This is a genomic window from Saccharopolyspora antibiotica (assembly GCF_047200635.1).
Classification (GTDB): domain Bacteria; phylum Actinomycetota; class Actinomycetes; order Mycobacteriales; family Pseudonocardiaceae; genus Saccharopolyspora_C.
Genome location: NZ_JBJZOI010000001.1, coordinates 1 through 56,752 on the forward strand (window position 1 = coordinate 1; position 56,752 = coordinate 56,752).

Here is a 56,752-nt window from a genome sequence, read left to right on the forward strand (position 1 = left end):
TGAACAGGTCGGGTGCCGACATGGGAATTGCCTCCTGGTGATCGATGTGGGCTGCCCGGGTGTCCGGGCGGTCCTTCGAGGTTCGGGGTGCCCGCGGGGCGGGCGGTCCGAGGCCGCTCAAGCGGTCCTGCGGTAGAACGGCAGCTCGACGACGCTCACGTCGATCGATCTGCCGCGGATGTCGACCTGCAGCGCGGTCCCGGTCGCGCTGTGCGACCGGTCCACGTAGGCCATCGCGATCGGGTGCCCCAGCGTCGGCGATGGGGCACCGCTGGTCACCTCGCCGACCTCGGCGCCGTCGGCGTCGAGGACCCGGTAGCCGTGCCGGGGCGCTCGGCGCGCGTCGGTGCGCAGGCCGACGAGGGTGCGTTCGGTGGGCGCCTCGGCGGTGCGGGCCAGCGCGGCCCTGCCGACGAAGTCGCCCGGCTTGTCCAGCTTCACCACCCGGCCCAGGTTGGCGTGGTACGGGGTGACCGCGGCGGACAACTCGTTGCCGTACAGCGGCATCCCCGCCTCCAGTCGCAGCGTGTCCCGGCAGGACAGGCCGGCGGGCAGCAGCCCGTGCGGGGCGCCGGACTCGGACAGCGCGCGCCACACCGCGGGCGCGTCGCCGGGGGAGGTGAACAGCTCGAAGCCGTCCTCGCCGGTGTAGCCGGTGCGCGCCAGCAGCACGTCGACGTCGGCGACCCGGCTGGGGTAGCCCGCGTAGTACTTGACCTCGGACAGGTCGGTGCTGGTCAGCGGCGCCAGGATCTCGACGGCCTTCGGTCCCTGCACGGCGATGAGCGCGTAGCGGTCGGAGACGTCCTCGTGCGCGGCGTCGAACCGGCTGACGCGCTCGGCGAGTTCGGCGGAGACCACGTCCGCGTTGGCCGCGTTGGCCACCACGAGGTACTCCTGCTCGCCGAGCCGGTAGACGATGAGGTCGTCGAGCACGCCGCCCTCGGCGTTGCAGAGCATGGTGTAGCGGGCACGACCCACCGTGATCGCCGAGGCGTTCGCGACGAGCGCGTGGTCCAGGGCGGCGGCGGCCTGCGGCCCGCTGATCCGGATCTCGCCCATGTGCGAGAGGTCGAAGAGACCCGCTGCGGTGCGCACCGCCTGGTGCTCGGCGGTGTCCCCGGAGTAGCGGACCGGCATCCGCCAGCCGGCGAACTCGGTGAAGTGCGCGCCGAGCGACTCGTGGACCTCGGCGAGGGGGGTCTGTCGCGGGGAGGCTGGCGACGTCATGGGTGCGGAACTCCTCTGGGTGAGCACCGATCACGTCGAGGGACCGGCTGCGACCACTTCCAGCGGAAACCATATCCGGGGTCCCTCGGCGGCGACGGGCGCGGGCGTGCGCTGGCCGGTCTCCCCGGAGTCATTGGCCTGAGAGTTTCACCGCGCGCGAGGGCGGCTTGCACCGTGGGCGAGGGACCGCGATCCCTGCTTTTCTCCGTGATCGCCTGCTGCCGTGCGGTGCGGGGCCTGAGAGTTTGATGGGGAGGATTGCTCCTTCGGCGCTGCACCCAGGAATCACATCCTGCACGGACCAGGGGCTCCTGGCGGGGCGCAGACTCTCCCGCACGACGTCGTCGGCGTGGATGTTCGGTTGTGCCTGGGAACGCTACGGAGGCCGCGCGGCGCAGTCAACAGAACGTGAGAGTGATCCCGTCACCGAGGGTGAGCGGTCCCGGGGGGTGCGGCGAGCGCGTCGAACTGCGCGCGCAGCCCGTCGACCAGGGCCCCCAGCGCGAGCTCGAAGCTGGCCTCGTCGATCTCGGCGGCGTGCTCGCTGAGCAGGTGCGCGTCGCGCAGGTGCGGGAAGCGCTCGTCGTACACCTCGGCGTCGTCGACGAAGCCCCCGGCGAAGGACCCCATCGCGGCGCCGACGACGAGGTACTTGGCCGACGCCCCGATCATGGTGGCGTATCGCGGCGGCCAGCCCGCGCCGGTGAGTCCGCCGTGCACGGCGTCGGCGCGGCGCAGCGAGGTCTCGCGCCGGGCGGGACCGGAGGCCATGAACGGCACCAGGTGCGGATGCGCGGCGAGCGCGGCTCGGTACGAGCGCGCCCAGCGGATCAGCCCGGTTTGCCAGTCGACGGTGAAACCACTGGTGTCCACGGTGTCCATCACGTCCTCGGCGAGGTCGTGCAGGAGGGCTTCCTTGGTGGCGACGTGGTTGTAGAGGGAGGCCGCGCGCACGCCGAGGGCTTCGGCGAGCCTGCGCATCGACAGCGCCTCCAGGCCGTGCTCGTCGATGATCCGCAGCGCGCCGCTCCGGATGCGCTCGGGGCTGAGCTGGGGGCTCCTCGGTCTGCCCACTGCCGCCCTCCCGCTCGTCCTCCGGTGCCGCGTACTCCGCGCCCGGAATGCTCCGATCAGTGTCCTTCGCGTTGCTCTTGCCGCGCAGCTCGGGGTGGCCCTACAGTCCAAAACTAACGGCGTTAGCAAATCGGGTCGGCTCGGGATCGCTGACGAGGTGCCCCGCGGAGAGGTGGACGATGGTCAACGACGACGAGTTCCCGGTCCAGCCGCGCACCGCGCTGTCGCTGGCCTCCGTGCTCGCCGAGCCCGCGCGGCTGCGGCCCGGGGCGACGGCGGTCGTCGAGGGGGAGCAGCAGGTCACCTACGGCGAGCTGTGGCGGCAGGTCCGCGCGCACGCGGCGGCCCTGCGGGCTCGCGGGATCGGGCCCGGCGACCGGGTCGCCGTCGTGGCCCCCAACGTCGTCGACTTCGTCCGCGCCTACTACGGCGTGCTCGCCGCGGGCGGTGTCGTGGTCCCGGTGCCGCTGCTGCTGGTTCCCGACGAGGCGGCGTACCTGCTGCGCGACTCCGGGGCGAAGCTGGTCGTCGGGCACACCGGCCAGCTCGGCCTGGCGGCTGAGTCCGCGCGCCGAGCCGGGATCCCGCTGGTCGCGGTGGGCCCGCCCGCCGACGGCCCGGAACGCCCCCCGTCGCTGACCGGGGAGGCGGCCGCCGCGGACCCGGTGCCGACCTTCGCCACCAGGGCTCCCGACGACCCGGCGGTCATCTTCTACACCAGCGGCACCACCGGGCGCCCCAAGGGCGCGGTGCTCACCCACCTGAACCTGGTCCTCAACGCCACGGTGAACGCCTTCGACGCGAACGACACCCGCCGCGAGGACCGGGTCCTGGGCTGCCTGCCGCTGTTCCACGTGTTCGGGCAGACCGTGTCGCTCAACACCACCTTCCGCGCGGGCGCCACGCTGGTGCTGCAACCCCGGTTCGACCCGGCCGAGGCGCTGCGGCTCATCCGGGACCAGCGGATCACCCAGCTCAACGGGGTGCCCACCATGTACATCCGGATGTTGGAGGCCGCGGGCGACGAGGAGCTGCCGAGCCTGCGCCTGTGCATCTCCGGCGGGGCGGCGCTGCCCGTGGCGGTGCTGGAGCGCTTCCAGCGCCGGTTCGGCGCCCCCATCCACGAGGGCTACGGCCTCTCGGAGACCTCGCCGACGGCCACCGTGAACCAGCCGGCCTTCGGGTTGCGCGCCGGGACCGTCGGGCACCCGCTGTGGGGCATCGACGTGGAGATCGCCGAGCCCTCGGTGGAGGACCGCGTCGAGCTGCTGCCCCCGGGCGAGGTCGGTGAGGTGGTGGTCCGCGGCCACAACGTCTTCGCCGGGTACCTCGACGACCCGGCGGCGACCGCGGCCGCCGTGGTGGACGGGTGGTTCCGCACCGGGGACCTGGGCGTCAAGGACGACGACGGATTCCTCTCCATCGTGGACCGCAAGAAGGACCTGATCATCCGCAACGGCTACAACATCTACCCGCGCGAGGTGGAGGAGCTGCTGATCCGTCACCCCGCGGTCGCCCAGTGCGCCGTCATCGGCGTGCCGGACGCCGAGCGCGGCGAGGAGGTCTGCGCCGTCGTGGTCCCCGCGCCCGGCGAGGACCCGGACGAGTCGCTGGCCGCGGCGATCACCGCGTGGGCCGCCGAGCAGACCGCGCACCACAAGTACCCGCGCCGCGTCGTGTTCCTCGACGAACTGCCGCTGGGCCCCAGCCACAAGGTGCTCAAGCGGGAGCTGCGCGACCGCGTCGCCGGCGGCGCCTGAGCGCCGTCCCCGCACGCCGGAAATCCCGACTTCGCCGAAAGGAACGCCACCGATGGTCGACTTCTCCCTGTCCGAGACCGAACGCGACATCCGGGACTGGGTGCGCACGTTCGTGCAGCGGGAGCTGGTGCCGCTGGAGCCGGAGGTGCTGCGCCGCGAGCGCAACCACGAGCGCGGTCTCACCCGCGAGGAGCTCGCGGACCTGCGGCAGAAGGCCCGCGATGCCGGGTTCTGGGGCGTGCAGACCCCGGAGGAGTACGGCGGCATGGACCTCTCGGCGGTGCTCACCGCTCTGATCGAGATCGAACTGGGCCGCACCTTCGTGCCGTTCAGCTTCGGCGGGTACGCGGACAACATCCTCTACCGCGCCAACGAGGAGCAGCGGCAGCGCTACCTGCTGCCGACCATCGAGGGCGAGCGCAAGTCCTGCTTCGCCATCACCGAGCCCGGGGCGGGATCGGACGCGAAGAACCTGCGCACCACGGCCCGCAAGGAGGGCTCGGAGTGGGTGATCGACGGGGAGAAGACGTTCATCACCGGCGGCATCGACGCCGACTTCACCATGGTCTTCGCCGTCACCGACAGGGACAAGGGCGCCAACGGCGGCGTCACCTGCTTCCTCGCCGACCGGGAGGCGGGCTGGAAGTCGGAGCCGATCGAGATCATGGGTGAGTGGGACCGCCAGCCCGCCGCGCTCGTGTTCGACGGGGTTCGGGTGCCGGAGGCCAACGTGCTCGGCGAGGTGGGGGGCGGCTTCGAGCTGGCGATGCAGTGGATCGGCCGCGGCCGCTACCTGCTGCCCGCCCGCGCCCTCGGCGGTTGCGAGCGCATGATGGAGATGTCCATGGAGTACGCCCGCAACCGGCGGACCTTCGGGGCGCCCATCGCCGAGCGCCAGGCGATCCAGTGGATGATCGCGGACTCGGCGGTGGAGATCGAGGCCTTGCGCTGGCTGGTGCTGCAGGCGGCGTGGCAGGCCGACCAGGGGGTCGATTCGCGGCACGCCCAGTCCATCGCCAAGCTCTACGGCGGGACCCGGGCGAACGAGATCGTGGACCGGATGCTGCAGATCCACGGCGGCATGGGGTACACCCGCGAGCTGCCCATCGAGCGCTGGTACCGGGACATCCGGTTGCTGCGCATCTTCGAGGGCACCGACGAGATCCAGCGCCGCACCATCGCGCGCAACCTGCTCAAGGGGCACGCCTCGGTGAGCGGTGTGCTGGGCTGATCGGTCCCCGCCCCTCGAAGCGGTGTCCGATTCGCCGGTAGCCTGGGGGAGCGTGATCCACCCGCCCCTTTGGGAGTTGCCATGTCGTTGTTCAAGAAGGTGACCGACTTCGCCAAGAGCCCGCAGGGGAAGAAGGCGATCGACCAGGCCAAGCGCTACGCCAGCGACCCCAAGAACAAGGCGAAGATCGAGCAGGTGAAGAACCGCTTCATGGGCGGTGGCAAGGGCAGCGGCCACTGACCGCCCCCGCCCCGACGGCCCCCGGCTTAGCCGGGGGCCGTCGTCGTGCGGCGACCCCGGTGCGTGCTCCCCGGCGCGCCCGGCGGGGGACGTGCTCCGCCGGACCGGGCGGGCTCCGCCCGGCGCGGTGGGCGTCGCCCGGTCCGGTGGGCGTCGCCGAGCGCCGTGGAGACCACCGGACGTCGTGGCGCGACCGGCCTGCCACCCGGGGGTGATCCCGTGATCGGCGGGCTGTGCGGCCGGGTGATCGGCAGTAGGGTTCCCGAAGGGGGTTCGCTGAGCGCAGGGGCGGTGCGATGGGCCGGGCTTACGTCGTGGGCACGTTCGACACGAAGGCCGCCGAGCTGCGGTACGTCGCGGCGCTGGTGGCCGAGGCGGGGGTGGAGGTCACCACCGTCGACGTGAGCACCTCCGGCGCCGAACCCACCGACGATCCGGACGTGACCGCCGCCGAGGTCGCCGCTGCGCACCCGAGGGGCGCGAGCGCGGTGTTCACCGGTGAGCGAGGCTCGGCGGTGCGCGCGATGGCGCTGGCCTTCGAGCGGTGGCTGGGCGCGCGCGTCGACGTCGGCGGGGTGCTGGGGCTCGGCGGGTCCGGGGGCACGGCGCTGATCGCTCCCGCCCTGCGGGCGCTGCCGGTGGGACTGCCGAAGCTGGTGGTCTCGACCGTGGCCTCGGGGGACGTCTCGGGTTACGTGGACGCCTCGGACATCGCGATGTTCCCCGCGGTGACCGACCTGGCCGGCCTGAACCGGATCTCCCGGCAGGTGCTGGGCAACGCCGCGCACGCGCTGGCCGGAGCGGTGCGCAGCGCGGTGCCCGCCGCGCCGGAGCGGCCCGCCGTGGCGCTGACCATGTTCGGCGTGACCACGCCCTGCGTCACCGAGACCGCGCGGCGGCTCGCCGCCGAGCACGACCCGCTGGTCTTCCACGCGACCGGAACCGGCGGCCGCGCGATGGAGAAGCTGGTGGCGGACGGCCTGGTGGGCGCGGTCCTGGACATCACCACCACCGAGGTGTGCGACCTGATCGCCGGGGGAGTGATGAGCGCGGGACCGGAGCGGCTCGACGCGATCGCCCGCGCGGGGGTGCCCTACGTCGGCTCCTGCGGCGCCCTCGACATGGTCAACTTCGGCCCGCCGGACTCGGTGCCGGAGCGCTACCGGGGCAGGCTGTTCCACGAGCACAACCCGCAGGTCACGCTCATGCGCACCACTCCGGAGGAGAACCGCGAGATCGGCCGCTTCCTCGCCGCGAAGCTCAACGCCTGCACCGGGCCGGTGCGCTTCCTGCTGCCCGAGGGCGGGGTGTCGTCGCTGGACCTGCCGGGACGGCCGTTCCACGACCCGGACGCCGACGCGGCCCTGTTCGAGGTGCTGGAGGCGGAGGTGCGGCAGACCGACCTGCGCCGTCTGGTGCGGGTTCCGCAGGACATCAACGACGACGGTTTCGTCGACGCGCTGCTGGGCGCGTTCGACGAGATCGGCGCCGGACGGGGAGGACGCGGATGACGCGGTTCGAGCGCGCGGACCTGGTGCGCAGGTTCCGGGACATGGCCGACCGGGGCGAGCCGATCATCGGCGGCGGAGCCGGGACCGGGTTGTCGGCCAAGTGCGAGGAGGCCGGCGGGATCGACCTGATCGTGCTCTACAACTCGGGCCGCTACCGGATGGCCGGGCGCGGCTCCCTGGCCGGGCTGCTGGCCTACGGCAACGCCAACGAGATCGTGCTGGAGATGGCGAGCGAGGTGCTGCCGGTGGTGCACCGGACCCCCGTGCTGGCGGGGGTGAACGGCACCGACCCGTTCCTGCACACCGGCCCGTTCCTGGCGCGGCTGCGGGAGCTCGGCTTCTCCGGGATCCAGAACTTCCCCACCGTGGGCCTCATCGACGGCACCTTCCGGGCCAACCTGGAGGAGACCGGGATGAGCTACCGGCTGGAGGTGGACCTGGTGGCCGCCGCGCGTGAGGCGGACCTGTTCACCACCCCGTACGTGTTCTCCGCCGCCGATGCCCGGGCGATGACCGAGGCCGGGGCCGACGTGGTGGTCTGCCACCTCGGGCTCACCACCGGCGGTTCCATCGGGGCGGAGACGGCGAAGGACCTGGACGCCTGCGTCGCGCTGGTGGACGAGTGGTCGGCCGCGGCCGCCGAAGTTCGCGAGGACGTGCTGGTCCTGTGCCACGGTGGTCCGGTCGCGACGCCGCAGGACGCCGCCCACGTGCTGTCCCGGGCCGAGCGCTGCCACGGCTTCTACGGGGCCAGCAGCATGGAACGCCTCCCCGTGGAGCAGGCGTTGACCGAGCGGACGAGGGAGTTCAAGCACCTCCGGATCTGATGAAGGGGAGAACGTGATGGCGCGGTCCTACGCGAGTGCGGTGGTGCCGGCGACCGCCGACGAGGTCTGGGCGCTGGTGCGCGACTTCGGCGGTCTGCCGGGGTGGCACCCGGCGATCAGCAGCGGCGAGCTGGAGGCCGGGGCGTCCGCGGCCGAGGTCGGCGCGGTGCGGCGGCTGGTGCTCGGCGACGGTGGCCAGGTGCGGGAGCGGCTGGTGGCGCTGGACGACGCTGCCCGCAGCTGCACCTACGACATCACCGAGGGTCCGTTCCCGGTGCGTTCCTACCGCAGCACGATTCGCGTCCTGCCGATCACGGCGACCGGAGCGGCCTTCGTGGAGTGGAGCGCCGACTACGGCGCTGACGCCGCCGACGAGGCGCGGCTGGACCAGATCTTCGGCGGCGCCGTGTTCGGCACCGGTCTGGCGGCGCTGGCCGAGCGCTTCGCGGGCTGACCCCTCCGGGCGGCTGGTGGACCCCCCGGACGTGTTCGGCGCAAGACACCATTCGGCGGGACCGGTGTGGGTTAGGCGACAGCCGTACGCGGCGGCCCGTTAGAGTTCAGCCGTGCCCAGCAGCGAGACTTCCCCTGAACGAGCGACCCAAAACGAGTCGCCAGAAACTCTGCGTAGCAGCGGCGCGGCGGGTGGTGTGGTCGTCACCGGTGGGTCCGGTTTCGTCGGCCGCTCCGTCGTCCGGGCGCTGACCGGACGCGGCACGCCGGTCACGATCGTCGATCTGCAGGAGCCGCCGGAGTCGCTGCGCGGCGAGCTCGTCCGCTACGTCCCCGGTGACCTCCTCGACCCGGCGGTCCGCGAGGCCGCGGTCGCCGAGGGGACCGAGGCGATCGTGCACCTGGCCGCGATCACCTCGGTGCTGCGCTCGGTCGACCGGCCCGCCGAGACCTACCGCACCAACGTCGAGGTCACCCAGGAGCTGCTGGAGCTCGCGCGGCTGCGCGGCGTCGGCCGGTTCGTGCTCGCGTCCACCAACGCGGTCGTCGGCGACATCGGCCGCGGCACCATCACCGAGGACCTGCCGCTGCGCCCGCTCACCCCGTACGGCTCGACGAAGGCCGCCTGCGAGATGCTGCTGTCCGGCTGCGCCGGCTCCTACGGGATCGCGACCGCCGCGCTGCGGTTCACCAACATCTACGGTCCCGGGATGGGGCACAAGGACAGCTTCATCCCGCGCCTGATGCGCGCGGCGCTGGCCGGCGAGGGCGTCGAGGTCTACGGAGACGGCGCGCAGAGCCGGGACTTCGTGCACGTCGAGGACGTGGTGCAGGGCATCCTCGCGGCCTGCGACAAGGAGTGGACCGGGACCGCGATCATCGGGTCCGGGCGTTCCCTGTCCGTGCTCCAGCTCATCGAAGCCGTCCGCGCCGCGACCGGCGCGCCGCTGCCGGTCACCCACGTGCCCGCCAAGAACGGCGAGATGCCCGCGGTGATCGTCGACGTGTCGAAGGCGGGCCGCGAGCTCGGCTACACCCCGGCGGTGGAGCTCACCGAGGGCTTGCGAACCGTGTGGGAGGACTTCCGCGCGGCCTCCACCGGGACGCCGTGACCGCCGCGCCGGCGCGGCGACTCCGCGCGCACTGGCTGCTCGCGCTGCTGCTGCTCGGCGGCGCCGTGCTGCGCGTGCTCGCGCAGCTGGCCTACCGCCCGGCGCTGCTCTACATCGACTCGTTCCGCTACCTCGACGACCTCGGGGTGTTCTTCCCGGGCGGCATCAACCCCATCGGCTACGAGGTGCTGCTGCTGGGGCCGCTGCTGCTGGTGGGGAACCTGGCGCTGGTCGTCGCCGTGCAGCACCTGCTCGGGCTCGCGCTGGGCGTGGCGATCTACGCGCTGCTGCTGCGCTTCGGCGCGCGGCGGTGGATCGCGGCGCTGGCGGCGGCACCGGTGCTGCTGGACGCCTACCAGGTGCAGATCGAGCACAACATCATGTCCGACCTGCTGTTCCAGGTCCTGCTGCTGGCGTCGATCGCCGTGCTGACCTGGCGCGGCGCCCCCGGCCCGCGCACGGCGGCGATCGCCGGGCTGCTGCTGGCGGCCTCGGTCCTGGTCCGACTGGTGGGCCTGACGCTGGTGGTTCCGGCGGTGGTGTTCGTGCTGCTGGCGACGGGGCTGCGTCCGCGCGAGGGCTGGCGGCCCCGGTTGCGCGCCGCCGGAGCCCTCGCCGGGGCGTTCGCCGGGGTGCTGCTGTGCTACGCGACGTACCACCTGATCTGGACCGGGACCCCGGCGCTCGGCGGCTCCACCGGCAGCGTCGTCTACGGGCGCACCGCCGCCGTCGCGCGCTGCGACGAGCTCGGGCTCACCGCCGAGGAGGCCGTGGTGTGCCCGCGCGAACCGGTGGCGGTCCGCGCGGAGCGCGGCATCGACTTCTACATCCACTTCTGGCACGTCCCGGTCAACACCGACCGGCTGCCGGAGGGCTTCGACCTGAACGCGGCGCAGAGCGGCGTGGCCCGCAAGGTCCTGCTGCACCAGCCCTTCGACGTCCTCGGCGGTTTCCTGAACGACTTCCTCAAGGGTTTCGCGCCCACCCGGACCCAGTCGCCCGGCGACGTGCCGCTGGCCCGCTGGCAGTTCACCACCGACTACCCGATGTACGCGGATCCCTGGTACGTCGCCGAGTGGGCCGAGCTGCACGGGGACGGCACCGTGCACGCCGATCCCCGGCTCGGTGGTCTGCTGCGGGACTACCAGCTCGGCGGCGGCTACACGCCGGGCCTCGCGCTCGGCGGCTGCCTGCTGGTGTCCGCCGCCGCGGTGCTGGGCGCCGGCCGGGCTCGCCGCAGCGGGCTGCGCGCGGTGGTGCTGCTGCCCGCCGGGCTGGCCACGACGGTGCTGGCCACCGCCGCGGCGATGGAGTTCTCCTGGCGCTACCAGCTGCCGGGCCTCGTGCTGCTCCCGCTGGCGGCCGGACTGGCGATCACGGCGATCACCGGGCCGCGTCGGCCCCGCTCATCCGAATCCATCACGTGAAGGAGCTCACCATGTCCACGACCTTCCCGGACGAGGTCGACCGGGCCGCCCTCGACGGCTACGCGGAGCGCTACGGCGACCGCCGGTTAGCCCCGGTGGTCGTGCTCATCGCGGCCTACGACGAGCAGGACGCGCTGGGGGCGGTGCTCGACGGCATTCCCGCCAGCAGCTGCGGACTGGACGTGGACGTGCTCGTCGTCGTCGACGGCGCCACCGACGACACCGCGGAGGTCGCGCTGCGCCACGGCGCGCAGACCTGCGTGGCGCCGGTGAACCGGGGCCAGGGCGCCGCGCTGCGCCTCGGCTACCGGCTCGCGGCCGAGCGCGGCGCGCAGTACCTGGTCACCACCGACGCCGACGGCCAGTACGACATCGACGAGCTGCCGAGGCTGCTGCGGCCGTTGCTCGACGACGAGGCCGACTTCGTCACGGGCTCGCGCACCCTCGGCAGCTCCGAGAGCACCGATCTGGTGCGCCGGGCGGGCACCCACGTGTTCGCCTGGATCGTCACGGCCCTGACCCGGCAGAAGATCACCGACACCTCGTTCGGCTTCCGCGGCATGAAGATCGAGGTGCCGAACTCGGTGCGGCTGGAGCAGCAGCAGTACCAGTCGTCGGAACTGCTGGTCGGGGTGCTCGCCCGCGGCTACCGGGTGCTCGAACGGCCGATGACGATGCTGGCCCGCGCCGCCGGGGAGAGCAAGAAGGGCCACAACGTCCTCTACGGCTACCGCTACGCGAAGGTCGTGCTGGGCACCTGGCTGCGCGAGCGGCGCGGCGCCCCGCGGCCGCGAGTCCGTCCGGACGCGGAGCGGGTCAGCGAGCCCGCGGCGGTCGCTCCCGAGCGGTGAAGACGAACCGGTCGATGATCAGGAACTTCACCACGAACATCACCAGGTAGGTGGCCAGGAAGGCGCCCCACACGATCGCCACCTGCGGGAGGCGGTCGTGCGGGAAGGCGTCCAGCGCGAGGCGTTCCGCGCCGCTGGTGGCCAGTGCCGCCAGCAGCGCGGTGCCCACCGACAGCGCGGCGTAGCGCAGGATCTCCCCGCGCAGCGCCTCGCGCCCCCCGCCGCCCCAGGTCCGGCGGTTCAGCAGGAAGTTCGGCACCGCCCCGGCCAGCCACGCCAGCACCGTGGAGACCACCGGCAGCGCTCCCAGCGAGTAGGAGCCGACGAACACGAGCTGGCTGATGCCGGTCGCGACCACCGAGGCGGCGGCGAACCGGCTGATCAGCCGCCAGTAGTGCCCGCGGGTCCGCGGTGGGGGAGCGGTCTCGGTCGCCTGCTGCACTCTCGGTCCTCTCCTCGGCACCCGGGGGCGGGCGCGTCCGCACGATACCGGGGCCTCCGCCGGGGCCGTGCCGCTCCGGGAAGCGTGCCGCTCCTCTCGGGAAGCACCCGAGTTCGGCTCTTCGTTCCCGAGCCGAAGGATGAGACCATTCCGGTGTTGCCGGGGGTGCGCCGGGACATCGGGTTGTCGGCCGCACCGCGCTCCGGCAGCGCGTTTCCCATCGTGCCGATCGACCCCGGAGCACTCGGGTGCCCCGGGGAACGCCACCGCGCCGTCGACCGGCGGCCGAGGTGGTGCAACGAAGTAGAGGAGAACAAGGCGTGCGAATCCTCGTCCTCGGGGGCGACGGCTACCTCGGCTGGCCCACCGCTCTGCACCTGTCCGACCACGGCCACGAAGTGGCGGTGGCCGACAACTTCGCCCGGCGCGGCTACGACCACGAGATGGGTGTGCGGAGCCTGGTGCCGATCGAGCCGATGCAGACCCGCGTCGAGGCGTGGCGCGAGGTCTCGGGCAAGAGCATCAAGTCCTACTACGGCGACCTGGTCGACGCGGACTTCACCTACGAGATGGTGCGGGACTTCCGCCCGGACACCATCGTCCACTTCGCCGAGCAGCGCGCGGCGCCGTACTCGATGATCGACCGCAAGCACGCCGTCTACACCCAGCAGAACAACGTCGTCGGCAATCTCAACGTGCTGTTCGCGATCCAGGAGATCGACCCCGCGATCCACCTGGTGAAGCTGGGCACGATGGGCGAGTACGGCACGCCGAACATCGACATCGAGGAAGGCTGGCTGGAGGTCACGCACAAGGGGCGGACCGACCGGATGCTCTTCCCGAAGAAGCCGGGCTCGTTCTACCACCTGAGCAAGGTGCACGACAGCCACAACATCGAGTTCGCCTGTCGCATCTGGGGCCTGCGCGCCACCGACCTCAACCAGGGCGTCGTGTACGGCCAGGAGACGCCGCAGACCGCGCGGGATCCGCGGCTGGCGACCCGCTTCGACTACGACGCGATCTTCGGCACGGTGCTGAACCGCTTCGTCATCCAGGCCGTGCTCGGCCACCCGCTGACCGTGTACGGCAGCGGTGGCCAGACCCGCGGGCTCATCGACATCAGGGACACCGTGGAGTGCATCCGGCTGGCCGCGGAGAACCCGGCCGAGGTGGGCGAGTTCCGGGTGTTCAACCAGATCACCGAGAGCTTCTCCGTCGAGGAGATCGCCAAGGTCGTGGCGAACTGCTTCGACGGTTCGGTCGAGGTCGAGTACCTGGACAACCCGCGCGTGGAGCAGGCCGAGCACCACTACAACGTCGTGCACACCGGTCTGGTCGAGCTGGGTCTGGAGCCGCACCTGCTGTCGAACACGCTCATCGATTCGCTCTTCGGCGTCGCCCAGGCGCACGTGGACCGGGTCGACCTGGGCGCGATGCGCCCGACGGTGCGGTGGCGCGCCGCCTCCAGCCCGATGCGCGCGGAGGGCTGAGCGGAGCGGTTCGGCGTCGGTGGCGGGTGCGCGGCGCCCGCCACCGACCACCGTCCAGTTCGATGTCGTGCTGTTCCCGAACTGTGCGCTTCGAGGCCTGGAATATTCCATGATTCACGTGCACACTGAAGCCACGCGTCGCTGGATCCCGCGTGTCAGGTGCGATCGCCTCGCGCGAGGAACCGGTGGCGGTTTCGCCCGAACTCCGGGTGTGAAACGAGCGGTCAGTCGGTGGCCGCAGGTACGGGGAGCGGCGTCCCGGGCGCGGGAATGAAGTGCGTACTCGCACCCGGGGCGCCTACCGCGTGTCGGGGGGCTTCCACACGGCCTACCGAACAGTAGCCCTTTCGTATGATTCGCGCGATACGGCACGTGGGTAAACCTCCACGCTCCGTGCGCCACCGGTAGCCGAGCGACCTCTGGTCGAGGACCCCGCGCGGGCCCCGGCTCAGCCGACCGGCTCGCCCACCTCCTCCGGCAGCTCCTCGCGGCGGTCGCGGACGATCTGCCGCACGGTGAACGCCAGCGCCGCGACCCAGCCCACCGCGATGACCGCGTAGATCAGCGCGGGCGCGGGCAGTTCGAACGCCTTGGTCAGGGTGCGGGCGTTGGTCAGCACGATGAGCCCGCCCGCGCCGACGCCGATCAGCCGCATCGGCACGATCCGCACCAGGTACGCCGCCAGCGGCGCGGCGATGACGCCGCCCAGCAGCAGCGCGGCCACCGTGGTCCAGGACAGCGGCTCGTCGGCCAGCGAGACGACGAATCCGAGGCTGGCCGCCACGGCGATGAGGAACTCGCTGGTGTCCACCGAGCCGACGACCTTGCGCGGCTCGACCCTGCCGGTGCTCAGCAGCGTCGGCGTGGCCACCGGCCCCCAGCCGCCGCCCCCGGTCGCGTCGACGAACCCCGCGACCAGGCCCAGCGGGGCGAGCAGCTTCGAGCTCACGCCGGTCAGCTGCCTGCGGCGCAGCGGGCGCAGCGCGAAGCGCAGCAGCACGTACAGGCCCAGCACCAGCAGGATGGTGGACATCCAGGGCTCGGCCGCCTCGGTGGAGAGGTTGCTCAGCGCGGTGGCGCCGAGGAACGCGCCCGCGGCACCGGGCACGCCCAGCACGAGCACCACGCGCCAGTCGACGTTGCCGAACTTCCAGTGCGAGACGCCGGAGGCCATCGAGGTGCCGATCTCGGCCAGGTGCACCGAGGCGGAGGCCACCGCAGGGGTGAGGCCCGCGGTGAGCAGGATCGTCGTCGATGTCACCCCGTAGGCCATGCCCAGTGAGCCGTCGACGAGCTGGGCGAGGAAACCGCCGAGCGCGAAGATCAGGAAGGTGTGCACGATCTCTCCGTGGGGGTCGTGGGAACCCCGGTCGTGCGCGTGCGCTCCGGGGCGTGTCGGGAGGTGCGTCCGGGCGCGTTCCGATGGCGCGGGAGCGCGGTGCTCCCGGCGGGGCCGCGGAGGCCCGGGGCGATCGGATCAGCGCCCGGGACGACATCCGGCGGAGCTGACGCGGAGCAGGTCCACGTGCAGGCGCTGCACGAGCAGGCCCCACTGGTCACCGCGAGTCATGCGGGTCAGTGAAGCAGACCGGCCCCGCGAGCGGCACGCACTTCTCACGTGGCGGGAGCTCGACGCGGGGCGGTCGCGCGCGAGCGGCTCCCGCCTCGCGTCCCGGTGACCGGGGGGTGCGGCGAGGGTGTGGGCAAGGCCACTTTCGGGCCGGAGTCGCCTTGGTCGCCGACCCACCCCGGCGGCCGGCCGCGCTGATCGATCGTCCGGGGCGATCGCGGCCCCGTCCGCGCGCGAGACGGGCGGCTGCCGTGACCGCCTCGTCGCGCTCCGCGACCGCCGACCGCGTGCCCAGCGGCGATGGCCCGGCGGGAGCCGTGATCGCCGCGGGTGATCGATCTTCGCTCCGCGTGACCGGGTCCCAGGGCAGGGCGCGACGGAAGATCACGAGTGTTATCGAATGGTCATCTTATTTTGTCACTTGGAGTGCGGATGGCGCGTCCGTAAGTGAGCCTTTGTTCCTGCTAGAGGGTGAGGGCTTGATGCTCCCGATGACTCACGGCTACCTTTTCGGCCAGAAACATCACGGTTCGATCACGAACAGGACTCGCCCCCGAAGGGTCCACCCGCATCCCCCGGCGGGACCGGTCGAGCCTCCCCCGAAGACGGAAAGGCGAACATGGCGAAGCATCGCGTGGAGCGCGGCCGAACCCCGAAGGCCGCTCTCCGGGATTCCCTGGCGAACACCTTCCGCCCCCGCTCCGACAGCCAGAAGCCCCGGGTCGCCACCCGGAACAAGATCGCCGCGGCCGTGGTCGCGGCGGGAGCCTTCGCCGCGGTCGGTCAGCCGCTGGCGGCGAACGCGGACAAGAACACCGAGGTCCAGGCCGTCCAGCCGGTCACCGACCAGCACGCCGCCGCCCAGCAGCAGTTCGCGGCCGCCGCGCACGGCATCCCCGAGACCCGCGCCTCGGTGCGGCTTCTCGACGCGCATCCGGCGCAGGCCCCGCAGCAGGAAGCCGCGAAGGTCGCCAAGGCGCGGGAGGTCAAGGCCGCCGCTGACCGGAAGGCCGCCGACGAGGCCGCCGCCAAGCAGACGGCCGCCAAGCAGGCCGAGGCCAAGCGGGCCGAGCTCGCGAAGGAGGCCGAGGTTCCGGCCGGGAAGACCATCACGGCCCAGCCCGCGAAGGCGAGCAGCGGCTACGTCAAGCCCGCCGAGGGCACCTTCACCTCCGGGTTCGGTGCCCGGTGGGGCTCCACCCACAAGGGCATCGACATCGCCAACAGCATCGGCACCCCGATCGTCAGCGTCGCGAAGGGCGAGGTCATCAACGCCGGCCCCGCCAGCGGCTTCGGCCAGTGGGTCCGGGTGCAGCACGACGACGGCACGATCACCGTGTACGGCCACGTCAACACCATCGACGTGAGCGTCGGCCAGCAGGTCGACGCCGGTGAGAAGATCGCGACCATCGGCAACAAGGGCCAGTCGACCGGTCCGCACCTGCACTTCGAGGTCATCCAGAGCGGCAGCAAGATCAACCCGCTGCCCTGGTTGCAGGAGCGCGGCATCTCGGTCAAGTGATGCTCCGGCGGCCCCGGCGCGGGCCGCCGCCCGAAGCGGGCGCCCGAGGTGCGGCTCACCCCCGACCGCGCCTCGGGTGGCCCCTCCACTCCGGTGGGAGCAGCGGACCCCCGTCGATCCGCCGCGGACCAGTCAGTCCGCGGTGGACTCGGCGGGGGTTTCGGCTTGTTCCATGCGCTCCCGCAGCCAGCTCAGAGTGCGGGCCAGCAGCCGGGAGACGTGCATCTGCGAGATGCCGATCTGCTCGGCGATCTGGGTCTGGGTCATCGACCGGAAGAACCGCATCACCAGGATCCGCCGCTCGCGCTCGTCGAGCTCGGCCAGCAGCGGCCTGATCGTCTCCCGGTTCTCGACCTCGGCGAGTTCGGCGTCGTCGGAACCGATGGCAGCGCCGAGCGGGATCTCGTCGGTGGCGGTGAGCAGTTCGTCCAGCGAGGCGCTGCGGTAGGCGTTGCCCGCCTCCAGCCCGCGGAAGACGTCGTCCCGGCTGATGTCGAGGTGCTCGGCGAGCTCGCTGGGCGTCGGCGCGCGCCCGAGCTCCTGGGAGAGCCGCGCGATGGCGGAGGACACCGACAGGTGCAGCTCCTGGAGCCGGCGCGGCATCCGCACCGCCCACCCGGTGTCCCGGAAGTGCCTGCGCACCTCGCCCATGATCGTGGGCACGGCGTAGGACAGGAAGTCGACCCCGCGTCCGGGATCGAAGCGGTCCACGGCGTTGATCAGCCCGAGGGTCGCGACCTGGGTGAGATCCTCCTGGGCCTCCCCGCGATGGCTGAACCGGCGTGCGATGTGCTCGGCGACCGGCAGGTGCGCGGTCACCAGGCGGTCCCGCAGCTCCGCATGACGGGGATCGTGTTCGTCCACACCCGCGAGTTCGGCGAACAGGGGCGCCAGTTCGTCGTAGCGTTGATGTCGCGAGTGCGCAGGGTGATCAGAATCCGCCTGCTTCACTCGTGTGTCCGTCCCTTGGTCAAGTCGATGCGGACAACATGACCACCGTCCGTGTCCGCGTCTGGTTCCACCGAGGTTGACACAGCATCGACCAGCGCGCTGAGCACGCGCCAGCTGAACGTGTCCTGACGGGGCTCCCTGGGGCGGTCGCTCACCACCGAGGCGGCGACCCGCAGGCTGCGGTCGTCGCCCTGGAACCGGCAGGTGAGCGTCTGGCCGACCGTGGCGAGCCGGATCAGCGAGGAGCAGGCCTCGTCCACCGCGAGTCGCAGGTCGGCGATCGTGTCCACGTCGAAGTCGGCCCGCATCGCCAGGTCCGCGGTCACCGCCCGCAGCACTGAGAGCTGGGAAGCCTCCGCGGCCACCCTGACCTCCACCTCGGAGGTCGGCGGCGCCGCGTCCGGATGGATCTGGGCCGCGTGCGCGGCCTGCTCACTGCCTGCGGACTGGGGTACTGACACTGGGGCACCTCGCTCTGCGCTGGGGGGTTCTGCGCTGGGGGACCTGCTTCCACCGGAGCCCGGGACTCGCTGCCGGACCCCGGATCGCGCACCGGGCTCTGACCGCATCACGCGCCACCTCGATCAGGTCCTGGACCGGTCCCGGAACCGCCTGCCTGCGCGGCTGCCGGGGTCGGTCCACCGGCTGTCTCCACGAGTTCCACTACTCGCAGTCACCTATTACCCGACGCGGGGGCCTGGCAAACGGGTGTTCCAGGCCGGTCCCCCGATGATCCAGGTCCGAGGACCTAGATCGCGCTCGACCAGTAGCTCCAGAACGCCTGCAGCACCAGCACCACGATCACCAGGTACCACAGGACCAGCACCAGGCTGTGGAACTTCGCGAGCGCCGCCCCCGCGGCGGCGCCGCCGCCGAGGTGGCCGGAGCGCAGCACGTGCAGGGTCGTGTACCAGAAGATCGGGATGGTGACCGCCCAGACGACCATGCAGTACGGGCACAGCGCACCGATCTCGTACAGGCTCTGCGCGATCAGCCAGTGCACGAACACGACGCCGAGCGCGCTGCCCAGCTGGAGACCGAGCCAGAACCAGCGCGGGGCGGCGAAGCCACCGGTCAGGGCGGCTCCGGCGGCCATCAGCGCGGCGAACGCGGCGATCCCGAGCAGCGGGTTGGGGAAGCCGAACAGCGAGGCCTGCGGGCTGTCCATCACCGAGCCGCAGGAGACGATCGGGTTCAGGCTGCAGGACGGGACGTAGTCCGGGTTCCCCAGCTTGAGGATCTTCTCGACGGTGAGCGCGAACGCCGAGACGAGCCCGACCGCGCCGCCGAGCACGTACAGCCAGCCGAGTCCGCGAGCCGCGCCGACCGCGCTCGCGGGGGCCGCCGCGGCCGTGGCGCCCGGGGTCTGCCGCGTGGCGGTCACCGCGCGAGCTCCTGGTTCAGCCGGTCCCGCAGCTGCGCGGCGACGTCGCCGTAGGTCTTGGCGTCCTTGCCCGGCTCCCACTTGTGCCCGTTGATGAAGAAGGTGGGCGTGCCCTCGACCCCGGCGGCCTCGGCGTCGGCCTTGTCCTTCTCGATCCGCTGGGCGACCACCGGAGAGTCCAGGTCGGCGCGGAACTTGTTCACGTCCAGCCCGATCTGCTGCGCGTACTGGGTGAACAGGGTGTTCGCGCGCTGCTGGTCGTCGCTGACGTTCTGCCCGTCGGCGCTCACGGCCCAGGCGCGGTAGTCGTCGTAGAGGGCGTGGTACATCTCCTTGTACTTGCCCTGCTGGCCCGCGGCCTCGGCGGCCTTCGCGGCGGGCTCGGCCAGCGGATGCGCGCCGGTGATCGGGAAGTTCCGGTTCACGAAGGTGATCCGGCCGGCGAACTCCTGCTCGATGTTCTTGGTGACGCCGGTGTAGTAGCTCCAGCAGGACGGGCACTGGAAGTCGAGGAACTCCGCGACGGTCACCTTCCCGTCCGGGGCCTCCAGCAACGCGTTGCTGTCCGGGTGCGCGACGACGGCGCTGAGGTCGGCACCGGGCGCGGGGGCGGGGGCGCCGTTCCCGGCCTGGTCGTTCTGCCCGCCTCGGCCGGCGGTGAACAGCAGCACCCCGCCGATGATCACGATCGCGGCCACGACCACCACGATGCTCAAGATCATGTTGGTGGAGGGGCCGCTCTTCTTCAGCAGCGGGTTGGTCGTCTTCGGCATCGCTCAGTGCACCTTCAACGTCGGCTTCGGCGGGCGTCGGCCCGCGCCTGCGGCGGATCGACGCCAGTTTCCCGCACCAACACGAAAGTGTGAGAGAGCGGGTGGTCAGGACGGGTGTCCTGCCCACTACGGGTATACCGCATCCGTGGGTGGGGATGATCTGATCGATCTGGTGGACCCGGAGCTGAGGCCGCGGCTGCGGAGCTGGTCGGGGGACTGGCTCGCACCGCAGTTGGCGACCCGCGCGGACGCCCGGTTCTCCGATCCGGACTGGTTGTTCGAGCGCAAGCTCGACGGGGTCCGGGTGGTGGCCGGGCGGGACGGAGGGGACCCCGTCCTGTGGTCCCGGAACCACAACCGGGTGGACGCCTCCTACCCGGAGATCGTCGAGGCGCTGGCCGGGGCCCCGGAGCGGTTCGTGATCGACGGCGAGGTGGTGGCCTTCGACGGCGACCGCACGAGCTTCCCGCTGCTGCAGCGCCGGATGCACCTGAGCGACCCGAGGGCCGCCCGGCGCAGCGGGGTCGCGGTGCACTACGTCGTGTTCGACCTGCTCGCCCTCGGCGGGGTGGACCTCGCGCGGCTGCCGCTGCGGGTCCGCAAGCGGCTGCTGGCGGAGTGCTTCGACTTCACCGGTCCGCTGCGGTTCAGCGAGCACCGGCGCGGCGACGGCGAGGACTTCTACCGGCAGGCGTGCGCGCGCGGGTGGGAGGGCCTGATCGCCAAGCGCGCGGACCGCCCGCACCGCGGTGGCCGCTCCCGCGACTGGCTGAAGTTCCCGTGCCTGTCGGGCCAGGAGTTCGTCGTCGGCGGCCGCACCGCGCCGAAGGGCTCCCGCACGGGCTTCGGCGCGTTGCTGGTCGGCTACTTCGAGGGGGACGCGCTGCGCTTCGCGGGAAAGGTGGGCACCGGCTACGACGAGGCGGCGCTGCGCGAGCTGAGCACCCGCCTGGACGGCCTCGCCAGGCGCGACTCACCGTTCGCCGACCGCATCCCCGAGCGCGAGGTGCGCTGGGCGGACCCGGAGCTCGTCGTGCAGGTCGCCTTCACCGAGTGGACCCCGGAGGGCCGGCTGCGGCACCCGAGGTTCCTGGGCGTGCGCGACGACAAGACCGCGGCGGAGGTGGTGCGGGAGCGGTGAGGGTCGCGCGCTCTCGCGGCGGGGCACCCGGCCCGGCGCGGATCAGCGCAGCACGCCGACCGCGGCGCTGGTGGGGCGCGCCGCTGGGGCGTGCGGTTGGGCCCATGCGGCCAGCACGACGGTCACCAGGACCATCATCACCGTTCCGACAACCGACACGACAGTGCGGCTGCTGATCTGCATGGTTCGCGCCCCGCTCTTCTGGAGAAGTGGATCTGCTGCTGGAGGGGTGGCGGCGATCCCGGTGCCGGATTCCGCGCTCCTCCGCCCCGGAGGACCGGCCGCTGCCGAATCCGGTGGTGAGGAGGGGAACGCCGCCGAGAGCTCGACCGCCACCGAGCTTGTCGCCGCAAGCGGGCAATACGTTACGTGTCCGAAATATTCCCTGGTGGCGTGCGTCTCAGCTCTCGGAGGGGAATCCTTTCCCAACGCTGCTGCGAAGGGCTATCGAACAAACCGGACTTCACCGGAACGTGCGATCACTGCTCCCAAAATCCCTGCTGGTCCAGCTGGCGGATCAGTACCTCCCCGCTGCGCGCGAGGTGCTCGTGCATCGCCCGCCGCGCGGCTTCCGGGTCCCGGTTGTGCAGGGCGCGCAAGATGGCCCGGTGCTCCGGGCCGGTCGACTCGGTGAACCCCGCGGTGGCGCCCAGCATCCGGCGCGGCAGGTAGCGCGAGGTCAGCTGCACGAACCAGGCGAGCTTCGCGGACCCGGCGATGTCGTAGATCGCGTGGTGGAAGCGCAGGTCGAGCTCCGCCGCGTCCCCGATGCCGAACCGCCCGGCGTGCTCCAGCTCGGCCTGCACCTCCTCCAGCCCCGCCAGCTGACCGACGCTGATCAACCGGGCGGTGCGCGCGGCCAGCTCGCCCGCGATGGCGGCCTGGACCTCGCTGGTGTCCTCGATGTCCTGGCGGTTCAGCGGCAGCACGGTGAAGCCGCGGCGGGGTTCGAGCTCGACGAATCCCTCCCCGCGCAGCGCCAGCAGCGCCTCCCGCACCGGGGTGACGCTGACTCCGATCTCCTCGGCGAGCCGCTCCAGGTGCAGGTGCTGCCCCCTGCGCAGGCGTCCGGTGACGATCCGGTCGCGGATCCGGGAGGCCACCTCGTCGGAGAGCTGGGCGCGGGGTCGTCGGTGGGGGAGTCCTGCTCCGGGCATCGCTCTCTCGATCGTCGCCTGATTTCGATCGCCCCGGTCGATCGTGCTGGGGGTGCTCCCCGCCCCGGGTCGGGCGGAGCCGCTGCGAACTTGATACCAGGCCCGGTTTCCGGGCCGACCGCTGATCGTGCGCCGCGGGTATCGTCGCAGGACGTGGCCGTCGATCCAGCTCGTCCGATCCCCGACCCGGGGAGGGAGCTCACCCGTGCGCTGGCCGCGGCGCGGCTCGGGGACGCCGAGGCGCTCGCCGGCCGGTTGATGGCCGCGATCTTCACCGACAACCCGGAGTGGACCGACTACCGCCCGGTCCCGCGGGAGGACCTCTACGACGGCTGCCACCGCTACCTGCGCCGGGTGCTGGAGATACTCAGCGGTCTCGCGGGCGCTCCGGACGGCGACGACGTGGCCGCCGCGATCGGCCGCCGCCGCGCCGAGCAGGGCGTGCCGCTGGAGGTCATGCTGCGCACCTTCCGCCTCGGCGGGCGCATCGTCTGGGAGGCCATCGTCGAGCAGGCGCACGCCGACGGCGCGGACCCGGACGTGGTGCTGGGAGCGGCGACCTCGACCTGGACGGTGATCGACGGGCTGTCCTCCACGCTGTCCACCTCCTACCGCAACACCGAGCTGGAGCGGTTGCGCCGCGACGACCAGCGCAGGCACGCGCTCGTGGAGGACCTGCTCAGCGGCCGCGCGCGGGACACCGCCTTCGCGCAGCGGACCGCCAAGGAGCTGGACCTGCCCACCGGCGGTCGCTACCTGGTGGTGGTGGCGGAGATGCGCGCGGACGGCAGCTTCGCGCTCAGCGGCCAGCACGACGCGTTGGGCGGGGTGCACATCCGATCGGTCTGGCAAGTGCGCGCCGACACACTGGTGGGGCTGGTCGCGCTGGAGCAGCGGAGCGCGGTGGGCGCGCTGGACGTGCTGCGCCCGTTGGCCCGCGGGCGGGTCGCGGCCTCGCCGGTGGTGCGCGGGCTGGCGGAGGTGGGGCTGGCCCACCAGCTCGCGGTGACGGCGATGGGCACCGCCCCGCACGGCTCCGCGCAGTTGGTCTCGCTGGACCAGCGCTATCCGGAGGCGCTGCTCGTGCAGTCCCCTGAACTGGCACAACGCCTGCTGGACTCGCAGCTGGGGCCGCTGCTGGAGCTGCCGTCCAAGGAGCGCGACATGCTGCTGGAGACGCTCACGGCGTGGTTGGAGGAGAACTGCTCCACGGCGAACGCGGCGGTCCGGCTGCACTGCCACCGCAACACGGTGCTCAACCGGCTGCACCGGATCAGCACCGTGGTCGGTCAGCCGCTGCACGGGCGGGCCGCCTACGTGTCGCTGTCGCTGGCGCTGTCCGCACTACACCTGCGGGACGGTCTGCGCGACTGAATCGGCCGACGAATTTTTCGCGTTTTTCCGCGCGCTCGCGAAGCGTCCGGGTTTTCATCGACCCCGAAGGGGTAGGATCTCACCGTACGTGAGATTTGATCACCTGAGGTATCGAACGAGGTCGTGATTGTGCGAGGTGCACAGCTTCCGCGCGTGAAGTCTGGGCGGTCGCGCATAGCGCGGCAGTGGCCGCGCTCACGAAACTCTGAGTGAGAACCACCCGTTGTTCACCCGGCCGCTCACCCGCCTGGAGGCGGTGCCGTGCGGGCCCGGTGCGGCTCGAAGGAGCACATCGAAGTGCAGGAATACGACCTCCTCGTAGTGGGCGGCGGCCCCGGCGGCTACGTCGCCGCGATCCGAGCCGCGCAGCGCGGCCTGAACGTGGCCGTGGTCGAGAAGGAGCGCCCGGGCGGCGTCTGCCTGAACTGGGGCTGCATCCCGACCAAGGCGATGCTGCGCTCGGCCGAGGTCTACGAGACGGTGCTGCACGCGGCCGACTTCGGGATCCGCGCCGAGAACGTCGGGCTGGACTACGACGCGATCACCCGCCGCAAGGACGGGGTGGTCAAGGGCCTCACCGACGGGGTCGCGGGCCTGCTCAAGGCCAACGGCGTCACCGTCGTCAACGGGCACGCCCGCTTCACCGGTCCCACCACCGTCGACGTCTACGCGGTGGGCGAGTCGTCGCTCGGTGCGGGCGGCCCGCGCTACGCCGCCGAGCCCGCGGGTGATGAGCCGGTCGACCGGATCAGCGCGCGCGACGTGATCGTCGCGACCGGTTCGGTCCCGGTGCAGCTGCCGCTGCCGGGCGCGGAACTGCCCGGCGTGATCACCTCCGACGGCGCGTTCGGTCTCACCGAGGTGCCCGCCAAGCTCGCCGTGATCGGTGGCAGCGCGGTCGGCGCCGAGTGGGCGAGCCTGTTCAACGCCCTCGGCAGCGAGGTCACCATCATCGAGATGCAGTCGACGCTGGTGCCCGCCGAGGACGCCGAGATCGGCAAGGCGCTGGGCCGCTCCTTCTCGAAGCGCGGCGTGCAGGTGCTGACCGGCGCCACCGTGTCGAAGATCGAGCAGGGCGGGGACGCCGCGCTCAAGGTCTCGGTGGACGGCGCGAAGGTCTCCGAGGTCGACGCGGACGTGGTGCTGGTCGGCGTGGGCCGCAAGCCCAACACCGCGGCCCTGGACCTGGCCGCCGCCGGGGTGGAGCTCGACGGTCGCGGCTTCATCCAGGTGGACGAGAAGCTGCGCACCACCGTCGAGCACGTCTACGCGATCGGCGACGTCACCGGCAAGGCGCTGCTCGCGCACGTCGCCTCGCACCAGGGCGTCGTGGCCGCCGAGACCATCGCGGGACACCACGCCTCGATCGACTACGACGTCATCCCGGCCGCGACCTTCACCCACCCGGAGATCGCCAGCGTCGGGCTCACCGAGCAGCAGGCCAAGGACGCCGGGCACGAAGTCGTGGCCGTGAAGTTCCCGTTCGCCGCGCTGGGCCGCGCCCAGACCTTCGGCGACACCGAGGGCTTCATGAAGATCGTGTCGGGCGCGCAGTACGGCGAGGTGCTCGGCGTGCACGTGCTCGGCCCCTCCGCCAGCGACCTGATCACCGAGGGCGCGCTGGCGATCACCTTGGAGGCGACGCTCGACGAGCTCGCCGAGACGATCCACGCCCACCCGACGCTCGGCGAGATCGGCATGGAGGCGGCGATGACCGCGCTCGGGCTGCCGGTGCACGTCGCGCCGCCGAAGAAGCGCTGACCAACCCGTTCTCGTCGCACCGAAAGGGTTCCGCCATGGCTGAGACCGCGACCCGCACCAAACCCGCCACCCGGGCGAAGTCCCGCCGCAGCACGGCGAAGTCGGCGAAGACCGGGCCGTTCTCCGGCGAGTCGGAAGAGCTGCTGCGCGGGTACTTCCAGCAGATGACGCTGATCCGCCGCTTCGAGGAGCGCGCGGCGCAGGGCTACACCCAGGCCAAGATCGGTGGCTACTGCCACCTGAACCTGGGTGAGGAGGCCACCGTCGTCGGCCTGATGTCGGCGCTGCGCAAGACCGACCTGCTGTTCACGAACTACCGCGAGCACGGCTACGCGCTGGCCAAGGGCATCGAGCCCGGCCGCGTGATGGCCGAGCTCTACGGCCGCACCACCGGCACCTCGAAGGGCTGGGGCGGCTCGATGCACATGTTCGACGTGGAGGCCGGGCTGCTCGGCGGCTACGGCATCGTCGGCGGGCAGATCCCGCTGGCGACCGGTGCGGCGCTGGCGATCGACTACCGCGGCGGCGACCAGGTCGTGATGTGCCAGATGGGCGATGGCACCACGAACATCGGGGCCTTCCACGAGGCGCTGAACATCGCGGCGCTGTGGAACCTGCCGGTGGTGTTCGTGGTGGTGAACAACTTCCTCGGCATGGGGACCACGGTCGAGAAGTCCTCGGCGGAGTCGGAGCTCTACAAGCGCGCCGCCGCGTACCGGATGCACGGCGAGCGCGTCGACGGCAACGACGTGCTGGCCGTCCGCGACGCGGCCACCCGCCTGGTGGAGCGGGCCCGCGAGTCGGGCGGACCGGCGCTGCTGGAGGCCGTCAGCTATCGCCTCAAGGGGCACTCGGTGGTGGATCCGGCCAAGTACCGCAGCGAGGAGTCGGTGCAGGAGGCCCGCGACCACGACCCGGTCGCGAACTTCCGGACTCGGCTGATCGAGGCCGGGGTGCTCGACGAGGACGGTGCGCAGGACGTCGAGCGGCGCGCGCAGGCCGACGCGGACGCGGCGGTCGCCTTCGCCGACGACAGCCCGCACCCCGAGGTCTCGACGCTGTTCGACTACACCTACGCCACTCCGGTCGCCAACGACTCGCGTCGGCTGCCCGCCGACCCGGTGTTCTGACCGAGCTCCACACCTCTCTCGCCGCCGCGCGGTGCCCGGCCCGATCGGCCGGGCACCGGCGGCGCACGTCTTCAGGAGAACGACTCTTGGCCCTCATCACCTACCGCCAGGCGCTGCACGACACCCTGCGCGACGAGATGCTCCGCGACGACGACGTCTTCCTCATCGGTGAGGAGATCGGCGTCTTCGAGGGCTCGTACAAGATCACCGCTGGGTTGCTGCAGGAGTTCGGCGAGAAGCGGGTGCGGGACACCCCGATCGCCGAGGAGGGCTTCGTCGGGGCGGCGGTCGGTGCCGCGATGCTGGGGCTGCGCCCGGTCGTCGAGCTCATGACGATCAACTTCTCGCTGGTCGCCCTGGACCAGATCGTCAACCACGCGGCCAAGATCTACGGCATGTTCGGCGGCCAGACCAGCGTCCCGATGGTGCTGCGCACCCCCGGCGGCGGCGGTCAGCAGCTCGGCGCGACGCACTCGCAGAACATCGAGCTGTACTACGCCTTCGTGCCCGGCCTGAAGGTCGTCGCGCCGAGCACGCCCGCGGACGCCAAGGCGTTGCTGCTGGCCTCCATCCGGGACGACGACCCGGTGCTGTTCCTGGAGAACCTGGCGCTCTACAACACCAAGGGCGAGGTCCCGGACCACGTCGAGCCCGCCGAGATCGGCAAGGCCGCCGTCACCCGCGAGGGCAGCGACATCACGATCATCGGCTACTCCCGGATGGCGGGCGTGGCCACCCAGGTCGCGGAGAAGCTGCACGACGAGGACGGGATCAACGCCGAGGTCGTGGACCTGCGCAGCCTGCGTCCGCTGGACCGCGAGACGATCGTGAACTCGGTGCGCAAGACCGGGTGCGCGGTGGTCGCCGAGGACGACTGGCTGACCTACGGCATCGGTGCGGAGATCGCCGCGTCCATCTCGGACGGTGCGTTCGACTACCTGGACGCTCCGGTGCGCCGGGTCGCGGCCGCCGAGGTCCCGCTGCCCTACGCTAAGCCGCTGGAGCGGGCCGCCCTGCCCTCCGCCGAGTCGCTGACCACGGCGGTGCGCGAAACGCTGGACGCCGTCGGCCGCCGCCGCTGAGCCTGACGTGGTCGTGCGTTCGGGTCGGACCCCGGGAGCCACGACGAGCCGGTTCACCAAGAGATCTTGAGAGTTCCCGAGGAATGTGCAGATGACTGAGATCCAGATGCCCCGCCTGTCCGACACCATGGAGGAAGGCGTCATCGCCACCTGGCGCAAGAAGGTGGGCGATTCGATCGAGCGCGGCGAGGTCGTCGCGGACATCGAGACCGACAAGGCCATCATGGAGCTGGAGGCCTTCGACGCAGGCGTGCTGGAGAAGCTGCTGGTCGAGGAGGGGCAGACGGTTCCGATCGGCACGCCGATCGCGGTGGTCGGCGACGGTTCGGGGTCCGCGGCGGAGTCCGCCGCCCCGGCCGCGGAGAAGCCCGCCGAGCCCGCCGCCGAGCCGGCTGAGTCCGCCGAGCCGGCCGAGCCCGCCGCTCCGGCCTCGCCCGCGGAGGGTTCCGCGGCCACGACGAACGGCGGCTCGGTCGCCGAGGGCACCCGGCCGAAGGCGTCGCCGCTGGCCAAGGCCGTCGCGAAGGACCTCGGCGTGGATCTCGCCTCGGTGCGGGGGACCGGCCCCGGCGGCCGGATCATCCGCGCCGACATCGAGGCCGCGGCCTCCTCCGCACCGGCCGAGGCTCCCGCCGCTCCGGCCCCGGTGGCCCCGGCGGCCCCGCAGGTGGCGACTCCGGCGGACGCCGAGGAGGTGCCGCTGAGCAACATCCGCAAGGTCACCGCGAAGCGGCTCACCGAGAGCAAGCAGCAGGCGCCGCACTTCTACCTGACCAGCGCGATCGACGTGACCGAGCTGGTGGCGTTCCGCGCGACGCTCAACGAGCGGCTGCAGGCCGCGGGCGGCCCGAAGATCAGCATCAACGACCTGGTGGTGAAGGCGGTCGCGACCGCGCTGCGCGCGAACCCCGCGGTGAACGTCTCCTTCGGCGGCGACAAGCTGATCAAGCACAAGCGGGTCAACCTGGGCGTCGCGGTGGCCATCGAGGACGGCCTGATCGTCCCGGTCATCCCGGACGCGGACCGCAAGAGCGTCTCGGAGATCGCCACCGAGGGCCGCGAGAAGGCCGGGCGCGCTCGCGAGGGCAAGCTGAAGCTGGACGAGATGTCCGGCGGCACCTTCACCATCTCGAACCTGGGCATGTTCGGCATCGAGCAGTTCTCGGCGGTGATCAACCCGCCGGAGGCCGCGATCCTGGCGGTCGGCGCGGCCAAGGACGAGCTGCAGCTGCGCGACGGCGAGGTGGTCGCGCGCACGATCCTGCGCGTGACGCTGTCGGCCGACCACCGCGCCATCGACGGCGCCGTGGGCGCGGCGTTCCTGCAGCAGTTCACCGCCCTGCTGGAGGACCCGCTGCGCATCATCGCCTGACCCGCACGCCCACGCGGCCCGCCCGCCCCCGTACCGGGGCGGGCGGGCCGTCGTGCGTTTCCGGTCGGTCGGTTCCGCCGGGTCCTGGTGGAACCGGCTCAGGCCGTGGCCCCCTCCGCCTCGGTGACCAGGAAGTGGGTGATCAGCGGGGTCACCTCGATGTCGGCGAAGGGCCAGATCGGCAGGTCGGAGAGCACGTCGTGCAGCTCCTCGGCGTCGGCCGCGATCCAGACCCCGACGTTGGCGCGCTCGCCCACCAGCGTCCAGAAGCGCTTGATCACGCCGCGGGCCAGCGGGAGGACTTCGCCGTGCAGGTGGGTCCGTCGACGCTCAGCCACCACGTGAAGTCCTTGCGGGAGGCGGGCCTGGTGCGCTGCCGGTTCGAGGGCACCCGCTGCTTCGTGTCGCTGCGCGCCGACGTGCTGGACCGCTTCGCCACCGCTCTCGGCGGTGTCCTCCGGTCCCTCGCCGAGGAACCCGTCTGAGGCCTCCCCGGGCGCGACCTGCCTGTTCGGCTCGGTGCCGACTGCGTTCACCACGCCGGGGCCGCAGCATGGGGCGGGGTGCTAGCGGGGGAGGAATGCGATGACCGGACGGCTGGAGCGGACCGCGGCGTGGCCTCGGCTGCGGGTGGACGAGTGGGCCGACACGCGCGACACGGTGCAGCTGTGGACGCAGATCGTGGGCAAGGTGCGGCTGGCGCTGGCGCCGCGGATCAACCACTGGTGGCAGTCCGCGCTGTACGTCACCGCGCGCGGCCTGAGCACCTCGGCGGTCCCGCACGGCGGCGGGGTGTTCGACGTCGAGTTCGACTTCTGCGAGCACGTGCTGCGCATCCGCACCGCCGACGCCGAGCGGCGGGTGCTCCTGGAGCCGAAGCCGGTCGCCGCGTTCTACCGGGAGACGATGGCCGCGCTCGACGAGCTGGACCTGACGACCCGGATCCACCCCGCGCCGAACGAGGTGACCACGGCGATCCCGTTCGACGAGGACGCCGAGCACGCCTCCTACGACGCGGGCAGCGCGCACCTGTGGTGGCGGCAGCTCGTCGCCGCGCACCGGGTGTTCAGCCGGTTTCGCGGGGAGTTCCTCGGCAAGGCCAGTCCGGTGCACTACTTCTGGGGCGCGATGGACCTCGCCGTCACCCGGTTCTCCGGCAGGCCCGCACCACCGCACCCCGGCGGCGTTCCGAACTGCCCGGACGAGGTGATGATCGAGGGCTACTCGCACGAGCTCAGCTCGTGCGGCTTCTGGCCGGGTGGCGGCGAGGAGGGGCTGTTCTACTCGTACGCCTACCCGGAACCCGCCGGGTTCCAGGAGTACGCGCAGGTGCCCGCGCTGCGCGAGCGGGCCGAGCTGCCGGAGGCCGCGGGCTACGTGCCGGAGCTGGGGGAGTTCGCCCTCGACTACGAAGCGGTGCGCACCGCACCGGACCCGGACGACGTGCTGCTGCGCTTCCTGCGCGCCACCTACGCGGCCGCCGCCCGGGCCGGGGCCTGGGATCGCGCCCTCCTGGAATCCCGGTGAGCCGTCAGGCCGGCAGGGCCCCGTCGATCATCGGGGCCAGTCGCTCCAGCGCGAACGGGATGCTGGTGGCGGTCGCCGAGCCGAGCGCCATCGTCAGGTCGTAGTCGTCGAGCAGCAGCAGCCCACCGCGCCGGGCCGCGGGCAGGTTGTTCAGCAGGGGATCGGCCCGCACCGCGGCCACGTCGGTGGGCTTCGCGGTGGTCACGATGACGACGTCGGCGTCGAGCAGCGAGACCTGCTCCTTGCTCACCTTCACGTTGAACTTGCCCCCGCTGTCCAGCCCGTCGATCGCGGGGGACAGCCGCAGCCCGAGCTGCTCCAGCAGCGCGGTGCGCGCGTCCTGCTTGGTGTACGCGGCGTAGGTGCCCGCGGAGTCGGTGCGGACGGTGACGTGGGTGCGGCCCTCGAACCGCCGGTGGGCCTGGCGGGTCCGGTCGATGGCGGCCTGGGTCTCGGCGATGAGGCGGTCCGCCTCGGCGCGCTTCCCGAGCGCCTGGCCGATGATCTCGGCCTGCTGCCGCCAGTTCACGCCGTAGTCGATGGTCCCCGGCGGCTGCGCCACCGTCGGCTTGAACGCGCTGAGCCGGTCGTACTGGTCCTGCGTCAGCGCGCTCTGCACGCCGAGCACCAGGTCCGGCATCAAGCTGATCACCGCTTCGACGTCCACCTCGCTGGCCAGCTGCTCCGGCTTCGAGCGCAGCAGCGGTTCCACCCACGGGCCCACCCCGGAGGCCCACGGCCCCCAGGGCGTGAGCCCGGCGGGCTGCACGCCCAGCGGCAGCAGCACGTCGTGGTCGGTGATGCCCAACGACACGACCTTGCCGGGGGCGGCGGGGATCTCGGCGGTGCCGAACTTGTTCGGGATCCGGACGGGGAAGCCGGGCCCGGCGGCCTGGCCGGAGGGGGCGGGTGACCCGCCCGCGCAGGCGGTGAGGCCCGCGGCCAGCAGGCCGGTCGCCCCCACGAGGAAGCCGCGCCTGCCCAGTCGAGTCCCGAGGGCGGCCCCGCGCGGGGGAGTTCGGTCAGCTGTGGTCATCAGGCATCCTTCATCCGAAGCAGGTCGAGCGAAGGCTAACCTAACAAAGCGGGACGGTCTCGTGGTGTGAGTTCGTTCGCACGCCGCTCAGTCGTCGACGAGTTCCCGCCGGGCCCGGGCGGTGCGCCGGGAGGGCTGCACCGAGTCGAGCTCCGCGTTGACCGCGGCGCCGAGCAGCACCGCGAACGCCGTGACGTAGAGCCAGAGCAGCACGCCCATCGGCGCCGCCAACGCGCCGTAGACCGGCGAGCGCTCGATCGTGACGTCCAGGTAGATCCGCAGCGCGAAGCTGCCGCCGAGCCACACCAGCATCGCCAGCACCGCGCCGGGCAGGTGTTCCAGCCACGGCGCCCGCAGCGGCAGCGACAACGAGTACAGCGTGCACAGCGAGGCGATCGAGCCGATCACGATCACCGGCCAGTACAGCGCGAACACCACTGCCGCGGCCTGCGGGAACCAGCCCGCGATCACCGAGGGGCCGACCGCCAGCAGCGGCAGCAGCACGATCCCGCCGAACAGCGCCAGCGTGTAGAGCAGCACCGACATCAGCCGTTGCCACACCACGCCGCGCTGCCCGCCCAGGCCGTAGACCACGGAGATCGTGTCGATGAAGACGTTCAGCGCGGCCGAGCCCGACCACAGCGCGAGCACGAAGCCGATGGAGATCACCCCGGCGCGACCGGAGCTGAGCACCTCGTCCAGCACCGGTTGCAGTAACCCGTCGATGGCCTGCTGGGACAGCACCGCCGAGGCCCCGCCCACCAGCGCCTCGCGCACCGCGGCGATGGTGCCCTCGCCGAGCACGTCGGCGAGGTAGCCGAGCGTGCCGACCAGGCCCAGCAGCACCGGTGGCATCGAGATGAGCGTGAAGAACGCGGCCTCCCCGGCGAGCCCGGTGAGCCGGTGCCGCCCGCTGGTGAGGATCGTCTTCTTCGTCAGCAGCCACAGACCGCGCAGTTGCCGGTTGCGCGGTTGCGCGTACCACAGCCGCTCGGCGAGCGACCTCCGCGCTGTCGACACGTGATCCCCTTTCGGCTCGGCGTCGCGGGACGCGGAGTCGTGATCCATCCGATGTGCGTCGAGCGCTCGCCGTGACGCGAAGGTGGTCCAGGTCACGAAAACGGTGGATGGGGAGGAGTGATGCGGTCACGGGCGGTGAAATCGGGTCGGTACCGTTTGCCGCAAGATCCGTCGTTCCTGGAGCAGCATGAAGAACTTCCTCGCCGGGGCCCGCACGCTCGGCACCGGTTTCGGCCTCATCCTGCGGTCCCCGCGACTGCTGCTGATCGGCGCGATCCCGGCGCTGCTGAGCGCTGTGCTGCTGCTGGGCGCGCTGGGATCGCTGCTGTACTTCAGCGGGGACCTGGTGGCCGCGGTGACGCCGTTCGCCGATGGCTGGAGCGACTGGCTGCGCCAGGCCTTCCGGTTGATCGTGGGCGTGGCGCTGGTGGGGGCGGCCGCGCTGCTGGCCTCGGTGTCGTTCATCGCGCTCACCCTGCTCATCGGCGGCCCGTTCTACGAGCACATCGCGGAGCAGGCCGAGCAGCGGCTGGGGCTCGACACCAGCGACGACGGCGCCGGGGTCGCCCGGCAGATCGGCCGGGGCGTGCGGGACGCGCTGAAGCTGGTGCTCATCGCGGTGGTCGGCGCGCTGGTGCTGTTCGCGCTCGGATTCGTGCCGGTGCTCGGGCAGACCGCGGTACCGGTGCTCGGGGCCGTCTTCGGCGCCTGGGTGGTCGCCCTGGAGATGGTGGGCCTGGTGTTCCAGCGGCGCGGTCTGGACGTGCGCGATCGGCGGCGCGCGCTGGCCGGGAACAAGGCGAGCACCCTCGGCTTCGGCCTGCCGACCTACCTGTTGTGCCTGATCCCGGTGGCGCAGCTCGTGGTGATCCCCGCCGCGGTCGTCGGCGGCACCCTGCTCGCCCACCGCTGCTTGGACGAGAAGACCTCCTGACCTCGTCCGAGGGTCGGCCCCGCTGACCCGGACGTGTGCCGGAGGCCCACCCGGGCGGCTTACAGTGCGGGAATGACTGCTCCCACCACGCCCGACGGCGCGTACCTGGCGAAGGTCGCCGCCGCCACCGAGCGGGCCGTCGCCACCGCGGAACCGATCAGCTCCGAGTTCGACGGCGCCCCCGAGCCCGTCCGCGCCCGCGCCGAGCGGTGGCTCGACGAGCACGCCGCGCGGCTCCTCGCGCTGAGCCACGACCTGCACGAGCACCCCGAGGAGGGCTTCGCCGAGCACCGCTCGGTGGCCGCCGCGGCGGGCCTGCTGCGCGAGCAGGGCTTCGAGGTGCGGGTCGGGGTGGGCGAGCTGCCCACCGCGCTGCTGGCGAGCACCGGCACCGGCGGGCCGCACGTGGCGGTGCTGGCCGAGTACGACGCGCTGCCCGGGGTGGGCCACGCCTGCGGGCACAACATCATCTGCGCGGCGGGCACCGGCGGGTTCCTCGGTGCCGCCGCGGTGCTCGGCGAGGTCGGCGGCAGGCTCAGCCTCATCGGCACCCCGGCCGAGGAGGGCGGTGGCGGCAAGGAGCTCCTGGCCCGAGCGGGGATCTTCGACGACGTGGACGCGGTGCTCATGCTGCATCCGTTCTCGCACGACGTGGCCACCCACCCGTTCCTGGGCCGCAGGCAGCTCGACGTCGTCTTCCACGGCATCGCCGCACACGCCTCGGCGCAGCCCTTCATGGGTCGCAACGCGCTGGACGCGGTGGTCGCGACCTATCAGGGTGTGGCGGCGCTGCGCCAGCACGTGCCCTCCGGGGACCGGGTGCACGGCATCATCACCGACGGCGGGCAACGCCCCAACGTGGTGCCGGAACGCGCCGCCGCCCAGTTCTACGTCCGCTCCGCCGATGCCGATTCGCTGCGGGACCTCGCCGCGCGCATCGAGCGGATCGCCCGCGGTGCCGCCGAGATGACCGGTTGCGGCGTGGAGCTGATCTGGGACCGGCAGCACCCGTACCTGCCGATCCGGCACAACGACGCGCTCGCCGCCCGCTGGGCCGGGCACCAAGCGCGGCGCGGCCGCACCTCGTTGCCGCGCGGGGTGGTCCCGGAGTACCTGACCGGTTCGACGGACCTGGGCAACCTGAGCTTCCGGATGCCGGCGATGCACCCGATGATCGGGCTGGAGGACCCCGGACTGTCCCTGCACACCTCGGGTTTCGCGACGGCGGCGGGCTCGGCGGCCGGAGACCGGGCGGTGCTGGACGGGGCGGTCGGGCTGGCGCTGACCGCGGTGGACTACCTCGCCGACGAGCGGTTGCGCGCCGCGGTGCGCGCGGAGTTCGAGGACGCGGGCGGCGCCGTCGACGTCCCCGCCTTCTTCGACTGAGCCCGCTCCCCGGGCGGCCGCCAGGGGAGCGGCGGCCGCCCACCTCACCCGGCGGGGTGAGGCCGGCGGGTGGGCGCTGCGTACGATCGGCACCCGCCCGATCGCGACCTACCCCGAGGTGCCCGCCGTGGACGAACTGGTCAGAAGCTGGAGCGCCCAGCTGCTCGACTCGGGGTCGGCGCTGACCCTGCTGCTGGGGCTGGTCGCGCTCGGCCTCGTCCTGAACCGGGGGAGCTGGCTGCTGCTGCGCAACGTCGTGACCATCGCCCACGAGGGCGGGCACGCCGTGGTGGCGCTGCTGAGCGGCCGGACCCTCAACGGCATCCGGCTGCACTCCGACACCTCCGGGCTCACGCTCTCCACCGGCCGACCCACCGGGCCGGGCATGGTGTTCACCCTGTTCGCCGGGTATCCGGCGGTGTCGCTGCTGGGCCTGGGTGGTGCGGCGCTGGTGTCGTTCGACCAAGAGCGGATCGCGCTGTGGGCGGCGATCGGGCTGCTGGCGGTGATGCTGCTGGCCATCCGCAACGCCTACGGCGTGCTGTCGGTCGTGGTCACCGGCGGGGCGCTGTTCGCGGTGTCCTGGTTCGCGACCCCGCAGTGGCAGGCGGCCTGCTGCGTGCTGGTGAGCTGGTTCCTGCTGTTCGGCGGCCTGCGCCCGATCGCGGAGCTGCGCGGCAAGCGCACCGGGGGCCGGGCGCCGAGCTCGGACGCCGATCAGCTGGCGCGGCTCACCCGGTTCCCGGCGGCGGGCTGGCTGGGCGTCTGGTTCCTCATCGGCGGCGCCGCGCTGCTCCTCGGCGGTCGTTGGCTGCTGCTCATCCCCCAGCTGTAGCTCGGGCCCGCGGTGGACGGGGCGGTGCCTTGCCTCGACCCGGCCCGGTGCCGCAGCATCAGCGCGTGACGATCAACGAGGTTCTCGACCTTCCCGGCGTGCGCCCGGTGCGCCGCACCGGATTCGGCGCCATGCAGCTCGCGGGTCCCGGGGTGCTCGGGCCGCCCGCCGACCCGGACGGGGCGAAGGCGGTGCTGCGCCGCGCCGTGGAGCTGGGCGTCGATCACATCGACACCAGCGACTTCTACGGCCCGTGGACGGTCAACGAGCTCATCGCCGAATCGCTGCACCCCTATCCGGAGGGGTTGGTGCTGGCCACCAAGATCGGTGCCTACCGCGACCGGCAGGGTGCTTTCCTCCCGCTGGGGCATCCGGACGCGCTGAAGGCCCAGGTGCACGACAACCTGCGCAGGCTGCGGGTCGACGTCCTCGACCTCGTGTACCTGCGGCACACGGTCGATCGCCCGGGGATCACCGTGCAGGACCAGCTCGGCGCGCTCGTGGAGCTGCGCGAGGAAGGTCTGCTGCGGGGCATCGGCCTGTCGAACGTGACGCTGGAGCAGTTCGAGCAGGCGCGGGAGGTGACCCCGCTGGCGGCGGTGCAGAACGCCTACAACCTGCTGGATCGCGGCTGCGCCGACCTGCTGGACCACGCAGCGGGCCTGGGAGTGCCGTTCGCGCCCTTCTTCCCGCTCGGCTCCGCCTTCGTCGCCGATTCCGGGGTGCGCGGCGGTGAACTGGTGCGGTCGATCGCGCGCCGCCACGAGATCGAGCCCACCCAGGTGCCGCTGGCGTGGTTGCTCCGGCGGTCGCCCGCGGTGCTGCTGATCCCGGGTACCTCCTCGATCGAGCACCTGGAGAGCAACTGCTCGGCCGAACGGGTGGAACTGGCGGACTCGGAGATCGCCGAGCTCGACGCGCTGGTCGCCGAGGGGCAGGCGGTCGAACGGGCCGGGTGATCCTCACCCCGCCCGACGGGGGAAGGTGATCACGAACGGGGCAAGTTCGGGGACGTGATCAAGGGAGTGGACGGTGCTCCGCGTACAAGACTTCACCCAGTAGTCTTGCGGACACGGGGAGACGTTCGGGGACCGATGGGGCGCGGTGACACCGGCGGCCGCGAGGCCGTCGGGACAGGCGCCCGCTCCGTGGTGACCGGCCATCTCGCCTGGGCCGGCGCGAAGTCCGCCGGCGTGGTCGACGGACAGGTGAACTGAGCATGGGAGATTCCCTGGACCCGGGCAGCGTGGCCGGGGCGCAGGAACCGGCCGGATGGCGCGTCGCTCTGGCCGCGCGGTGGGCGCAGCGGTTGCTCGACTGCTCGCCGGAGATCCGGTTAGCGGCCGCCGAACTCCAGCGCGAGCTCGCGAAGCTCGTCGACGAGCTCGCCGACGCGCTGCAGAACCCGTCGAAAGCCGAGGAGTCCGGCCGCGTGGTGGGGGAGCGGCTCGTCGAGCTGCGCGCCACCGGGGATCACAGCCTTCCCTGCACGCTGGAGCTGATCCGGGAGTGCGTCGTCGGCGAGTCCGGGGTCGGGGCGGTGGGACACCTGCTCCAGCTGCTCACCTCGATCGCCGCGTCGTACTCCGCCGCCGACCGGCAGCGCGCCGAGGTCCGCCAGCGCAGCACCACCCAGGCGCTGCTGCGCGCCGATCGCGAGCGCAAGGCCAGCGACGCCCGGTTCCGCGAAGTGTTCACCAGCACCCCCATCGGGGTCGCGATCTGCGACCTGAAGGGCAGGTTCGCCGAGGTCAACCCGGCGCTGACCGGCATCCTCCGGCACCGGGAAGCCGACCTGCTCGAGATGACGATCCACGACCTCTTCCACCCGGAGGAGGCCGCCTACCTCAACGCCGCCTACGCGGAGCTCGCCGAGGGCGGCCCGGGCCAGCGACTCCGGGAGCGCCGCAGGCTGCTGCGCGCGGACGGCGAGCAGGCCTGGGCCTACCTGGCGGTCTCGCTGCTGCGCGACGCCGACGGGGAACCGAAGCACATCGTCACGATGGTCGAGGACATCAGCGACCTCTACCTGCTGCAGGAGCGCATCCAGTACCAGGCGCTGCACGACGCGATGACGGGGCTGGCGAACCGGCAGTACTTCCGCACCAGGCTGGAGGCCGCGCAGGGGAACTTCCCGTCGGACGGCGTGCTCACGCTCTACCACCTGGGGCTGGACGGGTTCGAGCTGATCAACGACGGGCTCGGGCACGAGACCGGGGACAAGGTGATCCGCGCCGTCGCGCACCGGCTGGAGCAGCTCGTCGAGAACGAGGAGGCCCTGGTCGCTCGCTTCGGCGGCACCGAGTTCGCCATCCTCATCAGCGAATCCCCGCACACCCCGGCCATTCCGGAGTTCGCGGCGCTCATCAACGAGGAGCTCTCGGAACCGATCTACGTCGGCGAGCACGGCATCGCCACCACCGCGAGCATCGGGGTGGTCCGCTGCACGGTCGCCGAGGCGGATCCGGCGAGCATGATGGGCGCGGCCGACGTGGCGCTGCGCCGCGCCGAGATCGCGGGCGCGCGGCAGTGGGAGCTCTACGACCCCGACCTCGCCCCGGACGAGCGGTCCGAGGCGAAGCTGGCGGCGATCATGCCCGGCGCGCTGGAGCTCGGCGAGTTCGAGGTCTGCTACCGGCCCGTCGTCGATCTGGCCTCGCGCGGCCTGATCTCGGTCGAGGCGCGGCTGCGCTGGAGCCCGCCGGGCCACGAGGTGCTGGGCCACCGCTCCTGCCAGGAACTCGCGGAGCGGTCCGGGGTGACGCTCGCGTTGCGCGACTGGATGCTGCGGACCGCCTGGGAGCAGGTGGCGCAGTGGCACCGCGGCGGGCAGCGGGTCTGCTTCCTGGTCGAGCTGAGCGGCAACCAGTTCCGCGACCCGGACCTGGTCGCGCTGGTGCGCTCGGTGCTCGACGGCGGTGGCCTCGCCCCGGGCTGGATGCACCTGGCGCTGCCGGCCGACGCGGTGCTGCGCGCCTCCGAGGAGCTGCTGGAGAACATCGACGTGCTGCGCTCGATGGGCGTGCGCGTGCTGCTGCACGGCTTCTCGGGTTCCGCGCAGGAGCTGCGGGTGCTGCGGCGCGTCCCGGTGGCGGGCGTGCGGCTGGCGGATGAGCTGGTCGAGCTGGTGCACACCTGCGCCGAACCGGAGGACCCGGCGGTGCGCGCGGTGCGCCAGCTGATGCCGCTGATGCACGACAGCGGCGTCAAGATCTGCACCGGCGAGGTGCGCGACGAGCAGCAGGCGCGGGGCTGGGCCGAGGCGGGCTGCGACTTCGCGCTCGGTCCGCTGTTCGGGGAACCGCTCGCGGCTTGGGACGCGCACCAGGTGCTGCGCGCCTTCGAGGAACCGCGCTCACCTCTCCACGACCACGACTGACCCGGGACCGCCCGGTGGCCCCGCCCGCGCAGCGCGAGCGGGGCCACCGGCGCCGGTGATCAGTCCGCGTGGACCGGCTGGGTCTGCGGGTTGAACTCCTCGTAGCGGACGTCCTTGGCCGGGTCGGTGCGCGGGTCGTTCAGCGCGAGCACGTCCAGGCCCTCCTGGATGCCGCTGGAGTAGATGTGGCCGTTGTAGTAGTACGCCGACCACGATCCCGCGAGCTCCAGCTTCCCCGGGTCGAACGGCGGGCGGTCGAAGTGGGCGATCTCCTGCGGGTTCGCCGAGTCGGTGAAGTCCCACACCGACACGCCGCCCTGGTACCAGGCCTGCACCATGATGTCGCGGCCCGGAACCGGGATCAGGGAGCCGTTGTGCGCCACGCAGTTCTCGGTGTCGGCCTGGTCGCGGGGCAGCTTGTAGTAGCTGCGGAACCGCAGCTCCAGGTCCGAGCCGGTGCCGGTGATGTCGTAGACGCCGTCCGCGCCCCGGTGCGGGCCCACTCGCGGGTTGCAGGTCGCGGCCGCGCCGCCGCCGAGCTCGTCGGTGAACACGACCTTCGTGCCGTCGTTGTTGAAGGTCGCGGAGTGCCAGAACGCGAAGTTCTCGTCGTCGCGGACCCGCTCGGTCACCCGCGGCTTCGCCGGATCGGAGATGTCGAACAGCACCCCGTCTCCCATGCAGGCCCCTGCGGCGAGGTCGCGCTCCGGGAACGCGGTGATGTCGTGGCAGCCGGTGGTTTCGCTGACGCCACCGGGTGAGCCCGGGTTGCCGCCGTCCGGGAAGAGCACCGGGGCGTCGACGAGCTCCGGCGAGTCCGGCGCGGCCAGCGGCACCTTGACGATGGAGATCTTGTCGTGCGGCGGCTGGCACGCCGGGAACTCCGGTGCCGGCCCGTAGGAGGAGATGTAGAGGTACACCGCCTCGCCGGCTTCGTCCGGCACGAGCGTGTGGGTGTGCGAACCGCAGTCCGTGGCGATGGCCGAGACGTAGCGGGGTTTCGCCGGATCGCTGACGTCGAAGACCTTCATGCCCTCCCACGCCCGCGGGTCCGCGGCGGTGGTCTCCTCGCTGGTGCAGGTGTCGTTGGTGCGGGGGTAGTCCGTGGAGACGAACAGCAGGTTCCCGGAGATCGACACGTCGCCCTGCCCGCCGGGGCAGGCGACCTGGCTGACGATCCTCGGCCGCCGCGGCGTCGAGATGTCGTAGACGACGACGCCGTCGTAGTTGCCCACGAAGGCGTGGTCGCCCTGGAACGCGATGTCGGTGCCGAATGCGTCGAGGTTGTCGAACGGAGCCTGTTTCGGCAGGTTCGCCAGGTGCTCGATGTTCGGGCTGTGCTCGGGTTCCCCCGGCTCCGCCCGCAGCGAGGCGCCGGAGGTGTCCTCCGGGTGCTCGTGCGGCGGCGTCGCCGAGGACGGTGGTGCGAACACCACGCCGAGCAGCAACGGCACGGTCGCGGCGAGGACGCCCGCGGCTCGTCTTCTGGTGCGCTGACCGGTACGCGAATTCAAGCCCATCACCCCAAGCCGGCCGGCTCCCCGGCCGTCGTTCTGGCAGCGGTTACCCCGACCGCGTTCGATCAGTATCTTGTAGCGACGTGGTGGGGCCAATAGGCCGAGTCGGTCGTACCAACATGTGAAATTCCCGTTGGCACGGCTGGGAAAAGGGGGCGTGGTGCCGGTTCTGTGGCGGGCGGCGGGTCGTCGCGGTGCGGTCGTCGCGGGCTGGTGCGCGCTGGCGGTGCTGCTGGTCGCGGGCTGCGGTGGGGGGACCACCGAACCGCGGCCGGAGTCGGCTCCGGTGGTCCTGCCGGGCGCACCGGGCGACGAGCCGTCCGTGGTCCCGTCCGTACCGGGCGGGCGGTTGTCGGCGGCGGAGCCGGGGCGGGCCGAAGCGGACTACGTGCGGATGATGATCGTGCACCACGAGCAGGCGGTGCTGATGACGGATCTCGCCGAGACGCGGGCGCGGGACGCGCGGGTGCGCTCCCTGGCGGCCCGCATCGGCGGCGCGCAGCCGGTGGAGATCGGGGCGATGCGCGGCTGGCTCGACTCCCGCGGCGTGCCGCCGGAGGAGGCGTCGGAGCCGGGCCACCACGGGGGCGGGCACCGCGCGGACATGCCGGGCATGGCGACCCCCGAGCAGCTCGCGGAGCTGGCGGCGGTTTCCGGCGCGGAGTTCGACCGGCTCTTCCTGCGGCTGATGACCACGCACCACGAGGGCGCCGTGGCGATGGCCACCGACGTGCTCGCCGCGGGCCGCGACGAGCGGGTGCACGAGATGGCCCAGGACGTGCTCGTCACCCAATCCGACGAGATCGCCACCATGCGCGGCCTCGCCGCCGACGTCTGATCCCGGCGCGAAGCGGCCCGGGTTCGGCGCGCCGGGCCCCGATGCCACATGATCAGATGATGGCACCGAACGAGATCGACCAGTCCGACGAGCTGTTCGCCGCGTGGATGCGGGAGAACCTGGACCGCGCCGCCGAGCACTTCGAGGTGTCGGTGGTGGGTGAGCCGGTGTTCGGGTGGCGGTCGCGGTCCATCGGCGCGGCGGTGCTCGGTCCGGCGGGGCCGCGCTGGCTGCGGCTGGCGTCCGAGGAGACCCGGTGGGCCGAGGGGGATTGGTGGACCGGCAACGCCGACGCCAACGCGATCACCGGGGTGCGCAAGCCCCGGGTGCTCGGCGTCGTCGAGTGGGACCTGGAGGACGTGCGCAGGCAGCGGGGCGAGTTGATGACCTTCGTTCCGGGGCGGCGCTGCTCGGAGTCGGACGTGCTGCGAGCGGAGCTCGACCTGCCCGCCGAGTGGTGGGACGAGCTGCGGCGCACCACCGAGGTGGTGCGCGCGGTCCCCACCCAGCGGATGCGCCGGGACGAACCGCACATCCGGCGCGCCGTGCGCGAGAAGTTCGGCGTGGAGCCGGACCTGGCGGAATGGGAGACGGCGCACGGCGACCTGCACTGGGCGAACTTGCTGGAACCCCGGTTCGGGTTGCTGGACTGGGAGTTGTGGGGGCGCGCTCCGGCCGGTACCGATGCCGCCACGTTGTACTGCTACTCCCTGCTCGCCCCGCGCACCGCGGAGCGGGTGCATCGGACCTTCGCCGACGTGCTCGACTCCGACCCGGGGCGGACGGCGCTGCGCTACGCCGCTGCCCGGGCCCTGCACCGCGTCGACATGGGCGACCACCCCGACCTCGCCGAGCCGCTGCACGAGCTGGTGGCCGGCCTGCCCTGAGCGGGCCCACCGGCCGTCCGCGGGCTCAGTGCAGGAGCTTCAGCCCGATCACGCCACCCACGATCATCGCCAGGAACAGGACCTTGAGCACCGACACCGCTTCCTCCCCGGTCGTCATCGCGTAGGCGACCGTGAGCACCGCGCCGATGCCCACCCACACCGCGTAGGAGGTGCCGACCGGCAGGTCCCGCATCGCGAACGCGAGACCGCCCATGCTGGCGGCGAGAGCGGCGAAGAACACGACCGTCGGCCCGAGGCGGCTGAGTCCTCCGGACTTCCCCAGCGCGGTGGCCCACACCGCTTCCAGCACTCCGGAGAGAACGAGCACGAGCCACGACATCACGGCCTCCAGCGGGCCGTCTTGTCGCACTCCGGGTACGGCGCCCCTCGTCCGGGAGCCGCGTCTCGCGGGCTCGTCCCCAACGTCTCACGCGGGTCGCGGGGTGGCAACGAGTGCCAGGTCTCCACCGCCCCAGCCGCGGGTCAGCTCGTCGGGGGCAGCTCCAGCGCGGCGCGCACCAGCGAGAGCGCCTCCTGCGGCGGGATCCCGAGGGCGCGGGTGGCGCGGGCGTACTCCGCGGCCGCCTCGGCGGCGCGCTGCGCTCCCCGGTTCCCGGCAGCGCTGACGTAGGTGCCCGCGCGGCCCCGGGTCTCGATCAACCCGGCCTGCTCCAGCTCCCGGTAGGCCCGAGCGGCGGTGTTCGCGGCGATGCCCAGCTCGGCGGCCAGCGCCCGCACCGTCGGCAGCTTGGCGCCCACCGGCAGCTCGCCGGAGTTGATCCTGGCCGCGATCCCGGACCGCACCTGCTCGAACGGGCTCGTGCTCGCCCCCGGATCCACGCTGAGGTCCACCATGCGTCTCATTCTCCGCCAGCCCGCACCGCCGGACCGCACCACCCGGATCAGCCGGTCGGGGGGCGCGGGATCCCCAGCTCCTCGAACAGCGCCGCGGCCGTGCGGCGGTGTTCCCGCGCCTCCTCGTCGCGCCCGCCGCGCTCGCAGAGCTCTGCCAACCGCTCGTGGTCCAGCGCCTCGCCGTAGGCGTACTCGACGGCCCGGTGCAGCTCCAGCGCCCGCTCGACGTGGGCGAAGGCCTCCTCGGCGCGCCCCAGGTCGCCGAGCACCGCACCCATCTCGCTGAGCGAGGTGGCCTCGATGCGGCGGTCGCCGCGGGCGCGGCGGATCTCGATGGCCCGGCGCAGGTGGTCGAGCGCCTCGTCGTACTGGCCGAGGCGCCGCTCTGCCTGGGCGAGCACGCTCAGCGTCGTGGCTTCCCCCCAGTCGTCACCCAGCTCGACGTGCATCGCCAGGGCGCGCTCCAGGGCATCGTCGGCCTCGGCGTCGCGGCCCATCGCGCAGTACAGCTTGCCCAGGTCGCGCAACGCCCAGGCCTGGGCCCACGGTGGTCCGAGCCGCCGCCACAGCGGGACCGCCCGCTCCAGGTCGGCCAGCGCGGCCGCGTGGTCGCCGAGGGTCTCGCGGGCGATGGCGGTGCTGGTCAGCAGCCACGCCTCGGCGAGCCCGTCCCCGACCGCGCGGGCCGCGCCGAGCCCGGTGCGGTGGGTGACCAGCCAGTCGGTCAGCGGCCGCCGAGCCAGCATGAAGGCGAACATCGCCACGGGCAGCTGCCAGGCCAGGACCAGCTCGCCGCGGTCGGCGGCCTGGCGGACCGCGGCGACCAGGTTTTCCCGCTCGTCGTCGTAGAAGTGCAGCGCGGTCGGCCGGTCCGCGAACTCGGGTACGGCGCCAGGGGCGCGGGGAAGGTCCATCGGGAGCCGGGTGAAGCTCGGCTCGGCCGCCCAGGAGGCCGCCGTCACGGCGTGCAGGTACCAGGACAGCAGCCGGCGCACGGCCGCTTCGCGCTCGGCGCTCCGCCCGTCCCGCTGCGCGCGTTCGGCGGCGTAGAGCCCCAGCAGGTCGTGGAACCGGTAGCGGTCGGGGCGGTGTTCTTCGAGCAGGTGCGCACCGGTGAGGGAGTCCAGCACCCGGCGGGTCGTCGCTCGCGGCAGCCCGGCCAGCGCCGCGGCGGCGCCGAGGCCGATGTCGGGGCCCGCGGCCAGACCGAGCAGCCGGAACAGGCGTGCCGCCTCGGGAGGCAGCGACCGGTACGACCAGGAGAACACCGCTCGCACGGTGGTGAGGTCGTCCTCGTCGGAGGTGAGCGCGTTCAGCCGCTCGCGCTCGTCGGCTAGCTCCTCGACGAGATCGGCGATGCGCCGTCGCGAGCCCGCCAGCCGCTCCGCGGCGATGCGCAGCGCGAGGGGCAGGTGCGCGCAGTACCGGGCGAGTTCGGCCGCCGCGTCGGGCTCGGCGTCGATCCGATCGGCCCCGGCGGCCTTGCGCAGCAGTGCGAGCGAGTGCTCCGGCGGCAGCACGTCCAGCGACATCCGGGCGGCTCCTTCCCTAACCGTCAGGCTGGGCAGCCGATTGCGGCTGGTGATCAGCACCCGGCACGAGGCGGAGCCCGGCAGCAGCGGGCGGACCTGCTCGGCGGATGCGGCGTTGTCGAGCACGATCAGCATGGTGCGCGCGTTGATCAGCGTTCGGAACAGCGAGGACTTCGCGTCGACGTCGACGGGGCACCGGTCGCCGGAGACGCCCAGCGCGCGCAGCACCTCGTCGAGCGCCTCGTCCGCTTCGCGCCGCCGACCGGAGTGGTGGCCGCGCAGGTCGAGGTAGAGGTCTCCGTCCGGGAACCGGTCCCGCACCCGGTGCGCCCAGTGCGCGGCGAGCGAAGTCTTCCCCACCCCTCCGGAACCGACGATCAACCACGCGGGTGCCGCGGTGCTGGTCGGCTCGGCCAGCCAGGAGTCCAGCTCGGCGAGGCCGGTCTCGCGGTCGGTGAAGTGGGCGACGCGCGCGGGGAGCTGGCGCGGGACCGGGATCTCCGGTGCGGGCACGTGGAAGTGCACGCCGCCCTTGATCTCGCCCGCCTGCACGACGTGCCGCGCGTTCCCGGAGAAGACGTTCCGGACCTCGTCGACCACCGCGACCTCCTGCCGAACGCCTCGCCGACGCTCGAAACAGGTCTACCGAGCGCGGGCGGCCGCTGTTCGGAGAACCGGCCGACGAGCCCCGAAGAGCGGCCGTCCGGACCAGCGCCTGCGCCCGGACGGCGCGGTCCCGGGGCGGTGCCGATCCCGGGCGGCGCCGATTCCGGGGCGGCGCCGTGGCCGGAATCCGGCCGTGCGACGGGAAAACAGCGCATCCGCTCACCCGATACGGGCGATCCGCCACACCATTCGGCAATGGTGGAACTCCTGTTCGAGCGAGCACCATGAAGTCATGAACCAGCGAATCGCAAGCCCCCGGAACCCCGTCCTGTCGAAGCCCAGCCGCGGGGCCGCCGACCCCGGGAGCGGTGGACCGCAAGCGCGCCGCGGCAATCGCGCCGCGCCGGCGGGGCGTCGGCACCCGGCGCTGGGAATCACGGTGCTGCGCAAGGTGTTCCGAGCTCCGTACCGGTTCCGTCGCCGGGTATCGGGTCCGGGGTGGGCGCTGTCGTCCGCGCCCCCGCGCGGCCGGGGTGCACCGCCGGGCTCATCGCCCCCGGAACGCGCGCAGCAGTTGTTCCGCCGCCAGCGACGCGGTCAGCTCGCCCGCGCGCACCCGCGCCTCCACCTCGCCGACCTGCCCCCGCACCTCGGGGTGGGCGACGAGCTCGGCCATGAGCTGATCGCGCACCAGCGCCCAGGTCCACTCGACCTGCTGGCGGCTGCGCTTGTCCGCGAGCTCCCCCGTCTCCGTCAGGGTCGCGCGGTGCTGCTCCACCTGTTCCCACAGCGAGTCCAGCCCGGTGCCGTTCAGCCCGCTGCAGGTGACCACCGGCGGCGTCCAGGAAGCGCTGACCGGGGTGAGCAGCCGCAGCGCGGACCGCAGCTCGCGGGCCGCCTTCCGCGCCTCCATCTCGTGCGGGCCGTCGGCCTTGTTCACCGCGACCAGATCGGCCAGCTCCAGCACGCCCTTCTTGATGCCCTGCAACTGGTCTCCGGTGCGGGCCAGGGTGAGCAGCAGGAAGCAGTCGACCATGCCCGCCACGGTCACCTCGGACTGCCCGACGCCGACGGTCTCGACCAGCACCACGTCGAACCCGGCGGCCTCCATCAGCACGATGGTCTCGCGGGTCGCTCGCGCGACGCCGCCGAGCGTGCCCGCGGAGGGGGAGGGACGCACGAACGCCGCCGGGTCTGCCGCCAGCCCGCCCATCCTCGTCTTGTCGCCGAGGATGCTCCCGCCGGTTCGGGTGGAGGACGGGTCCACCGCCAGCACCGCCACCCGGTGCCCGGCCGCCGTCAGCGAGGTGCCGAGCGCTTCGATGAACGTGGACTTGCCGACCCCGGGCACGCCGGTGATGCCGACCCGGTGCGCCCCGCCGCTGTGCGGGAGCAACCGGACGAGCAGCTCCTGGGCCTTCGCCCGGTGCGCCGGTCTGGTCGACTCCACCAGGGTGATCGCCTGCGCCAGCCGGGTGCGGGAACCGCCCAGCACGCCCTCGGCGTAGTCCTCGACGTCGATCTCGCGTGGCATCAGTCGAGTTCGAGCCTGGTTCGGAGTTCCTCGAGCAGGCCCAGCGCGGCCTCCGCGATCACGGTGCCGGGCGGGAAGATCGCGGCCGCCCCGGCCTCGCGCAGCGCGTCGAAGTCGGCGGGCGGGATCACGCCCCCGACGACGATCATGATGTCCTCCCGGCCGACCGCGGCCAGCTCGTCGCGCAGCGCGGGGACCAGCGTGAGGTGCCCGGCTGCCAGCGAGGAGACCCCGACGACGTGCACGTCGGACTCGGCGGCCTGGCGGGCGACCTCGGCGGGGGTTTGGAACAGCGGGCCCACGTCCACGTCGAAGCCGACGTCCGCGAACGCGGTGGCGATCACCTTCTGGCCGCGGTCGTGGCCGTCCTGGCCCATCTTGGCGACCAGGATCCGGGGGCGGCGGCCCTCGTCCTCGGCGAAGCGCTCCACGACCTCGCGGGCGCGCTCCAGCGGCGCCGACGATCCCGCTTCTTCCCGGTACACGCCGGAGATCGTACGGATCTGGCCCGCGTGGCGGCCGAAGACCTGCTCCATCGCGTCCGAGATCTCGCCGACGGTGGCCTTGGCGCGCGCGGCGTCCACGGCGAGGGTGAGCAGGTTGTGGTCGAGGTCGCCGGGGCGCTCGTCGGACATCGCGGCCTCCGCCGCCCCGGTCAGGCGTCGCAGCGCGTCCTGGCAGGCGGTCTCGTCGCGCTCCTCCCGCAGCCGCCGGAGCTTGTCCAGCTGCTCGGCGCGGACCTCGGCGTTGTCGACCTTGAGGACCTCGATCTGCTCATCGCCGTCGAAGCGGTACTTGTTGATGCCGATCAGCGGCTGGCGGCCGGAGTCGATGCGCGCCTGGGTGCGGGCGGCGGCCTCCTCCACGCGCAGCTTCGGGATGCCCGCGTCGATGGCCTGCGCCATGCCACCCGCGTCCTCGACCTCGGTGATGTGCGCCCAGGCGCGCTCGGCGAGATCAGCGGTGAGCCGTTCGATGTAGTGGCTGCCGCCCCACGGGTCGATCACGCGCGTGGTGCCGGACTCCTGCTGCAGCACCAGCTGCGTGTTGCGGGCGATGCGGGCGGAGAAGTCGGTGGGCAGCGCGAGCGCCTCGTCCAGGGCGTTGGTGTGCAGCGATTGGGTGTGGCCCTGGGTGGCGGCCATCGCCTCCACGCAGGTGCGGGCGACGTTGTTGTAGACGTCCTGGGCGGTCAGCGACCAACCGGAGGTCTGCGAATGGGTCCGCAGCGACAGCGACTTGGGGTTCTTCGGCCCGAAGGTCTTCACGAGCTTCGCCCACAGCAACCGCGCGGCGCGCAGCTTCGCGACCTCCATCGCGAAGTTCATCCCGATGCCCCAGAAGAATGACAACCGGGGAGCGAAGGCGTCGATGTCCAGCCCGGCCGTGCTGCCCGCCCGCAGGTACTCCACGCCGTCCGCGAGCGTGTAGGCGAGCTCCAGGTCGGCCGTGGCTCCGGCCTCCTGGATGTGGTATCCGGAGATCGAGATCGAGTTGAACTTCGGCATCCGCTGGGAGGTGTAGGCGAAGATGTCCGAGATGATCCGCATCGACGGCTGCGGGGGGTAGATGTAGGTGTTGCGGACCATGAACTCCTTGAGGATGTCGTTCTGGATGGTCCCCGCGAGCTTCTCGGGCGGCACCCCTTGTTCCTCGGCGGCGACGATGTAGAGCGCCATCACCGGGAGCACCGCCCCGTTCATGGTCATCGACACGCTCATCTTGTCCAGCGGTATGCCGTCGAACAGCTGGCGCATGTCGTAGATCGAGTCGATCGCCACCCCGGCCATGCCCACGTCGCCGGACACCCGCGGGTGGTCGGAGTCGTAGCCGCGGTGGGTGGCCAGGTCGAACGCCACCGACAGGCCCTTCTGCCCGGCGGCCAGGTTGCGCCGGTAGAAGGCGTTCGACGCGGCGGCGGTGGAGAAACCGGCGTACTGGCGCACCGTCCAGGGCTGGTTGACGTACATCGTCGGGTACGGGCCGCGCAGGAACGGCGCGATTCCGGGCTTGGTGGCCAGGAAGTCCAGGCCCTCGGTGTCGGCCGCGGTGTAGAGCGGTTTCACCCCGATGCCCTCGGGTGCTTCCCAGACCAGGGCGTCGGACTCCTTGCCGGTCGCGGAGAGGACGGCCGAGTCCCAGCGGCTCGCCGCGTCGCCCTCGGCGGGGCAGCGGTCCAGCGGGATGTCGGCGAAGTTCGGGATGCTGTGGTTCATCACTCGACTCCCAGGGTCCGGTGCGCGGCGCGCAGCACGTCGACGGCATCGCAGCCGGAGTACACGAGACCGTCCACATCGTCCGGTCGTTGCTTCGGACGGCCGGCCAGCAGCACGGTCGTCGCGCCGGCCTCCTTGAGCGCCTTCGCCGTCTCGGCGGCGCGCTCGGCGTACACCCCGTCCGCAGAGCACAGGCACACCAAGGGGGAGCGGTGCTCGGCGTACGCGGCGAGGACGTCCGCGGTGGACTCGGTGGGGCCGGCCTCGGCGGCGCCCAGCCCGCCGGCGGCGAACAGGTTCCGGGCGAAGGAGGCCCGCGCGGTGTAGGTGGCCAGCGGCCCGAGGGTGGCGAGGAAGACCTCCGGGCGCTGCGAGCGCGCGTCGGCGGCGTCGCGCAGCGCCTCGAAGTCCTCGGCGTAGCGCACCCGGGGCAGCCCGCCGGAGGGCTGTTCGGGCAGCGGGCGGCGCCGGAGCGGCTGTTCGTCGAGGTCGGGGAACTCGCTGACCCCGGTGATCGGGTCGGTTCGGCGCGCGATGGCGCTCCTGCGCCGCTGCCAGGTACTCGCCAGGCGCTCGGCGACCAGTCCGGAGCGCAGCGCCGCGTCCAGGCCGCCCGCGCGTTCGATCTCCTGGAACCAGGACCAGGCGGATCGGGCGAGTTCCTCGGTGAGCCGCTCGACGTACCAGGAGCCGCCGGCTGGGTCGATCACCTGGGCCAGGTGCGCTTCATCCAGCAGCAGTGCCTGGGTGTTGCGGGCCACGCGCCGGGAGAACTCGTCCGGGGCGCCGATGGCGGCGTCGAACGGCTGCACCGTCACCGCCTGCGCGCCGCCGACCCCGGCGGCGAAGGTGGCGATGGTCGCGCGCAGCATGTTCACCCACGGATCCCGGCGGGTCAGCATCGCCGAGGACGTCACCGCGTGCTGGTGCTGCGCCCGCGCCGGTTCCGCGGCCCCGCTGCGGCGGGTGACCTGCTCCCACACCCGGCGCGCGGCGCGCAGCTTGGCGATCGTGAGGAACTGGTCGGCGGTCGCCGCGTAGCGGAACTCCAGCAGCCCGCAGGCGGTGTCCACGTCCAGCCCTGCCTCGGTGAGCCACCGCAGGTAGCCCACCCCGGCCGCCAGCGAGGCCCCCAGTTCCTCGCCCTCCGAACCGCCCGCGTCGTGGTAGGGCAGCGCGTCCACGGTGATCGCCCGCATACCGGGCAGATCTCGGGCGCAACGCCGCGCCGCGTCCACCGCCTGCTCCGGGTCGGGCTCGCGGCCGGTGCGCGCCCGCACCCCCAGCGGGTCGGCGCCCAGGTTGCCGCGCAGCGCGCTCGGCGCCACGCCCTGCTCGGCGGCGAGCCGCAGCAGCGCGTCGGCGGCCGCGCCGGCCTGCTCACCCGGGTCGAGCACCACGCCGATCATGTCCAGGTGCACGTCGTGCAGCGCGTCCGCGAGCTCGGCGACCGCGATCCCGCCCTCGCCGACTCGCAGCAGCAGCGAGCTCACCCCGCCGTCGAGGTCGGCCAGGATCTCGCGGTTCGCGGCGCGGGCGTCCGGGTTGCCGTGCGCCTGGCGGACGTCCCAGCCCTCGGGCGCCGAGCCCTGGGGCAGGCTGCCGCGCACGAACGGCGCGAAGCCGGGCGGGCCCGGTGCGGGCAGCTCGGCGTCCGCGGAGTACAGCGGCCGCAGGGTGATGTCGTCGTAGGTCGTCGTCGCGAGCAGCGCGGCCGGGTCCTCCGGCGCGCTCTCGCCCTCCTTGATGCGGCCGGTCCTGCGCAGGACCTTCTCCACCTGCTCCAGCCAGTCGCCGTGGGTGGGGCGGGGGAATTCACCGCCCAGGCTGAGCTCGGGGCGGGAGCCGCTCGTCGTCGAGAGCCGGTCGGTGGGCGCCATGGCAGTCGATGGTAGGTCGCGGCGCGGGGCCGAAACGCGCCGTCAGCTGTGACCCACGTCCCACCTGGTGGGCGGGGTCGTTCCGCTCGTACCGGGGCCGGTCAGTGCCCGCTGAAGTGGTACTCCCAGCCCGTCTCGGCCGTGTAGCTCAGCCGGTAGCTGGTTTCGATCTTCGGGCCCTCGTGCAGGTGGATGTGCCGCAGCAGCCGGCCGTGCACGGCCTCGGAGTCGCGCAGGTCCTGCGTCCGCCCGTCCAGCGGCCCGCCCACGAACCGCACCTGTCGCTCCGGCATGTTCCCCAGTGTTGACGATCGTGCCCGCCGCGAGCCAGGGCCCGGCACCGCGAAGCCCCCCGATCGGGTGACTCGGAGCGATGGTCGCGGCACCCGGACCCCGGCTGCGACGCGCCGGAGCTGACCAGGGACGATCGGGGGTGCCATGACGCTGACTGACCGCCTCCCCGGCTCACCCGACCCCGACGCGCTGCTCGACGCCTTCACCACCTGGACCACCGAGCAGGGCATCGAGCTCTACCCGGCGCAGGAAGAGGCGCTGATGGAGGTGGTCACGGGGGTGAACGTCATCCTCAGCACCCCCACCGGCTCCGGCAAGAGCCTCGTCGCCACCGGCGCGCACTTCACCGCGCTCGCCCGGGGGGAGCGCAGCTTCTACACGGCCCCGATCAAGGCGCTGGTCTCGGAGAAGTTCTTCGCCCTGGTCGACGTCTTCGGCGCCGACAACGTCGGCATGATGACCGGCGACAGCAGCGTCAACGCCGACGCCCCGATCATCTGCTGCACCGCGGAGATCCTGGCGAACCTGGCGTTGCGCGACGGTGAGCGGGCCGAGGTCGGCCAGGTCGTGATGGACGAGTTCCACTTCTACGCCGAGCCGGAGCGGGGCTGGGCGTGGCAGGTGCCGCTGCTGGAGCTGCCGCAGGCCCAGTTCGTGCTGATGTCGGCGACCCTCGGCGACGTCGCCCGCTTCGAGCGGGACCTCACCAGCCGGACCGGCCGCGAGACGGCCGTGGTGAGTTCGGCGGAACGCCCCATCCCGCTGACGTTCCGCTACGCGCTGACGCCGTTGCACGAGACGATCGAGGAGCTGCTCGGCGGCAACCAGGCCCCGGTCTACGTCGTGTACTTCAACCAGGCGTCCGCGATGGAGCAGGCGCAGAGCCTGATGAGCGTGAACGTCGCCTCCCGCGAGCAGCGGGACCGGATCGCCGAGGCCATCGGGAACTTCCGGTTCACCGCCGGTTTCGGCAAGACGCTGTCCCGGCTGGTGCGCCACGGGATCGGCGTGCACCACGCGGGGATGCTGCCGAAGTACCGGCGCCTGGTGGAGCAGCTCGCGCAGGCGGGCCTGCTCAAGATCATCTGCGGTACGGACACCCTCGGCGTCGGCATCAACGTGCCGATCCGCACCGTGCTGCTGACCGGGTTGACCAAGTACGACGGGGTGCGCACCCGCCACCTCAAGGCCCGCGAGTTCCACCAGATCGCCGGGCGCGCGGGCCGCGCGGGCTACGACACCGCCGGTTACGTGGTGGTGCAGGCGCCCGAGCACGTGATCGAGAACGAGAAGGCGCTGGCGAAGGCGGGCGAAGACCCGAAGAAGCGGCGCAAGGTGGTGCGCAAGCAGGCCCCCGAGGGCTTCGTGTCCTGGAGCGAGAAGACCTTCGACAAGCTCGTCGGGGCCGAGCCGGAGCCGCTGGTCTCCAGCTTCCAGGTCAGCCACTCGATGCTGCTCAACGTCATCAACCGCCCCGGCGACGCCTTCGCGGCGATGCGGCACCTGCTCACCGAGAACCACGAGGACCGCCCGGCGCAGCGCAGGCACGTCCTGCGCGCGATCGCGATCTACCGGGCGCTGCTGGCCGCGGACGTGGTGGAGCAGCTCGACGAGCCCGACGCGCTGGGGCGCCGGGTGCGGCTGACCGTGGACCTGCAGTTCGACTTCGCGCTCAACCAGCCGCTGTCGCCGTTCGCGCTGGCCGCGATCGAGCTGCTGGACGTGGACTCGCCGAGCTACCCGCTGGACGTGCTCTCGGTCATCGAATCCACTCTGGACGATCCGCGGCAGGTGCTCTCCGCGCAGCAGTTCAAGGAGCGCGGCGAGGCCGTCGCGCGGATGAAGGCCGACGGCATCGAGTACGACGAGCGGATGGAGCTGCTGGAGGACGTCACCTACCCGAAGCCGCTGCGGGAACTGCTCGAAGCCGCCTACGAGATGTACCGCAAGGGGCATCCGTGGGTCGCCGAGCACGAGCTGTCCCCGAAGTCGGTGGCGCGGGACATGTTCGAGCGGGCGATGAACTTCGTCGAGTTCGTCAACCACTACGGCTTGGCCCGCTCCGAGGGCTTGGTGCTGCGCTACCTCGCCGACGTCTACAAGGCGCTGCGGCACACCGTCCCCGCCGACGCGAAGACCGAGGAGCTCACCGACCTCATCGAGTGGCTCGGTGAACTGGTGCGCCAGGTCGACTCCAGCCTCCTCGACGAGTGGGAGCGGCTGCGCAACCCCGCCGCCGAGACCGAGGCCGGTGCCGCCCCGGTGCAGGAGGGGCCCGCGGGCATCACGCAGAACGCGCGGGCGTTCCGGGTGCAGGTCCGGAACGCGCTGTTCCGCCGGGTGGAGCTCGCCGCGCGGCGCTGGACGAACCAGCTCGGCGAGCTGGATCCGGAGTTCGGCGCGGAGGCGTGGGACGAGGCGCTGGAGGGCTACTTCGCCGAGTACGACGAGATCGGCACCGGCGCCGACGCCCGCGGTCCCGCGATGCTCATGATCACCGAGGAGCCGGGGCGCTGGCTGGTGCGCCAGGTCTTCGCCGATCCCGAGGGCGACCACGACTGGGGCATCAGCGCTGAGGTGGACCTCGCGGCCTCCGACGAGGAGGGCACCGCAGTGATCCGCGTGCAGGCCGTCGACCAGCAATAGCAGCTGGTCGGGACGGTGGCGCCCCCCGGTCGGGTGGCCTACGATCGCGGTTTCCGGCCGCGATCGAGAGGAACGCGAGCATGCCGCAGACCGTGGTAGCGGGCATCGACGGGTCCGAGGAGTCCAAGCGCGCGCTGCGCTGGGCGGCGGAGTACGTGACGAAGGTGGGCGGCCTGGTCCACGCCATCACGGTGTGGCACCAGCCGGTGCAGTTCGGCTACCGGTTGCCGACCCCGGACTCGGAGCTCGAGCGGCGGGCCCGCGAGCTGCTGGACAAGACCACCGACGCGGTGCGGGCAGAGTTCCCGAAGGTCGACATCCGCCCGCGCCTGGTGCGCGGGCACGTGGTGGACGAGCTGGTGGGGCTGTCCCCGCAGGCCGACATGATGGTGCTCGGCAACAAGGGGCACGGTGCGTTCACCGGCATGATGGTCGGTTCGGTGGCCCTGAAGCTGGTGCACCACGCCCGCTGCCCGGTCCTGGTCGTGCGCTGACGACGTCGAAGCACGAGCGGCCCGTCTCCGGGAGGAGGCGGGCCGTCGTCGTGCGGGCCCGGGATCAGCGGAACGCGGTGAGCAGCTGGCCGATCTCGGCGAAGGAGCTGCCGAAGCCGGTGAGGGGGCGCCCGTAGCCCGCCGCGATCTCCCGGGTCGGCTCGCGCCGCACCGACCAGCCGAGACCGGTCAGCTCGTCGCCGGGGTCCGGGCGTTCGGCGGTGTCGAGCAGGTCGGCCAGGTCGATGCCCCACTCGTGACCGATCCGGAGGATCTCGTCGCTGAGGATCCGGTTGCGCGGTCCGCTGACGTGCTCGACGGACAGCCTGCTGCCGGGGGCGGAGAGCCGGTGGACGGTCGCGAGGAGCTGCGCCTCGGCCTCGGCGGGCAGGTAGGGCAGCAGGCCCTCGGCGAGCCAGGCGGTCGGCCGCGCTGGGTCGAACCCGGCCTCCCGCAGCGCCCCGGCCCAGTCGTCGCGGAGGTCCACGGGGACGGCGGTGCGATCGGCGGCAGGGGTGGCGCCGAGCTCGCCGAGCGCGGTGTCCTTGAACTCCAGCACCTTGGGCTGATCGATCTCGAAGACCCGCAGTCCGTCGGACCAGCCGAGCCGGAAGGCGCGGGTGTCCAGACCGGAGGCCAGGATGACGGCCTGCTCGACGCCTCCGGCGGCGGCGCGCAGGAAGTACTCGTCGAAGAACCGGGTCCGCACGCCGAGGTAGCCGGACATGGCTGCCTGGATCTCCGCGCTGGCGCCTGTCAGCGCGTCGAGCCGCGGCGATGCGGCCGCGGCCACGAGGTCCTGGGCGTACGGGTCCTCGATCAGCCGGTCGGCCCTGCGGGACTCGCCTGCCCGCCCGCTCGCCACCGCCAGCGCGGTGATGCCGACGCCGGAGACGATGTCCCACTGCTCGTGCGTGCTGGTCACGGGAGATCCCTTCCGCTGGCCGCCTCGGTTCGTTCGCGAGGCTAACCGAACGGTTGCGCGACGCAACCGCATGTGACCTGGTCGCGGTCCGCCCATTTCGGTCGAAGCGCCGCGCCCGTTCGTCCGCCGCCCCTCGTCCTGGCAGGTGGGACGTGGTGATCCGGACGTGTCGCCGCGGCGGACCCGGGCGCCTCGCCTCATCCGTTCAGCTCAGTCCGCCGAGCTCTCCCGCCGTTCCTTCTGCTCGTCCTCCTGCTCGGATCGCCGCTCGCTGCGGCGCTGCTCCTCGCGGTAGCCGTAGGCGGCCTGCCGGACCGCCGCGTCGGACTCCAGGCTCGATCCCAGTGCTCCCGCGACCACGCCCATCGTGGTGAAGCCCCAGGCGAGGGTGAGGTAGCGGGTGAAGTCCGCCTCGTGCCCCAGGCTGCTCGCCAGCAGGCCGGGCGGCACCAGGAACAGCGCCGTCAGCAGGTTGATCACGAACAGGCCCGCGTACATGCACCCGACGCCGATGGTGAGCGTCGCGAGGGTGGACACGTTGTAGAGCAGGGACCGCTCCCGGTCGACCTCGGAGTCGCGCTGCTTCTCCCAGAGCCCGTGCGCGGTGATCAGCCAGAGCACCAGCACCGCGACCGAGAGCACGGCCGCGATCACCTGCCGGGTCGGGCCGAGCCGGTCGCCGATCTGCCAGATCGTGCTGGAGGAGAGGCCGAACGCGCTGGTCGCCACCGCCGCCGCGAGGGCGCTGCGCAGCCCGAACACCAGCCGCCACGGCTGGTTGCTCCGCACCATCCCGCTGAGCAGCCGCAACCGGCCGCGGTTGCGGGTCGCGCTGTAGCGGACGTCGATCTCCTCGTCGTGGTCCTCTTCCTCGCTGTGCTCGGCGGGCTCCTGCTCGCGCCGGATCGGGGCGACCAGCTCGGTGAGCCTGCTGTCCAGCCCGTACCGGCCCTCATCGGGTTCCTGGGCGGTGAGCTCGTCGACCAGCTGCAGCACGACCTGCCGCGCGCGCCGGTACGGCTGGGTTCCGCCCAGGGTGGGCAGCGAGACCACGGCGACCCGCTGGTCGATCTTGGTGTCGGCCACCACCGGCCGGCGGTCGGCGCGCACCGGCAGGTCGGTGATGCAGATCGCGTAGTCCCAGCCACCCCGCTCCAGCCGCTTCCGGGTGGCCTCCAGGATGTCGCTGGTGCCGTGCTGGCCGGCGGCCACCGGGTCCACGTCGACCTCGATGCGCCACTCGTCCTCCTCCGAGCCGAGCTGCTCGGGCAATTCCTCGGCCAGGTGTTCGGCCACCTGCTGAGGCAGATCCGGATCGGCGACCAGTCCCAGCGTGCGGATCCTGCTGTTCGGGGCCTCGGCGTCGCCGCCGTGCTCGGTGCTCATGCTGTCAACTCCTTCCACACCGTCGATCTTGTCACCGCCCGGGATATCCCGACGTGCGCCCCGGCGAACCTCGGCGTCGGTGATCTTGATCTCCGGGGAGCTCAGCGCCAGGCGGACGGTCGCAGCAGCCGCAGCCCGTTGAGGCCGACCAGGACCGTGG

At 72.3% G+C, this 56,752-nt stretch carries 53 protein-coding genes and 3 riboswitches (1 of these 56 cut by a window edge); of the genes, 28 read left to right on the top strand and 25 right to left on the bottom strand.

What is annotated here, in order from left to right:
• Positions 1-117 precede the first annotated feature (117 nt).
• Positions 118-1,230: a glycine cleavage system aminomethyltransferase GcvT gene (gcvT, locus tag ACL03H_RS00005; RefSeq protein ID WP_412808902.1), complete on the bottom strand. Its 1,113-nt coding sequence runs from the start codon at positions 1,228-1,230 to the stop codon at positions 118-120.
• Between the two features lie 117 nt (positions 1,231-1,347).
• Positions 1,348-1,446, bottom strand: a riboswitch (glycine riboswitch).
• Positions 1,447-1,574, bottom strand: a riboswitch (glycine riboswitch).
• 79 nt (positions 1,575-1,653) lie between these two features.
• Positions 1,654-2,304 (bottom strand): TetR/AcrR family transcriptional regulator, encoded by a 651-nt coding sequence (locus tag ACL03H_RS00010; RefSeq protein WP_412808903.1) that lies wholly within the window; start codon positions 2,302-2,304, stop codon positions 1,654-1,656.
• Between the two features lie 179 nt (positions 2,305-2,483).
• Here ACL03H_RS00010 and ACL03H_RS00015 point away from each other — a divergent pair, with 179 nt between their 5' ends.
• The 9 genes from ACL03H_RS00015 (at position 2,484) to ACL03H_RS00055 (ending at position 11,716) form a co-directional block, all read left to right on the top strand.
• Positions 2,484-4,064 (top strand): long-chain-fatty-acid--CoA ligase, encoded by a 1,581-nt coding sequence (locus ACL03H_RS00015; RefSeq protein WP_412808904.1) that lies wholly within the window; start codon positions 2,484-2,486, stop codon positions 4,062-4,064.
• Between the two features lie 52 nt (positions 4,065-4,116).
• A complete protein-coding gene (locus tag ACL03H_RS00020) occupies positions 4,117-5,295 on the top strand; it encodes an acyl-CoA dehydrogenase family protein (RefSeq protein ID WP_412808905.1) in 1,179 nt (392 codons plus the stop codon).
• An 81-nt stretch (positions 5,296-5,376) separates the two neighbouring features.
• Entirely contained in the window at positions 5,377-5,535 is a 159-nt protein-coding gene (locus tag ACL03H_RS00025; RefSeq protein ID WP_412808906.1) for a hypothetical protein, read from the top strand.
• A gap of 296 nt (positions 5,536-5,831) precedes the next feature.
• The gene (locus tag ACL03H_RS00030; protein WP_412808907.1) at positions 5,832-7,046 is read left to right on the top strand and encodes a Tm-1-like ATP-binding domain-containing protein; all 1,215 of its coding nucleotides are present in this window, start codon (positions 5,832-5,834) and stop codon (positions 7,044-7,046) included.
• A complete protein-coding gene (locus ACL03H_RS00035) occupies positions 7,043-7,873 on the top strand; it encodes a phosphoenolpyruvate hydrolase family protein (protein ID WP_412808908.1) in 831 nt (276 codons plus the stop codon). Before ACL03H_RS00030 ends, ACL03H_RS00035 begins: the two co-directional genes overlap by 4 nt.
• Before the next feature lie 16 nt (positions 7,874-7,889).
• Positions 7,890-8,327 (top strand): SRPBCC family protein, encoded by a 438-nt coding sequence (locus ACL03H_RS00040; protein WP_412808909.1) that lies wholly within the window; start codon positions 7,890-7,892, stop codon positions 8,325-8,327.
• Positions 8,328-8,523: 196 nt separating this feature from the next.
• Positions 8,524-9,438, top strand: coding sequence for an NAD-dependent epimerase/dehydratase family protein (locus tag ACL03H_RS00045; protein WP_412808910.1), 915 nt, complete (start codon positions 8,524-8,526; stop codon positions 9,436-9,438).
• Positions 9,435-10,865 carry a hypothetical protein gene (locus ACL03H_RS00050; RefSeq protein WP_412808911.1) on the top strand — a complete coding sequence of 477 codons (1,431 nt, stop codon included), beginning with the start codon at positions 9,435-9,437 and terminating at the stop codon, positions 10,863-10,865. The genes ACL03H_RS00045 and ACL03H_RS00050 overlap by 4 nt, the downstream gene beginning before the upstream one ends.
• Before the next feature lie 11 nt (positions 10,866-10,876).
• Positions 10,877-11,716, top strand: coding sequence for a glycosyltransferase family 2 protein (locus tag ACL03H_RS00055; RefSeq protein ID WP_412808912.1), 840 nt, complete (start codon positions 10,877-10,879; stop codon positions 11,714-11,716).
• Here ACL03H_RS00055 and ACL03H_RS00060 read toward each other — a convergent pair.
• The gene (locus tag ACL03H_RS00060; RefSeq protein WP_412808913.1) at positions 11,682-12,158 is read right to left on the bottom strand and encodes a GtrA family protein; all 477 of its coding nucleotides are present in this window, start codon (positions 12,156-12,158) and stop codon (positions 11,682-11,684) included. The two genes, ACL03H_RS00055 and ACL03H_RS00060, sit on opposite strands and share 35 nt — an antisense overlap.
• A gap of 320 nt (positions 12,159-12,478) precedes the next feature.
• On the opposite strand from ACL03H_RS00060, the gene ACL03H_RS00065 reads away from it, so the two are divergent.
• Complete coding sequence (locus tag ACL03H_RS00065) at positions 12,479-13,648, top strand: NAD-dependent epimerase/dehydratase family protein (RefSeq protein WP_412808914.1); 1,170 nt, start codon at positions 12,479-12,481, stop codon at positions 13,646-13,648.
• A gap of 448 nt (positions 13,649-14,096) precedes the next feature.
• On the opposite strand, the gene ACL03H_RS00070 is transcribed toward ACL03H_RS00065, so the two are convergent.
• Together ACL03H_RS00070 and ACL03H_RS00075 are read right to left on the bottom strand one after the other, a co-directional pair.
• Entirely contained in the window at positions 14,097-14,987 is an 891-nt protein-coding gene (locus ACL03H_RS00070) for a sulfite exporter TauE/SafE family protein (RefSeq protein WP_412808915.1), read from the bottom strand.
• Positions 14,988-15,125: 138 nt separating this feature from the next.
• A complete protein-coding gene (locus tag ACL03H_RS00075) occupies positions 15,126-15,218 on the bottom strand; it encodes a putative leader peptide (protein ID WP_412808916.1) in 93 nt (30 codons plus the stop codon).
• A gap of 619 nt (positions 15,219-15,837) precedes the next feature.
• On the opposite strand from ACL03H_RS00075, the gene ACL03H_RS00080 reads away from it, so the two are divergent.
• Complete coding sequence (locus ACL03H_RS00080) at positions 15,838-16,740, top strand: M23 family metallopeptidase (RefSeq protein WP_412808917.1); 903 nt, start codon at positions 15,838-15,840, stop codon at positions 16,738-16,740.
• Between the two features lie 132 nt (positions 16,741-16,872).
• Here the strand turns inward: ACL03H_RS00080 and ACL03H_RS00085 are convergent, their stop codons facing one another.
• From ACL03H_RS00085 to ACL03H_RS00100, 4 genes are all read right to left on the bottom strand, one after another.
• Positions 16,873-17,691 carry an RNA polymerase sigma factor SigF gene (locus ACL03H_RS00085; RefSeq protein ID WP_412808918.1) on the bottom strand — a complete coding sequence of 273 codons (819 nt, stop codon included), beginning with the start codon at positions 17,689-17,691 and terminating at the stop codon, positions 16,873-16,875.
• Entirely contained in the window at positions 17,688-18,152 is a 465-nt protein-coding gene (locus ACL03H_RS00090; protein WP_412808919.1) for an ATP-binding protein, read from the bottom strand. Before ACL03H_RS00090 ends, ACL03H_RS00085 begins: the two co-directional genes overlap by 4 nt.
• 287 nt (positions 18,153-18,439) lie before the next feature.
• Positions 18,440-19,075, bottom strand: a complete 636-nt coding sequence (locus ACL03H_RS00095) for a vitamin K epoxide reductase family protein (RefSeq protein WP_412808920.1) — start codon at positions 19,073-19,075, stop codon at positions 18,440-18,442.
• Entirely contained in the window at positions 19,072-19,848 is a 777-nt protein-coding gene (locus tag ACL03H_RS00100) for a DsbA family protein (RefSeq protein ID WP_412808921.1), read from the bottom strand. Before ACL03H_RS00100 ends, ACL03H_RS00095 begins: the two co-directional genes overlap by 4 nt.
• A 145-nt stretch (positions 19,849-19,993) precedes the next feature.
• On the opposite strand from ACL03H_RS00100, the gene ligD reads away from it, so the two are divergent.
• Positions 19,994-20,989: a non-homologous end-joining DNA ligase gene (ligD, locus tag ACL03H_RS00105; RefSeq protein WP_459561762.1), complete on the top strand. Its 996-nt coding sequence runs from the start codon at positions 19,994-19,996 to the stop codon at positions 20,987-20,989.
• 42 nt (positions 20,990-21,031) lie between these two features.
• On the opposite strand, the gene ACL03H_RS00110 is transcribed toward ligD, so the two are convergent.
• Positions 21,032-21,172, bottom strand: a complete 141-nt coding sequence (locus tag ACL03H_RS00110; RefSeq protein ID WP_412808922.1) for a hypothetical protein — start codon at positions 21,170-21,172, stop codon at positions 21,032-21,034.
• A 296-nt stretch (positions 21,173-21,468) separates the two neighbouring features.
• Positions 21,469-22,146: a GntR family transcriptional regulator gene (locus ACL03H_RS00115; RefSeq protein WP_412808923.1), complete on the bottom strand. Its 678-nt coding sequence runs from the start codon at positions 22,144-22,146 to the stop codon at positions 21,469-21,471.
• 153 nt (positions 22,147-22,299) lie between these two features.
• On the opposite strand from ACL03H_RS00115, the gene ACL03H_RS00120 reads away from it, so the two are divergent.
• The 5 genes from ACL03H_RS00120 (at position 22,300) to ACL03H_RS00140 (ending at position 28,865) form a co-directional block, all read left to right on the top strand.
• Entirely contained in the window at positions 22,300-23,520 is a 1,221-nt protein-coding gene (locus ACL03H_RS00120; protein ID WP_412808924.1) for a PucR family transcriptional regulator, read from the top strand.
• A gap of 297 nt (positions 23,521-23,817) precedes the next feature.
• A complete protein-coding gene (gene lpdA / locus ACL03H_RS00125) occupies positions 23,818-25,281 on the top strand; it encodes a dihydrolipoyl dehydrogenase (protein WP_412808925.1) in 1,464 nt (487 codons plus the stop codon).
• Between the two features lie 35 nt (positions 25,282-25,316).
• Positions 25,317-26,411: a pyruvate dehydrogenase (acetyl-transferring) E1 component subunit alpha gene (gene pdhA, locus ACL03H_RS00130; RefSeq protein WP_412808926.1), complete on the top strand. Its 1,095-nt coding sequence runs from the start codon at positions 25,317-25,319 to the stop codon at positions 26,409-26,411.
• A gap of 86 nt (positions 26,412-26,497) precedes the next feature.
• Positions 26,498-27,493 carry an alpha-ketoacid dehydrogenase subunit beta gene (locus ACL03H_RS00135; RefSeq protein ID WP_412808927.1) on the top strand — a complete coding sequence of 332 codons (996 nt, stop codon included), beginning with the start codon at positions 26,498-26,500 and terminating at the stop codon, positions 27,491-27,493.
• A gap of 91 nt (positions 27,494-27,584) precedes the next feature.
• Entirely contained in the window at positions 27,585-28,865 is a 1,281-nt protein-coding gene (locus tag ACL03H_RS00140; RefSeq protein ID WP_412808928.1) for a pyruvate dehydrogenase complex dihydrolipoamide acetyltransferase, read from the top strand.
• Between the two features lie 98 nt (positions 28,866-28,963).
• Here ACL03H_RS00140 and ACL03H_RS00145 read toward each other — a convergent pair whose 3' ends face one another.
• On the bottom strand, positions 28,964-29,203 hold the full coding sequence (locus tag ACL03H_RS00145) for a muconolactone Delta-isomerase family protein (protein WP_412808929.1): 240 nt from the start codon (positions 29,201-29,203) through the stop codon (positions 28,964-28,966).
• A gap of 3 nt (positions 29,204-29,206) precedes the next feature.
• On the opposite strand from ACL03H_RS00145, the gene ACL03H_RS00150 reads away from it, so the two are divergent.
• Positions 29,207-29,350, top strand: a complete 144-nt coding sequence (locus ACL03H_RS00150; RefSeq protein ID WP_412808930.1) for a hypothetical protein — start codon at positions 29,207-29,209, stop codon at positions 29,348-29,350.
• A gap of 100 nt (positions 29,351-29,450) precedes the next feature.
• Entirely contained in the window at positions 29,451-30,392 is a 942-nt protein-coding gene (locus ACL03H_RS00155; protein ID WP_412808931.1) for a DUF5996 family protein, read from the top strand.
• A 4-nt stretch (positions 30,393-30,396) separates the two neighbouring features.
• Here ACL03H_RS00155 and ACL03H_RS00160 read toward each other — a convergent pair whose 3' ends face one another.
• On the bottom strand, positions 30,397-31,428 hold the full coding sequence (locus ACL03H_RS00160; RefSeq protein ID WP_412808932.1) for an iron-siderophore ABC transporter substrate-binding protein: 1,032 nt from the start codon (positions 31,426-31,428) through the stop codon (positions 30,397-30,399).
• A gap of 87 nt (positions 31,429-31,515) precedes the next feature.
• The gene (locus tag ACL03H_RS00165; RefSeq protein ID WP_412808933.1) at positions 31,516-32,448 is read right to left on the bottom strand and encodes a YihY/virulence factor BrkB family protein; all 933 of its coding nucleotides are present in this window, start codon (positions 32,446-32,448) and stop codon (positions 31,516-31,518) included.
• A gap of 187 nt (positions 32,449-32,635) precedes the next feature.
• On the opposite strand from ACL03H_RS00165, the gene ACL03H_RS00170 reads away from it, so the two are divergent.
• The 5 genes from ACL03H_RS00170 to ACL03H_RS00190 all read left to right on the top strand — a co-directional run bounded on the left by ACL03H_RS00170 (position 32,636) and on the right by ACL03H_RS00190 (position 38,982).
• Positions 32,636-33,382, top strand: coding sequence for an EI24 domain-containing protein (locus ACL03H_RS00170; protein WP_412808934.1), 747 nt, complete (start codon positions 32,636-32,638; stop codon positions 33,380-33,382).
• 72 nt (positions 33,383-33,454) lie between these two features.
• Entirely contained in the window at positions 33,455-34,768 is a 1,314-nt protein-coding gene (locus ACL03H_RS00175) for a M20 family metallopeptidase (RefSeq protein ID WP_412808935.1), read from the top strand.
• Positions 34,769-34,895: 127 nt separating this feature from the next.
• The gene (locus ACL03H_RS00180; RefSeq protein WP_412808936.1) at positions 34,896-35,603 is read left to right on the top strand and encodes a M50 family metallopeptidase; all 708 of its coding nucleotides are present in this window, start codon (positions 34,896-34,898) and stop codon (positions 35,601-35,603) included.
• A gap of 65 nt (positions 35,604-35,668) precedes the next feature.
• The gene (locus ACL03H_RS00185) at positions 35,669-36,562 is read left to right on the top strand and encodes an oxidoreductase (protein WP_412808937.1); all 894 of its coding nucleotides are present in this window, start codon (positions 35,669-35,671) and stop codon (positions 36,560-36,562) included.
• 260 nt (positions 36,563-36,822) lie between these two features.
• Complete coding sequence (locus tag ACL03H_RS00190; protein ID WP_412808938.1) at positions 36,823-38,982, top strand: putative bifunctional diguanylate cyclase/phosphodiesterase; 2,160 nt, start codon at positions 36,823-36,825, stop codon at positions 38,980-38,982.
• A gap of 59 nt (positions 38,983-39,041) precedes the next feature.
• Here ACL03H_RS00190 and ACL03H_RS00195 read toward each other — a convergent pair whose 3' ends face one another.
• The gene (locus tag ACL03H_RS00195; RefSeq protein WP_412808939.1) at positions 39,042-40,496 is read right to left on the bottom strand and encodes an LVIVD repeat-containing protein; all 1,455 of its coding nucleotides are present in this window, start codon (positions 40,494-40,496) and stop codon (positions 39,042-39,044) included.
• A 163-nt stretch (positions 40,497-40,659) separates the two neighbouring features.
• On the opposite strand from ACL03H_RS00195, the gene ACL03H_RS00200 reads away from it, so the two are divergent.
• Both ACL03H_RS00200 and ACL03H_RS00205 read left to right on the top strand, forming a co-directional pair.
• Positions 40,660-41,337, top strand: coding sequence for a DUF305 domain-containing protein (locus ACL03H_RS00200; protein ID WP_412808940.1), 678 nt, complete (start codon positions 40,660-40,662; stop codon positions 41,335-41,337).
• Between the two features lie 59 nt (positions 41,338-41,396).
• Positions 41,397-42,224 carry an aminoglycoside phosphotransferase gene (locus ACL03H_RS00205; RefSeq protein ID WP_412808941.1) on the top strand — a complete coding sequence of 276 codons (828 nt, stop codon included), beginning with the start codon at positions 41,397-41,399 and terminating at the stop codon, positions 42,222-42,224.
• 25 nt (positions 42,225-42,249) lie between these two features.
• On the opposite strand, the gene ACL03H_RS00210 is transcribed toward ACL03H_RS00205, so the two are convergent.
• The 7 genes from ACL03H_RS00210 to ACL03H_RS00240 form a co-directional block, all read right to left on the bottom strand.
• Positions 42,250-42,564, bottom strand: a complete 315-nt coding sequence (locus tag ACL03H_RS00210) for a DMT family transporter (RefSeq protein WP_412808942.1) — start codon at positions 42,562-42,564, stop codon at positions 42,250-42,252.
• Positions 42,565-42,574: 10 nt separating this feature from the next.
• Positions 42,575-42,640: riboswitch (guanidine-III (ykkC-III) riboswitch) on the bottom strand.
• A 67-nt stretch (positions 42,641-42,707) separates the two neighbouring features.
• On the bottom strand, positions 42,708-43,079 hold the full coding sequence (locus ACL03H_RS00215) for a GntR family transcriptional regulator (RefSeq protein ID WP_412808943.1): 372 nt from the start codon (positions 43,077-43,079) through the stop codon (positions 42,708-42,710).
• A 47-nt stretch (positions 43,080-43,126) separates the two neighbouring features.
• Positions 43,127-45,211 (bottom strand): ATP-binding protein, encoded by a 2,085-nt coding sequence (locus ACL03H_RS00220; RefSeq protein ID WP_412808944.1) that lies wholly within the window; start codon positions 45,209-45,211, stop codon positions 43,127-43,129.
• A gap of 553 nt (positions 45,212-45,764) precedes the next feature.
• On the bottom strand, positions 45,765-46,751 hold the full coding sequence (meaB, locus tag ACL03H_RS00225) for a methylmalonyl Co-A mutase-associated GTPase MeaB (protein ID WP_412808945.1): 987 nt from the start codon (positions 46,749-46,751) through the stop codon (positions 45,765-45,767).
• Positions 46,751-48,967, bottom strand: a complete 2,217-nt coding sequence (gene scpA, locus ACL03H_RS00230) for a methylmalonyl-CoA mutase (RefSeq protein WP_412808946.1) — start codon at positions 48,965-48,967, stop codon at positions 46,751-46,753. Before scpA ends, meaB begins: the two co-directional genes overlap by 1 nt.
• A complete protein-coding gene (locus ACL03H_RS00235) occupies positions 48,967-50,847 on the bottom strand; it encodes a methylmalonyl-CoA mutase family protein (RefSeq protein WP_412808947.1) in 1,881 nt (626 codons plus the stop codon). The genes scpA and ACL03H_RS00235 overlap by 1 nt, the downstream gene beginning before the upstream one ends.
• A gap of 101 nt (positions 50,848-50,948) precedes the next feature.
• Positions 50,949-51,140 carry a hypothetical protein gene (locus ACL03H_RS00240; RefSeq protein WP_412808948.1) on the bottom strand — a complete coding sequence of 64 codons (192 nt, stop codon included), beginning with the start codon at positions 51,138-51,140 and terminating at the stop codon, positions 50,949-50,951.
• Between the two features lie 145 nt (positions 51,141-51,285).
• Between ACL03H_RS00240 and ACL03H_RS00245 the strand changes: the two genes are divergently transcribed.
• Positions 51,286-53,787, top strand: a complete 2,502-nt coding sequence (locus ACL03H_RS00245; RefSeq protein ID WP_412808949.1) for a DEAD/DEAH box helicase — start codon at positions 51,286-51,288, stop codon at positions 53,785-53,787.
• A gap of 80 nt (positions 53,788-53,867) precedes the next feature.
• Complete coding sequence (locus ACL03H_RS00250) at positions 53,868-54,281, top strand: universal stress protein (RefSeq protein ID WP_412808950.1); 414 nt, start codon at positions 53,868-53,870, stop codon at positions 54,279-54,281.
• A 64-nt stretch (positions 54,282-54,345) separates the two neighbouring features.
• Here ACL03H_RS00250 and ACL03H_RS00255 read toward each other — a convergent pair whose 3' ends face one another.
• The 3 genes from ACL03H_RS00255 to ACL03H_RS00265 form a co-directional block, all read right to left on the bottom strand.
• Positions 54,346-55,206 carry an SAM-dependent methyltransferase gene (locus ACL03H_RS00255; protein WP_412808951.1) on the bottom strand — a complete coding sequence of 287 codons (861 nt, stop codon included), beginning with the start codon at positions 55,204-55,206 and terminating at the stop codon, positions 54,346-54,348.
• 210 nt (positions 55,207-55,416) lie between these two features.
• Entirely contained in the window at positions 55,417-56,592 is a 1,176-nt protein-coding gene (locus ACL03H_RS00260) for a hypothetical protein (RefSeq protein WP_412808952.1), read from the bottom strand.
• 101 nt (positions 56,593-56,693) lie between these two features.
• Positions 56,694-56,752 carry the final stretch of a heavy metal translocating P-type ATPase gene (locus ACL03H_RS00265; protein ID WP_412808953.1) on the bottom strand. Its footprint extends 1,834 nt past the window's final position, so only the last 59 of its 1,893 coding nucleotides appear in the window; the start codon falls outside the window, past its right edge; it ends in the stop codon at positions 56,694-56,696.

Coding starts and splice junctions, on each gene's coding strand:
- gcvT (WP_412808902.1), bottom strand. CDS start 1,230: ATGACGTCGCCAGCCTCCCCGCGACAGACCCCCCTCGCCGAGGTCCAC.
- ACL03H_RS00015 (WP_412808904.1), top strand. CDS start 2,484: ATGGTCAACGACGACGAGTTCCCGGTCCAGCCGCGCACCGCGCTGTCG.
- ACL03H_RS00020 (WP_412808905.1), top strand. CDS start 4,117: ATGGTCGACTTCTCCCTGTCCGAGACCGAACGCGACATCCGGGACTGG.
- ACL03H_RS00025 (WP_412808906.1), top strand. CDS start 5,377: ATGTCGTTGTTCAAGAAGGTGACCGACTTCGCCAAGAGCCCGCAGGGG.
- ACL03H_RS00030 (WP_412808907.1), top strand. CDS start 5,832: ATGGGCCGGGCTTACGTCGTGGGCACGTTCGACACGAAGGCCGCCGAG.
- ACL03H_RS00035 (WP_412808908.1), top strand. CDS start 7,043: ATGACGCGGTTCGAGCGCGCGGACCTGGTGCGCAGGTTCCGGGACATG.
- ACL03H_RS00040 (WP_412808909.1), top strand. CDS start 7,890: ATGGCGCGGTCCTACGCGAGTGCGGTGGTGCCGGCGACCGCCGACGAG.
- ACL03H_RS00055 (WP_412808912.1), top strand. CDS start 10,877: ATGTCCACGACCTTCCCGGACGAGGTCGACCGGGCCGCCCTCGACGGC.
- ACL03H_RS00075 (WP_412808916.1), bottom strand. CDS start 15,218: ATGACTCGCGGTGACCAGTGGGGCCTGCTCGTGCAGCGCCTGCACGTG.
- ACL03H_RS00080 (WP_412808917.1), top strand. CDS start 15,838: ATGGCGAAGCATCGCGTGGAGCGCGGCCGAACCCCGAAGGCCGCTCTC.
- ACL03H_RS00100 (WP_412808921.1), bottom strand. CDS start 19,848: ATGCCGAAGACGACCAACCCGCTGCTGAAGAAGAGCGGCCCCTCCACC.
- ACL03H_RS00110 (WP_412808922.1), bottom strand. CDS start 21,172: ATGCAGATCAGCAGCCGCACTGTCGTGTCGGTTGTCGGAACGGTGATG.
- ACL03H_RS00115 (WP_412808923.1), bottom strand. CDS start 22,146: ATGCCCGGAGCAGGACTCCCCCACCGACGACCCCGCGCCCAGCTCTCC.
- pdhA (WP_412808926.1), top strand. CDS start 25,317: ATGGCTGAGACCGCGACCCGCACCAAACCCGCCACCCGGGCGAAGTCC.
- ACL03H_RS00140 (WP_412808928.1), top strand. CDS start 27,585: ATGACTGAGATCCAGATGCCCCGCCTGTCCGACACCATGGAGGAAGGC.
- ACL03H_RS00155 (WP_412808931.1), top strand. CDS start 29,451: ATGACCGGACGGCTGGAGCGGACCGCGGCGTGGCCTCGGCTGCGGGTG.
- ACL03H_RS00160 (WP_412808932.1), bottom strand. CDS start 31,428: ATGACCACAGCTGACCGAACTCCCCCGCGCGGGGCCGCCCTCGGGACT.
- ACL03H_RS00170 (WP_412808934.1), top strand. CDS start 32,636: ATGAAGAACTTCCTCGCCGGGGCCCGCACGCTCGGCACCGGTTTCGGC.
- ACL03H_RS00175 (WP_412808935.1), top strand. CDS start 33,455: ATGACTGCTCCCACCACGCCCGACGGCGCGTACCTGGCGAAGGTCGCC.
- ACL03H_RS00190 (WP_412808938.1), top strand. CDS start 36,823: ATGGGAGATTCCCTGGACCCGGGCAGCGTGGCCGGGGCGCAGGAACCG.
- ACL03H_RS00205 (WP_412808941.1), top strand. CDS start 41,397: ATGGCACCGAACGAGATCGACCAGTCCGACGAGCTGTTCGCCGCGTGG.
- ACL03H_RS00210 (WP_412808942.1), bottom strand. CDS start 42,564: ATGTCGTGGCTCGTGCTCGTTCTCTCCGGAGTGCTGGAAGCGGTGTGG.
- ACL03H_RS00215 (WP_412808943.1), bottom strand. CDS start 43,079: ATGGTGGACCTCAGCGTGGATCCGGGGGCGAGCACGAGCCCGTTCGAG.
- meaB (WP_412808945.1), bottom strand. CDS start 46,751: ATGCCACGCGAGATCGACGTCGAGGACTACGCCGAGGGCGTGCTGGGC.
- scpA (WP_412808946.1), bottom strand. CDS start 48,967: ATGAACCACAGCATCCCGAACTTCGCCGACATCCCGCTGGACCGCTGC.
- ACL03H_RS00235 (WP_412808947.1), bottom strand. CDS start 50,847: ATGGCGCCCACCGACCGGCTCTCGACGACGAGCGGCTCCCGCCCCGAG.
- ACL03H_RS00240 (WP_412808948.1), bottom strand. CDS start 51,140: ATGCCGGAGCGACAGGTGCGGTTCGTGGGCGGGCCGCTGGACGGGCGG.
- ACL03H_RS00245 (WP_412808949.1), top strand. CDS start 51,286: ATGACGCTGACTGACCGCCTCCCCGGCTCACCCGACCCCGACGCGCTG.
- ACL03H_RS00250 (WP_412808950.1), top strand. CDS start 53,868: ATGCCGCAGACCGTGGTAGCGGGCATCGACGGGTCCGAGGAGTCCAAG.
- ACL03H_RS00260 (WP_412808952.1), bottom strand. CDS start 56,592: ATGAGCACCGAGCACGGCGGCGACGCCGAGGCCCCGAACAGCAGGATC.